Annotated in this window: 53 protein-coding genes, 2 tRNA genes and 1 pseudogene (1 of these 56 only partly in view); 28 read left to right on the top strand and 28 right to left on the bottom strand. The window is 70.7% G+C overall.

From position 1 onward, the window contains the following. Positions 1-726 carry the 3' portion of a hypothetical protein gene (locus M4D54_RS04070; protein ID WP_193865493.1) on the top strand. The gene continues 102 nt to the left of window position 1, outside the view, so 726 of the gene's 828 nt are visible here — the last part of the coding sequence; its start codon lies beyond the left edge, outside the window; the stop codon is at positions 724-726. 9 nt (positions 727-735) lie between these two features. On the opposite strand, the gene hutG is transcribed toward M4D54_RS04070, so the two are convergent. Beyond that, positions 736-1,752, bottom strand: a complete 1,017-nt coding sequence (gene hutG / locus M4D54_RS04065) for a formimidoylglutamase (protein WP_193865492.1) — start codon at positions 1,750-1,752, stop codon at positions 736-738. A gap of 209 nt (positions 1,753-1,961) precedes the next feature. Between hutG and M4D54_RS04060 the strand changes: the two genes are divergently transcribed. Then, positions 1,962-3,644 (top strand): urocanate hydratase, encoded by a 1,683-nt coding sequence (locus M4D54_RS04060; protein WP_193865491.1) that lies wholly within the window; start codon positions 1,962-1,964, stop codon positions 3,642-3,644. A gap of 59 nt (positions 3,645-3,703) precedes the next feature. Here the strand turns inward: M4D54_RS04060 and M4D54_RS04055 are convergent, their stop codons facing one another. Then, complete coding sequence (locus M4D54_RS04055) at positions 3,704-4,204, bottom strand: hypothetical protein (RefSeq protein WP_193865490.1); 501 nt, start codon at positions 4,202-4,204, stop codon at positions 3,704-3,706. 101 nt (positions 4,205-4,305) lie between these two features. Between M4D54_RS04055 and M4D54_RS04050 the strand changes: the two genes are divergently transcribed. The 3 genes from M4D54_RS04050 (at position 4,306) to hutH (ending at position 7,510) form a co-directional block, all read left to right on the top strand. After that, positions 4,306-4,494 carry a hypothetical protein gene (locus M4D54_RS04050; protein WP_193865489.1) on the top strand — a complete coding sequence of 63 codons (189 nt, stop codon included), beginning with the start codon at positions 4,306-4,308 and terminating at the stop codon, positions 4,492-4,494. An 83-nt stretch (positions 4,495-4,577) separates the two neighbouring features. Continuing rightward, entirely contained in the window at positions 4,578-5,855 is a 1,278-nt protein-coding gene (hutI, locus tag M4D54_RS04045; RefSeq protein WP_193865488.1) for an imidazolonepropionase, read from the top strand. Between the two features lie 68 nt (positions 5,856-5,923). After that, a complete protein-coding gene (gene hutH, locus M4D54_RS04040) occupies positions 5,924-7,510 on the top strand; it encodes a histidine ammonia-lyase (RefSeq protein ID WP_259890385.1) in 1,587 nt (528 codons plus the stop codon). A gap of 55 nt (positions 7,511-7,565) precedes the next feature. On the opposite strand, the gene M4D54_RS04035 is transcribed toward hutH, so the two are convergent. Next, entirely contained in the window at positions 7,566-8,624 is a 1,059-nt protein-coding gene (locus M4D54_RS04035) for a 2,3-butanediol dehydrogenase (RefSeq protein ID WP_259890383.1), read from the bottom strand. Positions 8,625-8,819: 195 nt separating this feature from the next. On the opposite strand from M4D54_RS04035, the gene M4D54_RS04030 reads away from it, so the two are divergent. Continuing rightward, positions 8,820-9,128, top strand: coding sequence for a hypothetical protein (locus M4D54_RS04030; RefSeq protein ID WP_259890380.1), 309 nt, complete (start codon positions 8,820-8,822; stop codon positions 9,126-9,128). On the opposite strand, the gene M4D54_RS04025 is transcribed toward M4D54_RS04030, so the two are convergent. Both M4D54_RS04025 and M4D54_RS04020 read right to left on the bottom strand, forming a co-directional pair. Beyond that, on the bottom strand, positions 9,085-9,975 hold the full coding sequence (locus M4D54_RS04025; protein ID WP_259890379.1) for a putative RNA methyltransferase: 891 nt from the start codon (positions 9,973-9,975) through the stop codon (positions 9,085-9,087). The genes M4D54_RS04030 and M4D54_RS04025 overlap by 44 nt on opposite strands. 19 nt (positions 9,976-9,994) lie before the next feature. Further along, complete coding sequence (locus M4D54_RS04020) at positions 9,995-10,759, bottom strand: MBL fold metallo-hydrolase (RefSeq protein ID WP_259890377.1); 765 nt, start codon at positions 10,757-10,759, stop codon at positions 9,995-9,997. Positions 10,760-10,903: 144 nt separating this feature from the next. Here M4D54_RS04020 and M4D54_RS04015 point away from each other — a divergent pair, with 144 nt between their 5' ends. After that, positions 10,904-12,346, top strand: coding sequence for a mycothione reductase (locus tag M4D54_RS04015; RefSeq protein WP_193865483.1), 1,443 nt, complete (start codon positions 10,904-10,906; stop codon positions 12,344-12,346). Between the two features lie 13 nt (positions 12,347-12,359). Here M4D54_RS04015 and M4D54_RS04010 read toward each other — a convergent pair whose 3' ends face one another. Then, positions 12,360-14,489, bottom strand: coding sequence for an LCP family protein (locus M4D54_RS04010; protein ID WP_259890376.1), 2,130 nt, complete (start codon positions 14,487-14,489; stop codon positions 12,360-12,362). 110 nt (positions 14,490-14,599) lie between these two features. On the opposite strand from M4D54_RS04010, the gene M4D54_RS04005 reads away from it, so the two are divergent. Together M4D54_RS04005 and galE are read left to right on the top strand one after the other, a co-directional pair. Continuing rightward, positions 14,600-16,060 carry a GuaB1 family IMP dehydrogenase-related protein gene (locus M4D54_RS04005; RefSeq protein WP_193865481.1) on the top strand — a complete coding sequence of 487 codons (1,461 nt, stop codon included), beginning with the start codon at positions 14,600-14,602 and terminating at the stop codon, positions 16,058-16,060. Positions 16,061-16,078: 18 nt separating this feature from the next. Further along, positions 16,079-17,044 (top strand): UDP-glucose 4-epimerase GalE, encoded by a 966-nt coding sequence (gene galE, locus M4D54_RS04000; protein WP_193865480.1) that lies wholly within the window; start codon positions 16,079-16,081, stop codon positions 17,042-17,044. Between the two features lie 25 nt (positions 17,045-17,069). On the opposite strand, the gene ilvA is transcribed toward galE, so the two are convergent. The 3 genes from ilvA to M4D54_RS03985 are packed head-to-tail and all read right to left on the bottom strand — an operon-like array spanning position 17,070 to position 19,181. After that, positions 17,070-18,344 (bottom strand): threonine ammonia-lyase IlvA, encoded by a 1,275-nt coding sequence (ilvA, locus tag M4D54_RS03995; RefSeq protein ID WP_259890375.1) that lies wholly within the window; start codon positions 18,342-18,344, stop codon positions 17,070-17,072. 16 nt (positions 18,345-18,360) lie between these two features. Next, positions 18,361-18,852, bottom strand: coding sequence for a 2-C-methyl-D-erythritol 2,4-cyclodiphosphate synthase (gene ispF, locus M4D54_RS03990; RefSeq protein WP_193865478.1), 492 nt, complete (start codon positions 18,850-18,852; stop codon positions 18,361-18,363). Continuing rightward, positions 18,849-19,181, bottom strand: coding sequence for a PTS sugar transporter subunit IIB (locus tag M4D54_RS03985; RefSeq protein ID WP_193865477.1), 333 nt, complete (start codon positions 19,179-19,181; stop codon positions 18,849-18,851). Before M4D54_RS03985 ends, ispF begins: the two co-directional genes overlap by 4 nt. A gap of 102 nt (positions 19,182-19,283) precedes the next feature. On the opposite strand from M4D54_RS03985, the gene M4D54_RS03980 reads away from it, so the two are divergent. Beyond that, complete coding sequence (locus M4D54_RS03980) at positions 19,284-20,036, top strand: 2-C-methyl-D-erythritol 4-phosphate cytidylyltransferase (RefSeq protein ID WP_259890373.1); 753 nt, start codon at positions 19,284-19,286, stop codon at positions 20,034-20,036. 10 nt (positions 20,037-20,046) lie between these two features. Further along, entirely contained in the window at positions 20,047-20,352 is a 306-nt protein-coding gene (locus tag M4D54_RS03975; RefSeq protein WP_193865475.1) for a hypothetical protein, read from the top strand. An 80-nt stretch (positions 20,353-20,432) separates the two neighbouring features. On the opposite strand, the gene M4D54_RS03970 is transcribed toward M4D54_RS03975, so the two are convergent. Next, positions 20,433-21,086, bottom strand: a complete 654-nt coding sequence (locus M4D54_RS03970) for a 2-C-methyl-D-erythritol 4-phosphate cytidylyltransferase (RefSeq protein WP_259890371.1) — start codon at positions 21,084-21,086, stop codon at positions 20,433-20,435. Between the two features lie 68 nt (positions 21,087-21,154). Further along, positions 21,155-21,637 (bottom strand): CarD family transcriptional regulator, encoded by a 483-nt coding sequence (locus M4D54_RS03965; RefSeq protein ID WP_193865473.1) that lies wholly within the window; start codon positions 21,635-21,637, stop codon positions 21,155-21,157. Between the two features lie 170 nt (positions 21,638-21,807). Here M4D54_RS03965 and M4D54_RS03960 point away from each other — a divergent pair, with 170 nt between their 5' ends. After that, positions 21,808-22,359 carry a hypothetical protein gene (locus tag M4D54_RS03960; RefSeq protein WP_259890370.1) on the top strand — a complete coding sequence of 184 codons (552 nt, stop codon included), beginning with the start codon at positions 21,808-21,810 and terminating at the stop codon, positions 22,357-22,359. 94 nt (positions 22,360-22,453) lie between these two features. Here M4D54_RS03960 and M4D54_RS03955 read toward each other — a convergent pair whose 3' ends face one another. Continuing rightward, positions 22,454-23,146, bottom strand: coding sequence for a response regulator transcription factor (locus M4D54_RS03955; RefSeq protein WP_193865471.1), 693 nt, complete (start codon positions 23,144-23,146; stop codon positions 22,454-22,456). Between the two features lie 13 nt (positions 23,147-23,159). Further along, the gene (locus M4D54_RS03950) at positions 23,160-24,359 is read right to left on the bottom strand and encodes a cell wall metabolism sensor histidine kinase WalK (protein ID WP_193865470.1); all 1,200 of its coding nucleotides are present in this window, start codon (positions 24,357-24,359) and stop codon (positions 23,160-23,162) included. A gap of 177 nt (positions 24,360-24,536) precedes the next feature. Here M4D54_RS03950 and phoU point away from each other — a divergent pair, with 177 nt between their 5' ends. After that, on the top strand, positions 24,537-25,211 hold the full coding sequence (gene phoU, locus M4D54_RS03945; protein WP_259890368.1) for a phosphate signaling complex protein PhoU: 675 nt from the start codon (positions 24,537-24,539) through the stop codon (positions 25,209-25,211). A 71-nt stretch (positions 25,212-25,282) separates the two neighbouring features. On the opposite strand, the gene M4D54_RS03940 is transcribed toward phoU, so the two are convergent. From M4D54_RS03940 to M4D54_RS03905, 8 genes are all read right to left on the bottom strand, one after another. Beyond that, positions 25,283-25,648, bottom strand: coding sequence for a DUF4235 domain-containing protein (locus tag M4D54_RS03940; RefSeq protein WP_259890367.1), 366 nt, complete (start codon positions 25,646-25,648; stop codon positions 25,283-25,285). 74 nt (positions 25,649-25,722) lie between these two features. Further along, positions 25,723-26,772 carry an LCP family protein gene (locus M4D54_RS03935; RefSeq protein ID WP_259890366.1) on the bottom strand — a complete coding sequence of 350 codons (1,050 nt, stop codon included), beginning with the start codon at positions 26,770-26,772 and terminating at the stop codon, positions 25,723-25,725. After that, complete coding sequence (trmB, locus tag M4D54_RS03930; RefSeq protein WP_259890365.1) at positions 26,769-27,581, bottom strand: tRNA (guanosine(46)-N7)-methyltransferase TrmB; 813 nt, start codon at positions 27,579-27,581, stop codon at positions 26,769-26,771. Before trmB ends, M4D54_RS03935 begins: the two co-directional genes overlap by 4 nt. Positions 27,582-27,608: 27 nt before the next feature. After that, positions 27,609-28,034, bottom strand: a complete 426-nt coding sequence (locus M4D54_RS03925) for a Rieske (2Fe-2S) protein (protein WP_193865465.1) — start codon at positions 28,032-28,034, stop codon at positions 27,609-27,611. A gap of 29 nt (positions 28,035-28,063) precedes the next feature. Further along, positions 28,064-28,630, bottom strand: coding sequence for a peptide deformylase (gene def / locus M4D54_RS03920; protein WP_259890360.1), 567 nt, complete (start codon positions 28,628-28,630; stop codon positions 28,064-28,066). After that, on the bottom strand, positions 28,627-29,760 hold the full coding sequence (locus tag M4D54_RS03915; protein ID WP_259890359.1) for a YihY/virulence factor BrkB family protein: 1,134 nt from the start codon (positions 29,758-29,760) through the stop codon (positions 28,627-28,629). The genes def and M4D54_RS03915 overlap by 4 nt, the downstream gene beginning before the upstream one ends. A 101-nt stretch (positions 29,761-29,861) precedes the next feature. Beyond that, entirely contained in the window at positions 29,862-32,402 is a 2,541-nt protein-coding gene (locus M4D54_RS03910) for a glycoside hydrolase family 65 protein (protein WP_259890358.1), read from the bottom strand. Continuing rightward, the gene (locus M4D54_RS03905) at positions 32,399-33,136 is read right to left on the bottom strand and encodes an HAD family phosphatase (RefSeq protein ID WP_259890357.1); all 738 of its coding nucleotides are present in this window, start codon (positions 33,134-33,136) and stop codon (positions 32,399-32,401) included. Before M4D54_RS03905 ends, M4D54_RS03910 begins: the two co-directional genes overlap by 4 nt. Positions 33,137-33,374: 238 nt before the next feature. On the opposite strand from M4D54_RS03905, the gene M4D54_RS03900 reads away from it, so the two are divergent. Then, positions 33,375-34,052 (top strand): SRPBCC domain-containing protein, encoded by a 678-nt coding sequence (locus M4D54_RS03900; protein WP_259890356.1) that lies wholly within the window; start codon positions 33,375-33,377, stop codon positions 34,050-34,052. A gap of 18 nt (positions 34,053-34,070) precedes the next feature. On the opposite strand, the gene M4D54_RS03895 is transcribed toward M4D54_RS03900, so the two are convergent. Next, on the bottom strand, positions 34,071-34,691 hold the full coding sequence (locus tag M4D54_RS03895) for an NAD(P)-dependent oxidoreductase (RefSeq protein ID WP_259890355.1): 621 nt from the start codon (positions 34,689-34,691) through the stop codon (positions 34,071-34,073). Positions 34,692-34,849: 158 nt separating this feature from the next. Here M4D54_RS03895 and M4D54_RS03890 point away from each other — a divergent pair, with 158 nt between their 5' ends. After that, a complete protein-coding gene (locus M4D54_RS03890) occupies positions 34,850-36,187 on the top strand; it encodes an MFS transporter (protein ID WP_259890354.1) in 1,338 nt (445 codons plus the stop codon). Between the two features lie 73 nt (positions 36,188-36,260). Here the strand turns inward: M4D54_RS03890 and M4D54_RS03885 are convergent, their stop codons facing one another. Next, complete coding sequence (locus M4D54_RS03885) at positions 36,261-36,812, bottom strand: CarD family transcriptional regulator (protein ID WP_259890351.1); 552 nt, start codon at positions 36,810-36,812, stop codon at positions 36,261-36,263. Between the two features lie 313 nt (positions 36,813-37,125). Between M4D54_RS03885 and M4D54_RS03880 the strand changes: the two genes are divergently transcribed. Next, entirely contained in the window at positions 37,126-37,791 is a 666-nt protein-coding gene (locus M4D54_RS03880) for an ABC transporter ATP-binding protein (protein WP_259890350.1), read from the top strand. Next, a complete protein-coding gene (locus M4D54_RS03875) occupies positions 37,788-39,350 on the top strand; it encodes a hypothetical protein (protein ID WP_259890349.1) in 1,563 nt (520 codons plus the stop codon). The genes M4D54_RS03880 and M4D54_RS03875 overlap by 4 nt, the downstream gene beginning before the upstream one ends. Positions 39,351-39,449: 99 nt before the next feature. On the opposite strand, the gene M4D54_RS03870 is transcribed toward M4D54_RS03875, so the two are convergent. The 4 genes from M4D54_RS03870 to M4D54_RS03855 all read right to left on the bottom strand — a co-directional run bounded on the left by M4D54_RS03870 (position 39,450) and on the right by M4D54_RS03855 (position 42,503). Then, positions 39,450-40,082 carry a M15 family metallopeptidase gene (locus M4D54_RS03870; RefSeq protein WP_259789184.1) on the bottom strand — a complete coding sequence of 211 codons (633 nt, stop codon included), beginning with the start codon at positions 40,080-40,082 and terminating at the stop codon, positions 39,450-39,452. A gap of 7 nt (positions 40,083-40,089) precedes the next feature. Next, positions 40,090-41,310, bottom strand: coding sequence for a PLP-dependent aminotransferase family protein (locus M4D54_RS03865; protein WP_259890348.1), 1,221 nt, complete (start codon positions 41,308-41,310; stop codon positions 40,090-40,092). A gap of 89 nt (positions 41,311-41,399) precedes the next feature. Next, positions 41,400-42,152 carry a methylated-DNA--[protein]-cysteine S-methyltransferase gene (locus tag M4D54_RS03860; RefSeq protein WP_259890347.1) on the bottom strand — a complete coding sequence of 251 codons (753 nt, stop codon included), beginning with the start codon at positions 42,150-42,152 and terminating at the stop codon, positions 41,400-41,402. A gap of 280 nt (positions 42,153-42,432) precedes the next feature. Beyond that, positions 42,433-42,503 (bottom strand) — tRNA-Gly (locus M4D54_RS03855). A gap of 240 nt (positions 42,504-42,743) precedes the next feature. On the opposite strand from M4D54_RS03855, the gene M4D54_RS03850 reads away from it, so the two are divergent. After that, positions 42,744-42,817: transfer RNA gene (locus M4D54_RS03850), tRNA-Pro, on the top strand. Between the two features lie 86 nt (positions 42,818-42,903). Continuing rightward, complete coding sequence (gene tig, locus M4D54_RS03845) at positions 42,904-44,427, top strand: trigger factor (protein WP_259890346.1); 1,524 nt, start codon at positions 42,904-42,906, stop codon at positions 44,425-44,427. Positions 44,428-44,794: 367 nt separating this feature from the next. Here the strand turns inward: tig and M4D54_RS03840 are convergent, their stop codons facing one another. Next, entirely contained in the window at positions 44,795-45,631 is an 837-nt protein-coding gene (locus M4D54_RS03840) for an NlpC/P60 family protein (RefSeq protein ID WP_259789188.1), read from the bottom strand. 448 nt (positions 45,632-46,079) lie between these two features. Here M4D54_RS03840 and M4D54_RS03835 point away from each other — a divergent pair, with 448 nt between their 5' ends. From M4D54_RS03835 to nrfD, 9 genes and pseudogenes are all read left to right on the top strand, one after another. Continuing rightward, positions 46,080-46,709, top strand: a complete 630-nt coding sequence (locus tag M4D54_RS03835; RefSeq protein WP_193865452.1) for an ATP-dependent Clp protease proteolytic subunit — start codon at positions 46,080-46,082, stop codon at positions 46,707-46,709. A 92-nt stretch (positions 46,710-46,801) separates the two neighbouring features. Further along, entirely contained in the window at positions 46,802-47,452 is a 651-nt protein-coding gene (locus M4D54_RS03830) for an ATP-dependent Clp protease proteolytic subunit (RefSeq protein WP_193865581.1), read from the top strand. Between the two features lie 62 nt (positions 47,453-47,514). Further along, a pseudogene (locus M4D54_RS03825) lies at positions 47,515-47,685 on the top strand (phosphodiester glycosidase family protein); the annotation flags it as partial. Then, positions 47,682-48,929, top strand: coding sequence for a bifunctional glycosyltransferase family 2/GtrA family protein (locus tag M4D54_RS03820; protein WP_259789189.1), 1,248 nt, complete (start codon positions 47,682-47,684; stop codon positions 48,927-48,929). The pseudogene M4D54_RS03825 and the gene M4D54_RS03820, both read left to right, overlap by 4 nt. A 104-nt stretch (positions 48,930-49,033) precedes the next feature. Next, on the top strand, positions 49,034-50,413 hold the full coding sequence (clpX, locus tag M4D54_RS03815) for an ATP-dependent Clp protease ATP-binding subunit ClpX (protein ID WP_259890345.1): 1,380 nt from the start codon (positions 49,034-49,036) through the stop codon (positions 50,411-50,413). Further along, positions 50,413-50,769, top strand: coding sequence for a chorismate mutase (locus tag M4D54_RS03810; protein WP_259890344.1), 357 nt, complete (start codon positions 50,413-50,415; stop codon positions 50,767-50,769). Before clpX ends, M4D54_RS03810 begins: the two co-directional genes overlap by 1 nt. A gap of 120 nt (positions 50,770-50,889) precedes the next feature. Then, complete coding sequence (fdnG, locus tag M4D54_RS03805; RefSeq protein ID WP_259890343.1) at positions 50,890-54,183, top strand: formate dehydrogenase-N subunit alpha; 3,294 nt, start codon at positions 50,890-50,892, stop codon at positions 54,181-54,183. Continuing rightward, positions 54,180-55,181, top strand: coding sequence for a 4Fe-4S dicluster domain-containing protein (locus M4D54_RS03800; RefSeq protein ID WP_259890342.1), 1,002 nt, complete (start codon positions 54,180-54,182; stop codon positions 55,179-55,181). The genes fdnG and M4D54_RS03800 overlap by 4 nt, the downstream gene beginning before the upstream one ends. Next, complete coding sequence (nrfD, locus tag M4D54_RS03795) at positions 55,178-56,275, top strand: NrfD/PsrC family molybdoenzyme membrane anchor subunit (protein WP_193865445.1); 1,098 nt, start codon at positions 55,178-55,180, stop codon at positions 56,273-56,275. The genes M4D54_RS03800 and nrfD overlap by 4 nt, the downstream gene beginning before the upstream one ends. The last annotated feature ends 2 nt before the right edge of the window (positions 56,276-56,277 follow it).

Raw genomic sequence — 56,277 nt, 5'->3', positions numbered from 1 at the left:
GAGCAGGAGGGCTTCCTCGCGGTCACCGAGCCGCTGGCCGATGACCCTGCGTTCCAGCGCACCCTCACCGACAGCGCCGTCGCGCAGATCCTGGGGGATGAGCGCGTGCCGGACTGGATCACCGAGCGTGTCACGCCCTTGGCCGAGGAGCAGGCCGCGCGGATCACCGGGACCGAGGTGTACGGCAGTGTCTGGGACGTGACCATGCGCGAGCTGCACGGTGCGCTGTTCAGCCCCGGGGCATCGGACCTGGACGTGGACCTGGGGCCCGCCATCGACGCCATTCTCAGCGGCATCGAGGATCACCTCCCCCTGGGCATCACCGTCCCCCGGCCGGAGGACGCCACCGTCACCCTGGCCACCATCCCCGATGTCCCGCTGCTGGCGAAGGCCGCCTCACTCTCCCCGTGGGCGCACCGGCTGGGGCCGGCCGCGCTGCTGCTGCTCCTGGTCGCGCTCACCGTCGCAGCGCACCGACGCACGATGCTCACCCTCGCGGGGGTGGGCGGCATCCTCGCCGGAGGGGCGGTGTGGCTACTGGCCACCCGCATCGAGGACCTGGTCCCCGACAGCATCGATCAAGCCGTGTTCGTCGGCCCTATCGTGCAGGTGTTCCAGGAGAAGTTCACCACCGAGGTGATGCCGCAGGGGGTGATCATGCTCGGGGTGGGCGCACTGGTGATGGCCGTCGGCCTGGTGCTGATCGGCCTGCGCCGCAGCGCGTGAGGGCCGGCCTCAGACGCCGGACGGTGCTGCTGCCAGATGCTGCCGCACTGCCAGGTCGATCAGCCGGGCCGCTGTGCGGGCGGTGCGGGAGTCGACGTCGAGGCCGGGATTCAGCTCCACCACGTCGATCAGGGCGAGCTTCCCGCTCGCCGCGGCAGCACGGACCGCCGTGACGATCAGCGGCAGCGGTACGCCCAGCCCCGCCGGGGCGCTCACACCGGGGGCAGCCGCTGCAGGCAGCACGTCCAGGTCGATGGTGAGGTAGAGGACGTCCAGATCCGCGACGACCTCCTCCACGAAGCTCTGCACGGCGCCTGTCCCGCCGTCCAGGCATTCCAGGTCGGTCAGCCAGCGCACGCCCAGTTCGCGAGCGGTGTCGAACAGTGCGCCGGTGTTGGACGCCTCCGAGATGCCGAGCACCGCGTAGGCGAGGTCCCGCCCGGCGGCCCTCTCGGCCTCGGCCATCTGCAGGAACGGGGTGCCGGAGGTGGCACGGTCCTCCCGTCGCAGGTCGAAGTGCGCATCGAGGTTCAGCACGCCCCAGCGGGGACGCGCTTCGGGGGCGTCGGTGCCGGCGCCGAGGAAGCTGACCAGTCCCAGGTAGCAGGCCCAGGCGGTCTCGTGCCCCCCGCCCAGCACCACCGTGAGCAGGGAGCCCGGAGCGCCGAGCGCGGAGGCGATCATCGCCGCGGCGTCGCGGTGGCCGGTCTCCAGGTCCTCGCCCACGGTGACCGCGTCCCCGTGGTCCACCAGCTGTACGTCGCCGCGGGCGATGCTCGGGTGCGGGACCATCGGAGCCAGGGCGGAGCGCAGGGCCTCGGGTCCGTCGGCAGCGCCCGCTCGGCCGCCGTTGCGGCGCACGCCCTCGTCGGTGCGGAAGCCGACCACCGCGACGTGCGGTGCGGAGCTCCCCCGGGTCCGCTGGGCGGGCCGCACCCGCTGGTGCCACCGGGCGTGATCAGGACCCTCGCCGTCGACGCGGCCGGTCCAGGCGCGGAGCGGAACAGGGGCGCTGTGGTCGTCCATCGGCGGCGGTCCTCCGGGTGCGTGGGGTCGAAGCGACGGGGCGCCGCTGTTCCCATGGTGGCACCTGCGGTCCCTGAGGCCGGGCCGGATCCCCACCCGACTGTCCGAGATCCCGGACGGCTCCGGGCTGGAGCACTCACCCGGTCCCCGGGGACATGCTGTGCTGAAGGGGTCCCACTGCAGCGACCCCCGAGACCCAGGAGCACACCATGAGCCTTCCCGGCGCCCGCCCCGTCCGCGCCCCCCGCGGCACCGATCTGACCGCGAAGAGCTGGCAGACAGAGGCCCCGCTGCGGATGCTGATGAACAACCTCGACCCTGAGGTGGCCGAACGGCCCGATGACCTGGTGGTCTACGGCGGCACCGGCCGCGCCGCCCGCTCCTGGGAGGCGTACGACGCGATCGTTGCGACCCTGGCGGACCTCGAGGACGACGAGACCATGCTGGTGCAGTCCGGCAAGCCCGTCGGAGTGCTGCGCACCAACCCCTGGGCCCCGCGGGTGCTGCTGGCCAACTCCAACCTGGTGGGGGACTGGGCCACCTGGCCGGAGTTCCGCCGGCTCGAGGCCGAGGGCCTGATGATGTACGGCCAGATGACCGCCGGCTCCTGGATCTACATCGCCACCCAGGGCATCCTGCAGGGCACCTACGAGACCTTCGCGGCCGTGGCCCGCAAGCGCTTCGAGGGCACCCTGGCCGGCACCATCACCCTCACCGGGGGCTGCGGAGGCATGGGCGGGGCACAGCCCCTGGCCGTCACCCTGAACGGCGGGGTGTGCCTGATCGCCGACGTGGACCGCTCCCGCCTGGAGCGCCGCCGCTCCAAGCGCTACCTCGATGTGATCGCGGACGACCTTGACGACGCGATCGCCCGCGCCACCAGTGCCCGGGACGAGAAGCGCGCCCTCTCCATCGGCATCGTGGGCAATGCCGCCGAGGCGTTCCCCGCCCTGCTGGAGCGGCAGTGCAAAGGCGAGATCCGCATCGACGTGGTCACCGACCAGACCAGCGCCCACGATCCCCTGTCCTACCTCCCCGTCGAAGTGGACGTGGAGAACTGGCAGGCGGAGGCCGAGGCCGATGCGGAGGGCTTCACCAAGAAGTCCCGCGAGTCGATGGCCCGGCAGGTGCAGGCCATGGTGGAGTTCCAGGACCAGGGTGCCGAGGTGTTCGACTACGGCAACTCGATCCGCGACGAGGCCCGCCACGCCGGATACGACCGCGCCTTCTCCTTCCCCGGCTTCGTGCCCGCCTACATCCGCCCCTTGTTCTGCGAGGGCCTGGGCCCCTTCCGCTGGGTGGCGCTCTCGGGGGATCCGGAGGACATCGCCGTCACCGACGCGGCACTGAAGGAGCTGTTCCCCGAGAACGAGCACCTGCACCGCTGGCTGGACGCCGCCGGGGAGCTGGTGGAGTTCGAGGGACTGCCGGCTCGGATCTGCTGGCTGGGCTACGGCGAGCGGCACCGCGCGGGGCTGCTGTTCAACGACCTGGTGCGGGAGGGGAAGGTGAAGGCCCCGATCGTGATCGGCCGCGACCACCTCGACTCCGGCTCGGTCGCGTCCCCGTACCGCGAGACTGAGGGCATGCTCGACGGCTCCGACGCCATCGCCGACTGGCCCCTGCTGAACGCCCTGACCGCGACGTCCTCCGGTGCCACCTGGGTGTCGATCCACCACGGCGGCGGCGTGGGCATCGGCCGCTCCATCCACGCCGGTCAGGTGGGCGTGGCCGACGGCACCGATCTGGCCGCCCAGAAGCTGGACCGCCTGCTCACCAACGACCCGGCCATGGGCGTGATCCGGCACGTGGATGCCGGCTACTCCCGCGCCGCGGACGTGGCCTGGGAGCGCGGGGTGCGGGTGCCGATGCAGGCCCGGGCGAGGGACTGAGCCCGCGGGCCTGCTGGTCCGACCTCTGACCGGGGCCGGTGGTTGACCGGGGTCGGCGGTCAGCGGACGGTGACGGTGATCTCGACGGGATCGACCGGCGGGTCCAGGGTCCCCTTGGACTGGTCGCAGTCCTCGGCGATCTCGGCGCGAGTGCAGTACAGGACGCGCACCGTCATGGTCCCGGTTTCGATACCGGTGAGCTCGACGGCGTAGGGCATCGAGGCCCCCGGGGCGTCCTGTCCACCCCCTGTCCCGTAGACGTCCTCGCCCAGCACCACGTCCGCGCTCGCCACAGACTCCTCGGTCTGGGAGATGACGCCCCACGCATCACCTACGCCCTGGCTGCCCTCTCCGAGGGAGATCTGGGCGGTCTCGCCCACGGCGATCTCCACCTCGGTGGTGCCCTGCTCATGCAGCGTCCCCCCGGCGGGGCCGGAGGTGGGGTCCTCAGCTGAGCCTCGCAGCATCCCGCACCCGGCGAGCACCACCGTGGCCGCGAGCGCGCCGAGGGCCCCTGAGGGCCGCCGGCGTCGCGGTGTCGTGAGGCGGGGCGCAGTCATGGGTTGCGGGTGGGTCGTCATCGGCTGCTCCTGGTGCGGTGGTCGATGCGCTGCGAGAACGGGATCAGTGTCCCAGAAACCACGCCTACACCGTCACAGCCGTGGACCGGGAGGCCGGCACCGTGACGGTGACCAACCCCTGGGGGCCGGGCGACCCCAACGCTCCCAAGACGGTCACCATGACCTACGACGAGTACCGGGAGACCTTCGGGCGGACCACCGTCGGGCGCACCGAGGACCCGGGATTCCTGCAGCGTCATGGGATCGGGGACGGCGTGGGGGTCCTCTGAGGGCCCCGCCCGCAGTCCGGTACCTCGGACAGTTCTCCGAGGGAGCCGCCATGGCCACAGCGTGCGGTCCGTAGATTCGGTGCATGGCCTCCACCGTCATCACCGGGATCTCCGAGCTCTGGACCTTCGACCCCGCCCTTGAGGACCCGTCCGCGCCTCCGCGAGGCATGTCCGACGGACAGCTGCTCCGCGATGCAGCCGTGGTGATCGACTCCGGCCACATCGCCTGGACCGGACCTGCCACCGAGGCCCCCGCGGCCGACGACCAGGCGGACCTCGGGGGCCGGGCCGTGCTGCCGGGCTGGGTGGACTCTCACACCCACCTGGTGTTCGCCGGGGACCGCTCCGCCGAGTTCGAGGCGCGGATGGCAGGGGAGTCCTACGCCGCCGGCGGCATATCGGTGACCACCGGGGCGACTCGGGCCGCGCGTGACGAGGAGCTGCTGGCCCTGGTGCGCAGCCGGATCACCGAGGCCGTGCGCGGCGGCACCACGTGCTTGGAGACCAAGACCGGGTACGGCCTCACAGTGGACGAGGAGGCCCGGGCAGCCCGCCTGCTGGCCCAGCTCCATGCCGCAGGCGAGATCGACGAGATCACCTACCTCGGTGCCCACCTGGTGCCCGGCGAGTTCGAGGGCCGGGGTGAGGAGTACGTGGACCTGGTGGCCGGCCCCATGCTCGAGGCGGTGCAGGACGCGGCGGGACCCGCCCTGCGCTGGATCGACGTGTTCTGCGAGGACGGCGCCTTCGATTCCGAGCAGTCCACGCGGGTGCTGCGCGCCGGCGCCGACGCGGGCCTGGGCCTGCGGGTGCACGGCAACCAGCTGGGCCGCACCGGCGGTGTGCAGCTGGCCTGCGACCTGGGTGCGGCGAGCGTCGATCACCTCAACCACCTAGATCCCGCCGACGTCGACGCCCTCGCCGCGACCGCGGCTCTCCCCGTCGCGCCGGGTGAGGAACCGGGTGTGCTGGATGCCCGGACCGGGCCCACTGTGGCCACCGTGCTGCCGGCCTGCGACCTCTCCACCCGCGCGCCCCTGGCCCCCGCCCGAGAACTGCTCGAGGCCGGGGCCCAGCTCGCGATCGCCTCGAACTGCAACCCCGGTACCAGCTACACCAGTTCCCTGGCGTTCTGCGTGGCCACCGCGGTGCTGCAGATGCGGCTCACCCTCGCCGAGGCCGTGCGCGCCGCCACCCGCGGCGGCGCCCTCGCCCTGCGCCGCAACGACGTGGGACACCTCGGCGTCGGTGCCCGGGCGGACCTGCACGTGCTCGATGCCCCCGCCGCGATCCACCTCGCCTACCGCCCCGGCATGCCGCTCACCCATGCGGTGTGGCGGCGCGGGACACGCGTCCTCTGATCTCCCTCACTCACCCCGGTACGGCCCTTGGACGGGCCCGTCCATCCCCACCCGCCATAGGAGTTCCCATGACCTCGACGAACGCCTCCCCGAACCCCTCCACCGCCTCCGGGCCCTCCGTCGTCACCCTCGGCACCGCCGGCCTCACGGCAGGTCACGTCCTCGCCGTCGCCCGCCGCGGCGCCCGCGTGGACCTCGACCCCGCGGCCCGGGAGGAAGTGGACCGGGTTCGCGCCCACGTGGATGCCCTGGCGGCTCCCGGCCATGCCCCGGTGTACGGGGTCTCCACGGGCTTCGGGGCGCTGGCCGACACCGCCATCGACCCGGGCATGCGGGGCGCCCTGCAGCGCTCCCTGATCCGCTCCCATGCGGCCGGCGCCGGCCCCGAGGTGGAGACCGAGGTGGTGCGTGCGCTGATGCTGCTGCGTGCCCGCACCCTCGCCTCCGGCCGCACGGGCGTGAGGCCCGTCGTGCTGGAGACCATGCTGGCGCTGCTGAACGCGCACATCACCCCCATCGTCCACGAGTACGGCTCCCTGGGCTGTTCCGGGGACCTGGCCCCGCTTTCCCACTGCGCACTGGTGCTCATGGGGGAGGGCCGCGCCCGGGATCGCGCCGGCGAGGAGCGCCCCGTGCGCGAGCTGCTGGCCGAGGCCGGCATCGAACCGATCGAGCTGGCGGAGAAGGAGGGGCTGGCGCTGGTCAACGGCACCGACGGGATGCTGGGGATGCTCCTGATGGCCATCGCCGACCTCGACGAACTGGTGCGGATCGCCGACGTCACCTGCTCGCTGACGGTGCAGGGCCTGCGGGGCCGCGACAGCGTGTTCCGGCCCGAGCTGCACACGCCGCTGCGCCCCCACCCGGGACAGGCGGCATCGGCCGCCAACATCCTGGACCTCCTGCAGGGGTCACCGATCATCGCCGACGTGACCGCCGAGGGATCACGGGTCCAGGACGCCTACTCCCTGCGCTGTGCCCCGCAGGTGGCCGGCGGGGTGCGGGACACCCTGGACCATGCCCGCACCGTCGCCGAGCGCGAGCTGGCCGCCTCCATCGACAACCCCGTGGTGCTCGAGGACGGCACCATCACCTCCAACGGGAACTTCCACGGCGCTCCGGTGGCCTACGTGCTGGACTTCCTGGCGGTGGTGGCCGCAGACCTCGCCTCCATCGCGGAGCGCCGCACCGACCGCATGCTCGACAAGGCTCGCTCCCACGGCCTGCCGCCGTTCCTGGCCAACGACCCCGGCGTGGACTCCGGCTTCATGATCGCCCAGTACACCCAGGCTGCCCTGGTCTCGGAGATGAAGCGCCTGGCCATGCCGGCCAGCGTGGACTCGATCCCCTCCTCGGCGATGCAGGAGGACCACGTGTCCATGGGCTGGCACGCGGCCCGCAAGCTGCGCACCGCGGTGGAGAATCTGCGCCGGGTGCTCGCCATCGAGCTGCTCACCGCTGCCCGCGCCTGCGACCTGCGCGCACCACTTGCCCCGTCGGCCGCAGGTGCGGCCGCGATCGCGGTGCTGCGCGGCACGGTCGACGGGCCGGGTCCTGACACGTTCCTCGCGCCCGACATCGCGGAGGCAGAGTCGCGCCTGGCCGACGGCTCCGTGCTCGAGGCCGTTCAGAGCGTTACGGGCCAGCTGCGCTGAGCACATCAGGGCCCGGTCCTCTGACCGGGCCCTGATCAGCGGGGATGCACAGAGATCACATGTGCACGAGGATCTTCACCTCGGTCTCGCCGTGGTCGCGAAGGCGCTTGTAGCCGTCCTCGACAATGTCATCGACTGAGATCTTCCGGGTGATGAACTTCGAGAGGTCCACCGCACCGCTGCGGGCCAGCTCGATGGCCTCCACGTGGTCGTTGGCGTAGCCGATGGAGCCGCCGATGACCTTGTCGCCCATGATCAGCTGACCGGTGAGGTCCAGCTCCACCGGGCTGACATGGATCGCGACGACCTCGAGGCGCCCGCCGGGGCGCAGTGAGGCCAGCAGGGCGTCGACCACCGGCTTGATCCCGGCCGCGTCGAAGGCGACGTCTGCGCCGACGCCATCGGTGAACTCGCGTACCACCGCGGGCAGGTCCTGCTCACTCGGATCGACGACCAGGTCAGCGACGCCGGTGGACCGGGCGATATCCTTGCGGGCCGCGGAGACCTCGCTCATGACGACCCGCATCCCTCGGGCCTTGAGGATCGCGGCGGTGAGCAGCCCGATCGGGCCAGCGCCACCGATCACCGCGGTGCCGCCGTCAACCACGCCGGCGTGCTTGACGGCATGCATGCCGACCGCCAGCGGCTCGATGAGAGCACCCTGGTCCAGAGGCAGATCACCGATCGGGTGCACGAAACGCTGCTCGGTGACGACCTGCTCGGCGAGCCCGCCACCGCGACCGGAGATCCCGATGAACCCCATTTTCTCGCACAGGTTGTATCGGTTCGCGTTGCACGGCGGGCACTGGCCGCACACCATCAGCGGCTCCACGACGACGTTGTCACCGACGGCGAGCCCCTCAACGCCCTCACCCACCTCGGTGATCGTGCCGGAAAACTCATGCCCGAAGACCACCGGCAGCTGCTCGCCGGAGATCGGATGCGGAGAATCGGCCGGCGCCGGCGGTATCGGGCCCTCGAAGTACAGGTGAAGATCGGATCCGCAGATCCCGGTGAATGCCGGAGTGATACGCACGGTGCCGGGCAGCAGCTCGGGCGCGGGCACCTCCTCCAAGCGAACGTCTTCCTTGCCGTAATAACGCACTGCACGCATGGGGGCCTCCTCAGGGTCGTAGAGAGACAGGGCAGTTCGTCGTTGTCCTGCAGCGCCAGCCTATGTGGCCTGCATCATCGCGGCGATTGCTTTCGTCCCGCGCCGTCTCACGCAGTGGCGCGCGACCGGGCATGCACATCCCGTGACCACGGCCATGGGACGCGGCCCGACACCGGACCGTACGGTGGAGGGCGGGTGACCTCGAGCGATATCGGTGCCGCAATAGTGTGCAGGGAACGTTCCCTGCCGATCCGTCGGCTGCTGCGTGCTCTGCAGATCATGCCCGTGCTGTGCATGCTGACCTCGGCGGTGCACAACTATGGCCTTGCTCTGCACGGCGGCGGGGACTGGGCTGCGTACCGTTGGGACACCGGCGATCTGCACGCTGTGCAGGCAGTCGTCGTTTCCCTGCTCGAGGCCCGGGACCGCACGGCCCTGGCGCTGATCCTCTACAAGGCGCTCAACCCTCCGGCAGCACCCGATGGGAGCTCGCCACCACGCTGACGGTCACCGTCATTTCCGATGGCACCGAGGCCTCAAGCTGCTCGGCGTCGACGTGGCGGGCACTGGGCGTCATCCGCACCAGATCACGGGCGGAAGCTGTCGAGAGGTCCACGGGGTAGCGCAGCTCCTCGGTGCGCTCCGTGCTGAACAGGGGGTCCAGCACCCGGTGCAGGCGCTCCTCCTTGTGCGGGTCCAGGGAGACCATCCCGGGGACCACCTCACGCAGCTCGGCGAGGTGGTCCGGTGCGGGCCGCACCACCACCAAGACGCCCCCGGGCATCAGCACCCGTGCGAACTCGGTCGGGTTGCGGGGGGCGAACACGTCCAGCAGCACCTCCACGCCGGCGTCCCGCAGCGGGAACGGGGCGAACACGTCCCAGCTGGCCGCGGCGGCACGCTCATGGGCGCGGGCCGCGAACCGCAGGGCTCGGGTGGAGGTGTCCAGCCCCAGCCCTCTGGCCGAGGGCAGGCGCTCCAGCACCCCGGCCAGGTAGTAGCCGGTGCCGCAGCCCACGTCCAGCACCGCGGGAGGAGCACCCTCGGCACTGCGCGCCTCCGCATGGCCAGCCACCAGCTCGGTGATCAGGTCGCGGATCGGCGCGTAGGCACCGCCGTCGAGGAACCTGTCCCGGGCCCGCGCCATCTCGTCGTCGTCCCCGCTGGTCGCTGCGGTGCCGGTGAGCAGGGAGGCATAGCCTGCCCGCGCCACGTCGAAGGTGTGCCGCACCGGGCAGCGCAGGGAGCCGTCGGTCGGGGCCAGCCGCTCCCCGCAGCGGGGGCAGCGCAGCAGGTCCAGCACCGCCGTCAGGGCTGCGGGCAGGGTGCGGGGACCGGGGGGAGCAGGCATCGCTCCAGCGTACGCCCGGCTATGCCTGCTCCCACAGCTTTCGGTCGTGGCTGTTGATGATCCGTACTGCGGGTTCTCTGCGGGCCAGGGCACCCAGCCTGCGCTGGGTGCTGCGCAGGGCGGGCTCGTCGTGCGCCAGCAGCCCCTGCCGCACCCGCACGTCCAGACGACTCGGTCCCTTCCGCAGGGAGAGGGCCGAGTGGAAGGCATCCCCGGCATGCAGCAGCCAGCCGCTGCCGGTGGGGATCGCCACCCCGGCGTGACCGGCGGTGTGCCCGGGCATCGGCACCAGCAGCATCCCGGGGGCCACCGCCTGCAGGTCCACGCATCCCTCGAAGCCCTTCCAGCGCACGGCTCCGGGCCGGTGCGGTGTGATCCGCGGACCGTGCGCCCACTGGGAGGGACGGTACCGCTGGGCCTCCAGCAGCCCGCGCGGATGCCGGATGGCGCGATGCTCGGCCGCGAGCAGATGGACCTGGGCGTGCGGCAGGTCCACCAGGCCACCGGCATGGTCGAGGTCGCCGTGGGTGAGCACCACATCGGAGACCGCAGCGGGGTCCAGTCCCAGGGCGCGGGTCCGCGCAACAGCGGTCTCCTCCGGGCGCAGGGCCGGCCGCAGCAGGTGCCGCACCGGGCCCAAGCGGCCCGGTGCCCGCACGTCCGCGCTGCCGAACCCGGTGTCCACCAGCACCAGGTGCCGCCCCACCTCGAGCAGCAGCACATGGCACACCATCGACTCTCCCGGCGGGGTGAGGGTGCCGCAGTTCAGGTGGTGGATGCGCATGCCCCCACCATGGCACGGGCCGCCTCGGTGCTCACCGTTCGCCGCTGGTTCCGGACGGAGGGGCAGCGCTGCTCTGCGGGGAGGGTCACGCGCTCACTGTACGGCGCGCCCGCGCAGCACGCCCTGCCAGCGTAGCCTGGGAGGGTGAGCACCGACGCGCAGCACTTCGACATCGCCCTGATCGGCTCCGGCTCTGCGAACTCCTTCCCGGGGCCGGAGTTCGCAGGCCGCAGCATCGTCCAGATCGACCGCGGGGTGGGCCCCCAGCACGTGTTCGGCGGTACCTGCCTGAACCTGGGCTGCATCCCCACCAAGATGCTGGTGCACACCGCGGACCTCGCCCATGCCCCCGCGGAATCAGCGCGCTTCGGCGTCACCGCAGCCCTGCGGCACGTGGACTGGCCCGCCGTCCGTGATCGCATCTTCGGCCGCCTGGACGCGATCAGCTCCGGCGGCCAGCAGTACCGCGACTCCCACCAGGACAACGACAACCTCACCCTGCTGCGCGGGACCGCCGCCTTCGCGGGCGCACACTCCCTGACCGTCACCCTCCAGGACGGCACCGAGCAGGAGATCACTGCTGACACCATCGTGATCGGTGCCGGCTCGCGCCCCTCCTTCCCCCCGGTCGACGGGATCCAGGACGCCCGTCCCCACACCTCCGACACCATCATGCGGATCGAGCAGCTGCCGGCCTCCCTGGCGATCCTCGGATCCGGTGTGGTGGCGGTGGAGATGGCGCACATCTTCGCCTCCCTCGGGGTGGAGGTCTCCCTGATCGCGCGCACCGACCGTGTACTGCGGCAGACCGATGCGGAGGTCTCCGAGCGACTCACCCGGGTGCTGGGGGAGCGGCTGCATCTGATCACCGGTATGTCGACCACCTCTGTCGAGCGCGTGGCAGACGGGGTGGTGCTGCGCGGACTGCGCGACGGCGAGGAGCACGAGGTGCGAGCCGAGGAGCTGCTGGTCGCCACCGGTCGCATGCCCAATTCGGATCTGCTGAGGGTGGACCGTGCCGGCATCGACACCCATCCCGACGGCCGCATCGCGGTGGACGCCCACCAGCGGGTGCTCTCCGGCGGCGAGGTGCTCGAGGGGGTGTGGGCGCTCGGCGACGTCTCCAGCGAGCACCAGCTCAAGCACGTGGCCAACTTCGAGCAGAAGATCGTGCGGCACAACGTGCTGCATCCGGAGGACCTGCGCCGCTCGGACACGATGCCCATCCCCAGCGGGGTGTTCACCGATCCGCAGGTGGCCTGGGTGGGGATGGACGAGTCAACGGCCCGGGAGCGGGCCGAGGCGAGCGGGCGCAGCATCCGCGTGGCCCACCAGGGCTACGCCGGCATCGCCTACGGCTGGGCGCTGGAGGACACTGACGGCTTCGCCAAGATCATCGTGGACGAGGCCACCACCGAGATCCTGGGTGCGCACATCATCGGAGCGGAGGCCACCACGCTCATCCAGCTGGTGATCCAGGCGATGAGCACCGGGCAGACGGCCCGGGACATCGCCGCCACGCAGTACTGGATCCATCCAGCCATGCCGGAGCTGATCGAGAACGCCCTGCTGCAGGTCATCGACTGAGAGCCAGCGGCTCTCAGCCCTCCTCGCCGGCGCCCGGCAGGCAGGACTGCAGCGGGTCCTGTTCGATCTCGGGGTTCTCCGTGGTGGGCTCCTCGGTGGGCTCCGCACCGTCGGTGGACTCCTGCGAGGTGGGGTCCTCCGTGGGCTCCTCGGTGGGGCTCTCCTCCGTGGGCTCCTCGCCCGTCCCGTCGGTGCCCTCCTCGGAGGGCGCCTCGCCGGTGGGGGCCGGATCGGTGGAGCCGGCCTCCGTCTCGCCCTTGACCGACTCGGGCTGGGACTGCTTCATCGAGTCCTCGATCGATGCCTGGGCCCAGGCCTTCAGGTAGTCCCAGTCGGGGTCGCCGCTGGGGGTGACGTCCTGGGTGATCAGGTACGAGGTGAAGCCGGCCTCCTTGATCCGCAGGGCGAGCTCCACGAACGCGTCGAGGTCCCGCACCGGGATGTCGGTGGCGATGTTCTTCTCGGTGGCGGTGACCAGGCGCGGCACCGACATGGCGACGGTGGCCGGATCGGCCTCCTCCGCCACCGCGCGAACGATGCGCTGCTGTCGGCACATTCGGTTGAAGTCGTCCGAGCCCTCACGCGACCGGGCGTACCACAGGGCGTGGTAGCCGTCGAGCTTCTGGTCACCGGGCTCGATGTAGCCGTCGATGGGGCCGCTGCCGCCGCCGATGGGGATGCGCCGCTCCACCACGAGGTCCACCCCGCCAATGGCGTCCACCAGGTCCTCGAAACCCTGCAGGTTCACCATCGCGTAGTAGTCCATCTCCAGGCCCAGGGTCTCCTCCACGGCCCAGGTGGTGGCGGTCAGGCCCGGCTCGGGATCCCCGGGGAACAGGTCCGGGCGGTCCTCCGCCCACCTCCACACGGCGTTGATCAGGTCCTGGTTGCGACCGAAGTAGCGGAAGCCGTCGGGGAACACCTCGGCGGCAGGGGTGTCCTCGGGGAAGCGCACGTGCTCGAGGTTGCGGGGGATGGAGAACAGGGCGGTGTGGCCGGACTCGGTGTCCACCGAGGCCACCATGATCGTGTCGGGGCGGGTGCCGGTGCGGTCATCGCCGGCGTCCTGGCCCAGCAGCAGGATGTTGATCCGGCCCACGCCGGCCCACGGGTCCTTGCCCTTCTGGATGCGCCCGGAGTCGTTGCCCTGGCCGAACACTGTGTCCGAGCCCAGCAGACCCTGGGCCGCCCACAGAGACTGCACGCCGCGGCCGAACGGCAGGGCCACGGCCACCACCATGAGGGCGGCGATCGCGAAGGCGAGGTACCGCTTGGCGCCCTGGAGGCGCTGCCGGGAGGTGTGCGCCAGGTTCGCCACCACGATCTGGATCGCCCAGACCAGGCCGACCAGGGCGACGGCGATCATCAGCCCCACCAGGACGGTGCGGTCCGTCAGGAGCATCAGCCCGGAGCGCGTGGGATCGCCCAGCAGCAGCCAGGCGCCGACGGCGAGGGCGCCGACGGCCATGATGCCCAGCAGCACCCATCCGATGCGGCGCAGGCTGGTGGTGAGCAGGCCGCTGCCGGGGGCCACGGAGGTCAGCACCGTCCAGAACGCCACCGTCGGCAGGGATCCCTCGGGACGCTCGGCCGCGCGGGCACCGTGTCGGCCCGACGACGACGGGGACTGCGGGGAGCTCGGTGGGTGCGAGGCGCGGGAGCCGTCGCGGTCCCGGGGCGGCCGTGCCGCTGCCGATGCGTCAGCTGCGGGGGACGCGTCACCAGCAAAGGACGCCTCGGCAGCGGGGGAGGACCAGGCGTCGTGGTCCTCGGTCTCCCGTGCGGCCCGGTCGGATGATGCCGGGCTCTCGGCGAGCGGGCGAGCGGCGCGACGGCCATGGCGCGGCGCCTCCGATCCGGGCACGGGTGTCGGAGCGGGGGTGGGCGTCGTCGGCCCCGGCCGGTTCGCTTCCGCAGCGCTGCCCGACGGGGGAGCGGGATCCGGCGCGGCAGCGGGGTCCGGTGAGGCGTTCGCGGTGCTCGGCGTGCCCACCCAGGCCTTGCGGGTGGAGCCGAATGCTGCCTCGCGATTGGCCCGCGCCGCGTCGGGGGACAGCGGGGAGGGCAAGGAGCGCCGTTCGGGAGCCTGGTACTTTCCGCCCCGACGACGCCTGCGCCACGAGGTCGAGGACGGGTCCGTCATGCGCCCCATCCTAGATTCATGGCCGCGATGCACGCGCCAGCGGCATGTGAGGGCATGGTGGAGGTCCCGCATCCGCGCCGCCCCGGGCCTCGCCGCCTATCCTGAGCCGCATGCGCCTGCTCCATGACCCCTCCACTGACCTCACCTACGACGACTGCTTCTTCCTGCCGTCCCGCTCGGCGGTGACCTCGCGCTTCGACGTCGACCTCTCCAGCGACGACGGCAGCGGCACCACCATCCCGCTGATCGCCGCCAACATGACCGCGGTCTCGGGGCGCCGCATGGCCGAGGTGATGGCGCGGCGCGGCGGACTGGCGGTGCTGCCTCAGGACCTCTCCCCGGATCGCATCGACTCGATCGTCCGCTCGGTGAAGGCCCGGGACCTGCTGGTGGACCATCCGCTGACCCTGGGGCCCGACGGCACCCTCGGGCAGGCCGATGCCCTGCTGCCCAAGAGGCCCCACGGCCTCGTGGTGGTGGTCGACGACGAGCGCAGACCCCTCGGCGTCATCTCCGCCCAGGAGACCCAGGGTCGTGACACCTTCGGCGCCGTCGGTGGGGTGGTCAGCACCGACGTGCTCACCCTGGGCCCCGGGGACCTCGCCATGGAGCCCGCACAGCTGCACTCCCGCATCGCCGCGACGCACCACGACGCCGCGCTGGTGGTCGAGGCCGATGGCACGCTGCGCGGTGTCCTCACCGCCACCGGCGTGCTGCGCTCGACGATCTACACCCCCGCCACCGACGCGCAGGACCGCCTGCGCACCGCGGTCGCCGTCGGGATCAACGCCGACGTCCCCACCCGCGTGCAGGATCTGCTGGACGCCGACGTGGACGTGATCGTCCTGGACACCGCCCACGGTCACCAGGACCGCATGATCGAGGCCCTGCGCGCCGCCCGCTCCGTGCTCGGCGACCGGGCCGACACCCCCGTGAGGCTGGTGGCCGGCAACGTGGTGACCGCGGAGGGCACCCGGGAGCTGATCGAGGCCGGGGCCGACATCGTCAAGGTCGGCGTGGGCCCCGGTGCCATGTGCACCACCCGCATGATGACCGGTGTGGGCCGCCCCCAGTTCTCCGCCGTCCTCGAGTGCGCCGCCCAGGCCCGGGAACTGGGCGCTCGGATCTGGGCCGACGGCGGTGTGCGCCATCCCCGCGACGTCGCGCTCGCGCTCGCCGCCGGTGCCTCCAACGTGATGATCGGCTCCTGGTTCGCCGGCACCTACGAGTCGCCCGGGCAGATGCGTGCCGACGAGCGCGGGCGCCGGTACAAGGAGAACTTCGGGATGGCCTCCAAGCGTGCCGTCTCGAACCGCACCGCGAAGGAGGACGCCTTCGCGCGTGCCCGCAAGTCCCTGTTCGAAGAGGGCATCTCGACCTCCCGCATGTATCTCGAGGACGGCGCTGGCGGGGTCGAGGACCTGTTGGACACCATCACCGCCGGTGTGCGCTCCTCCTGCACCTACGCGGGGGCGCTGAGCCTGGCGGAGTTCCGCGAGCGTGCCGTGATCGGGCTGCAGAGCGCAGCCGGGTACGCGGAGGGCCGTCCGGTGGCCACGTCGTGGAGCTGAGCGACTAGGCTCGTGGCCATGACGACTCTCGTGATCGGTGGTGCCGGGTACATCGGATCGCACGTTGTGCGACTGCTTCTGAAGAGGGGGGAGCACGTGATCGTGGTGGACGACCTGTCCACCGGGTTCCGCGAGCGCACCGAGGGCGCCGAACTGGTGGAGCTGGACGTCACCAGTCCTGACGCGGTGGACAAGCTGGCCTTCCAGCTGCGGGCCTGCGGTGCGGACTCGGTCATCCACTTCGCCGCGCACAAGCAGGTGGGCGAGTCGGTGCAGAAGCCGGAGATGTACTGGCACGACAACATCGGGGGGCTCGCGAACGTGCTGGCCGCCTGCGCCAGCGCTGAGGTGCGCGACGTGGTGTTCTCCTCCTCGGCCGCCGTGTACGGGATGCCGGACGTGGACCTGGTGACCGAGGACCTGCAGCCCCAGCCCATCAATCCGTACGGCGCCACCAAGTACGTGGGGGAATGGATGCTCGCGGACGCCGAGCGGGCCCACGGCATGCGCACCGTGGCGCTGCGCTACTTCAACGTGGCCGGCGCCGGCTGGCCGGACCTGGCCGACACGCTGGTGATGAACCTGGTGCCCATCATCCTGGACGCGGTCGAGGCCGGGCGGGACCCGATCGTGTTCGGCGACGACTACGACACCCCGGACGGCACCTGCATCCGCGACTACGTGCACGTGCTGGATCTGGCTGACGCCCACATCGCCGCCCTGGACTACCTGCGCGGCGAGGATCGCCCGCACCGCGTGTTCAACGTGGGCACCGGGACCGGCTCCAGCGTGCTCGAGGTGATCGAAGCCGTGGGCCGCGCCCTCGGCACCGAGCTCACCCCGACGATGGGTGAGCGCCGCCCGGGCGACCCTGCCCGCCTGATCTGCTCCACCGAGCGGATCGAGCAGACGCTGGGCTGGTCCTCCAGCAAGGACCTCGACGACATCGTGCGCTCCGCCGTGGAGGCCCGTCAGGGGCGCTGACCCCGCAGTCCCCACAGCCCCGCGATCAGGTCAGATAGCGGTAGATCGGATCGGTGGGATCCACCCGCTCGATCTCCATGTTGGAGGCCGCCATCCTGGCCATCAGCGGCTCGAGATCCTCCGCCCGCCCGATCTCCAGGCCCACGAGTGCAGGGCCCTCCTCGCGATTGTTGCGCTTGATGTAGTCGAACAGGACGATGTCGTCGTCCGGGCCGAGCACCTGGTCCAGGAAGCGTCGCAGCGCCCCGGGCTCCTGCCGGAAGGTCACCAGGAAGTAGTGCTTGAGGCCCTCGTGGACCATCGAGCGCTCCAGGATCTCGTTGTAGCGTGACACGTCGTTGTTGCCGCCGGAGACCACCACCAGCACATCGGCGTCGGCACGGACCGCGCCCGTGGCCACGGCGGTGGCCGCCAGCGCCCCCGCGGGCTCGGTGATGATGCCGTCCACCTGGTACAGGGCGAGCATCTCGGTGCACACCGCGCCCTCCTCCACGGCCAGCAGCTCCGGGTCGATCGCCTGCACCATCGCCAGGGGGCCCGCGCCCACGCGGCGCACCGCGGCTCCGTCCACGAAGCGGTCCATCTCGTGCAGCGTCACCGGGCGTCCCGCGCGCACGGCAGCGGCCATCGAGACGGCACCGGCGGGCTCCACGCCCACGATCCGCACCGAGGGGGTGCGCTCGCGCAGCCAGGCCCCGCAGCCGGCCAGCAGCCCGCCGCCGCCCACCGGCAGCACCACGGTGGAGGCCTCCCGGCCGTGCTCGCTGCGGAGCTGCTCGATCGCCTCACGGGCGACCGTCCCCTGCCCGGCCATCACCACCGGATGGTCGAAGGGCGGCACCAGGGTGGCGCCGATGCGCTCGGCGTCATCGGCCGCTGCTTCTGCGGCGTCGTCGAAGGTGTCGCCCACCAGCACGAGCTCCACCCACTCCCCGCCCAGCGCGACGATGCGGTCGCGCTTCTGGCGCGGTGTGGTGCCGGGCACGTAGATGCGCCCGTGGATCTCCTGGACCGCGCAGGCCTGCGCCACGCCCTGGGCGTGATTGCCGGCGCTCGCGGCGACCACACCCGCCTCCCGCTCCTGAGGGGTGAGCGAGTCGAGGAACAGGTGGGCACCGCGCAGCTTGTAGGAGCGCACGGACTGCAGGTCCTCGCGCTTGAGCCATACCGGCACCCCGGCGATGTCGCTGAGGCGCTGGCTCAGGTGCACGGGCGTGCGTCGCAGCACCGACTCCAGCCGCTCAGCTGCCTCCTCCACCTCGCCGGCGCTCAGGGGCAGTACGGGATCGACGGTCGTCATCAGGTCTCCTGCAACGTCAGCTGTCCTGCGGAATCACGAGCGCCGTGGCGATCGCCGCGATGCCCTCGCCCCGACCCGTCAGGCCCAGGCCGTCGGTGGTGGTGCCGGCCACCGAGACGGGCGCACCGGCGGCCTCGCTCATGCGAGCACAGGCCTCCTCGCGGCGGCGTGAGAGCCTTGGCCGGTTGCCCACCACCTGCACCGAGATGTTCCCGATCTCGAACCCTGCCTCGCGCACCAGGCGCGCGGCCTCGGCCAGCAGCGCGGCACCGGAGGCGCCGGCCCACTCGGGACGGCCGGTGCCGAAGTGCGTTCCCAGATCACCGATGCCCGCGGCCGCGAAGAGCGCGTCGCAGGCCGCATGGCAGGCGACGTCGGCATCGGAGTGGCCCTCCAGGCCGCGCTCGCCCTCCCAGCGCAGGCCCGCGATCCACAGCTCACGGTCACTGCCCTCCGGCGCGACGGCATGCACGTCCACCCCGGTGCCGACGCGGGGAAGGGCGGTCATGCCGGATCTCCGGGACGGCCCGGATCGGTCCCGTCCGTCCCTGCGGTATCGATCCGGTCCAGCAGCGTGTCGATGTCCTGGTACGTCTGCTCCGGGCGGGTACCCAGCAGCAGCGGCATCCCGGACACGCGAGGAATGCCGAGCGCGTCGGGCAGGTCCACGGTGGAGACCACCAGATCAGCGGTGAAGTCGGGCGAGAGCAGGTCCATCACGGTTGCCTGGACGACTCGGAGGTGCGCACCGCGCGGGGCCACGTGCTCGCGAACGCGTTTCGCGAGCAGGGCGGAGGTGGCGATCCCCGCGCCGCACACGATGGCGATGGTGAGCATGGCGGACTCCTGAAGGGAAGAGTGGGAAGGGCGGGCATCGGGGACGGGCGAGGCGGAACCACGATTCTGACATGCTTCGGGTGCGGCGACTACGATGCGGGGGTGACCCATCCGCGCCGACTCCGCTCACCGTGCCTGCGCGGGAAGGCCGCCGGCATCGTCCTGGCCGGGGGGTCCGGCACCCGGGTGGGTGCCGGGATCAACAAGGCGTTCCTGCCGCTGTCCGGGCGCAGCATCGCCAGCTGGGGGATCAACACTCTGGCCTCCGTGGAGGGCGTGGGGACGCTGGTGTTCGTGGTGCGACCCGAGGATCGCGAGCACGCCCGCTTCGTCGCCGAGCGCGAGACCGCCCACCACCTCGAGATCATCATCGGCGGTGACACCCGGCAGGAGTCGGAGCTGATGGCGCTGCGGCACCTGGCCGACCGCATCGACTCCGGTGCGGTGGACACGGTGCTGATCCACGACGCCGCCCGCCCCCTGGTCTCGCACGGTCTCGCTGCGGCCGTGCTCCACGCCGCCCGGGAGCACGGGGGAGCGGTGCCCGGCATACCGGCCGCCGATGTCGCCCCCGTGGGCGGCACCGCGCACCTGGCGACGGGGGCCTTCGACCCCTCCCGCCTGGTGCGGGTGCAGACGCCCCAGGGATTCCGGGCCGCCACCATCCTGGACGCCTACGAGGCGGCCGCGCGCGACGGCTTCGTGGGGACCGACACCGCCTCGTGCGCCGAGGAGTACACGGACATCCCCGTGAGCTGGGTGCGCGGCGAGGAGACCAACTTCAAGATCACCTACGCCCAGGACCTGCTCCTGGCCCAGGACGTCGTGGCCGCGCTAGGTTTGAGGACGGGGTGAGGAGGAGAGGATGGCTGTCCAGGAGAGCTACCTGCGCTGCACCGCCTGCGAGCAGGAGTCGGAGCACCAGGTCGTCTACGCCGGTCGTTTCGTCTCCGAGATCCAGTGCGCCGGCTGCGGTGCCGTCACCCGTCTCGACGTCAGCGAGGACTACCTGCCGGATCTGCGCCAGCGGATCTCCAGCAAGCCCGGTCGGCTGGCGCGCCGCCTGCGCAGCGACCCGGGTGAGCTCGCCGCCAGCCTCCCCGTGCGCACCCTGTCCAAGCCCGTGAGGATGCTCCAGGAGTTCCGCGCCGTGTGGCGCAGCCGCAGCTGAGCAGATCCGGCGCGGCTGCGAAGGACAGCTCCTGCCGAGCGACCTGACTGCCGCTGCGCGCGTCAGCCGCGACGGGACAGTCAGTGGCGGTGGGAGGTGTCCCGCGCCAGGCCCAGGGCGATCTGCGCCTGCCACAGCCCCAAGCGGTCCACCACCGCGAAGCCGGCGTGGGAGCCGGGCACGGTGCGTACGCGAGCTCCTCGCGCGAGGACGGCGAGGATCTCGTCCTGGTCATCGTCGACGGCTGATCGCACGGCGTTCTCGAGCACGGTGCGACGCAGCAGCCGTGGACTCTGCAGCCCGGCCAGCGTGGAGCGGTCCACGTTGCGCAGGCCGTCGTGGGTGACGAGCTTGACCGAATCGGTCATGGGGATCACCGGCACCACCGCATCGACGTCGTCGCCGGCAGCCGCGAGCACCTCGGAGATGACCGATGCGGGGGTGAGGGCGCGTTCGGCGTCGAGGATCAGCACGGAGGTGCCGTCGAGCTCCGCCAGGGCCGCGATGATCGCCTGTGCCCGGCCGCCCTGGCTCGCGCGCACCTCCGCCCCGCGGCCAAGCGCGCGGCGCATCCGAGGCACAGCGGCCTCCGTGGTCATCACCAGCGGGGCGGGCAGCCCGACCTCGGAGAGAGTGGCGAGGAGCCGCCCGACCAGGCAGGTCCCCCCGAGCTCGGCCAGCGCCGGCACGTCACCGGGGCGCCCTTCCGAGGCAGCCGGGGCCAGGGCGAGCACGAGCGGGCGCGGGAACGCGCCGGCAGTCCCCGCGAAGGGGATCGGGCTGATGTCCGTCGCAGGCGCGTTCAGGACGCGAGGACCTCGTCCAGGATCGACTCCGCGTTGTCCTCGTCGGTCTTCTCGGCGAGGGCGAGCTCGGAGACCAGGATCTGGCGGGCCTTGGCGAGCATGCGCTTCTCACCGGCGGAGAGCCCGCGGTCCTGATCGCGACGCCACAGGTCGCGGACGACCTCGGCGACCTTCTTCACGTCGCCGGAGGCGAGCTTCTCGACGTTCGCCTTGTAGCGGCGGGACCAGTTGGTGGGCTCCTCCGTGTAGGGCTGGCGGAGCACCTCGAAGACCTCGGCGAGGCCCTCCTTGTCCACCACGTCGCGCACGCCGACCAGGTCGACGTTGTCCGCAGGGACCTCGATGGTCAGATCGCCCTGGGCGACCTTCAGCTTCAGGTAGGTGCGGTCCTCGCCCTTGATGGTGCGGGTCTTCACCTCTTCGATGAGCGCCGCTCCGTGGTGCGGGTAGACGACGGTCTCGCCGACGACAAAGTTCATGTGGCTGGTCCCCTTTCCGCAGTACAGTCTATCAGGGTGGGGTCGTGCTACACTGCGCCGCCCTCCCGTCTGCTGCGGGGTTGCACGATGCCGCCGGACGCGCGTCCTGACGGGTGTCAGGTGCGGTACCCTGGCAGGGCCCTCCCCGAGGAACCGAACAGGAGCTCCACGTGCGTCGTCCCCGTCTCGCACTCACCGCTGCCGCGGTGGGTCTGGCCTTCGCCGCCTCCGGCTGCAGCTACATCAACCCTGTGCAGACCCACAACTTCTACCAGGCGGCGGACGGCACCAACGCGAACCTCGAGGAAGCCGGCCAGCTGATGGTCGGCGTGCGCAACGCCATCGTGGTCGTGCAGGACGACGGCTCCGCGGTGCTGATCGGCGCTGTCGCCAACTACACCACCGAGGAGGTCACGGTCGAGCTCGAAGGGCTCTCCGAGGGCACCGTGGTGTTCGCCGGTCGGGTCGCCGTGCCCGCCGAGTCCACCGTGAACCTCGGTGTCGGTGAGGACGCCCAGCAGATCCAGATCGGTCAGATCGATGTCCCCGCCGGGGCCGCCATGGATCTGTCGATCACCGCCAACGGGCAGTCCACCGAGATCACGCTGCCGGTGACGGACACCACGCTCGAGTACTACGAGGAGGCCGTCCAGGGCGGCTCCGGCGAGGGTGCCAGCGACGGCGGGGGTTCCAGCCAGGACGAGGGCACCACCGGCGCCTGATGCGCGCCCGGTGCGTCGGTCGACGCCCCCTCGCCGTTGCCCGTCGTATGAGCGGCGCGGTGCCGCCCCCGTCCGCTCCCTGAGCCCTGCCCCGTCAGTGGGCGGCGGATTCGAACTTGTAGCCCAGCCCGCGCACCGTCACCAGGTGCACCGGGTTCTTGGGGTCGTCCTCGATCTTGGCGCGCAGGCGCTTGACGTGCACGTCGAGCGTCTTGGTGTCGCCCACGTAGTTGGCGCCCCACACCCGATCGATCAGCTGTCCGCGGGTGAGCACCCGGTCCACGTTGCGCAGCAGCATCTCCAGCAGCTCGAACTCCTTCAGTGGCAGCGCCACCTCCTGGCCGCGCACCTGGACCACGTGGCGCTCGACGTCCATCATGATGTGCCCGGCATGGAGGGTGGTGTCCTCCTGGGCATCGGCCGAGTCCTGGCCCCGACGCAGCACCGCCTTGATCCGGGCCAGCAGCTCGCGTGAGGAGTACGGCTTGGTCACGTAGTCATCGGCACCCAGCTCTAGCCCCAGCACCTTGTCGAACTCGTCGTCCTTGGCGGTCAGCATGATGACCGGGACGCTCGAGGTGCGGCGGATCTCCCGGCACACGTCGGTGCCGCTCATCCCCGGCAGCATCAGGTCAAGCAGCACCAGGTCGGCACCGTGGGCGGAGAAGATGCGCAGCCCGTCCGTGCCGTTGTCGGCCACGGCGACCTCGTAGCCCTCCTTGCGCAGCGAGTACGACAACGGGTCCGAGAAGGACTCCTCGTCCTCGACGATCAGGATTCTGGTCATCTCAACCTCCTACTCACGGACCCTCGTCCACGTCCACGGTACGCGATGCGGCACCGCCGACGGTGACGGCGCCGGTGCTCCCCATCTCGGGGATGCGCAGGGTGAACGTGGACCCCTGGCCCGCCATCGACCAGGCGGTGACCTCACCCCCGTGATCGGTGGCGATGTGCTTGACGATCGCGAGCCCCAGCCCGGACCCCCCGGTGTCCCGTGACCGTGCGCGATCCACCCGGAAGAACCTCTCGAACACCCGCTCCAGGTTCTCCTTGGAGATCCCGATCCCCTGGTCCTTCACCGACAGCTCCACCATCCCGCCGTCCCGACGCACGGACACCCCGATCCGGGTGTCCGCGTCGGAGTAGGTGATCGCGTTGGAGATCAGGTTGGACACGGCGGTGGTGAGCATCGAGGCGGAGCCGAACACCCGCAGCCCGGTGGTGCCGCCGACGGCCACGGTGATCCGGGAGCCCAGCGCGAAGTTGTGGTTCAGCGCCACGGCCTCCTCGATGATCTCGTCGATCTCCACCGGCTCCGCATCGGGGAGGGCGGAGGTGCCCTGCACGCGGGACAGCTCGATGATCTCCTGCACCAGGTGGGAGAGGCGGCGGGACTCGGTCTGCATGCGCTCGGCGAAGCGGCGCACCGCGTCCGGATCCTCGGCGGCGTCCTCCATGGTCTCCGCCAGCAGGGTGATCGCGCCGACCGGGGTCTTCAGCTCATGGGACACGTTGGCCACGAAGTCGCGGCGGGTCTCCTCCACCCGCACCGCTCGGGTGAGATCGTCCGCCAGCAGCAGCACCCCGTTCTCACCCAGCGCCCCGATCCGCACGTCGATCACGGCGTCGGAGTCGCCCTGGCTGGAACGGCGCAGGGTGAGCCGTTCGTCGCGGTAGCCGCCGTTGCGGCCCACATCGGCCGCCAGCTCCATCAGCTCGGAGTTCGCCAGCCGCGGGTAGTCCCCACCCGTGGCGCGCACGATCCCGTACGAGTAGGCCAGGGGGGAGGCACGCAGCACGTCCCCGCTGGAGTCCAGCACCACGTAGGCGGAGGAGAGGATCGCGAGCACCTCCGCGGCCGGCTCGGGCACCACCGGCTCCGGGGCGCCGACCGGGCCGCGACCGCGCCGCTCCGAACGCGCCAGTGCCAGTGCCGCCGCACAGCCGATCACCAGGCCGATGGAACCGGCCAGGAGCAGGATGATCGTCGAGGGCACCAGACAAGACTAGGACGTGCCACGGGTAGGATCGGACACCAGACCGGTGAAGGGCGGCACGGTGCCGAGGAGTTCACCTCGGTTCTTCCCTCCGTTCACCGAGGCGCAACAGCTGTTAACCCGCTGTCGCCACACTCGAGAGCTGACGACCCCTGCGACGAAAGAAGAGTGCGGACCATGCGCGAGGCCTATCAGAGCGACCTTCGGCATCTCGTCGACGACCTGGTCGACATGGCATCGATGGTCGAGAGCGCCCTGTCGGACGCCACCGACGCCCTGCTGGACGGCGACCTCGCCCTGGCTGAGAGGGTGGTGGCCGCGGACCCCCACATCGACGAGCGCCAGCTCGATCTCGATGCGAAGTCCGTCGAGCTGCTGGCGCGGCAGTCCCCGGTGGCCACCGATCTGCGACTGCTGGTGGCATCCCTGCGCATGAGCTCCTCCCTGGAGCGGATGGGCGACCTGTGCGCCCACGTGGCCCTGGTGGCGCGGCGCACCCACCCGGAGCTGGCGGTGCCCGAGCAGCACCGCGAGCAGATCCGCCGCATGTCCGACCTCGCGCTGGCCGCGCTGCGCGACGCGGCCCAGGTGATCTCCGATCGCGACCTGGCGCTGGCCGCGCAGGTGGAGAAGAACGACGACGAACTCGACGAGCTGCAGCAGGAGATCGCACGGGAGATCGGGAAGGGCGAGGGCTACACGAACACCCAGATCGTCGACCTCACCCTGCTGATCCGCTTCTACGAGCGCCTCGGCGACCATGCCGTCTCGCTGGTGCGCCGCGTGGGCTTCCTGGTCACCGGGGATGCCGTGGACACCCTCGGCCAGGCCACGGACGTCACGGAGTTCTGAGCGCGAACGCATGAAGCAGGGCCCCGGTGATCCGGGGCCCTGCTTCATGCATTCGTCGTGGCTCGGCTGCCTCAGCCGCGGTTGGGGCGGGGACGGCGCCGGGTGAGGCGGTCGGCGCCCTTCTTGGTGCCGTTCTGCGCGGCCGCGCGCAGCCCCTGCAGCAGGACGCCGGAGACGATCGTCCACAGGATCGCCTTCCACCACGGGACCTCCTCGGCCGGATCGCGGATCTCTGCGATCTCCGCCTTGGACAGGCCGTCCTTCTTGGCCTGCTTGCGGCGCTTCTTGGTCTCCTTCGCGGAGTCCTTGGTGTACTGCTCGCTGGGCGGATCCTCACCGAAGACCGCACCCCAGCCTGCTGAGGCCAAGCGGCGGCCGATCATGGCGGCGGCGATTCCGGAGCCGGTCACGGCGAGCTTCACGAGCGGGTTGGCCACGGTGTCCTCCAGTGGGTGAGGCGGGTGCGGACGGGGGATCGGCGGGGCGGGGGTGCCGCCGGCGGCGGGGCCGGTCAGTACTTCCCAGCGTTCTCAGCGTAGTAGGTGCCCATGTCGTCCTCGCGCAGGGCCTCTCGGAGCTTGTCCATCTCCCCCTCCTCGGTGGCCACCACGCTGGCGCCGCCGCTGGTGGTGTAGGGGCCGCCGTGGGGGACGGACAGGAAGTACAGGTCATCGCTGCGGATCGAGCGCATCGACAGCCCCAGCTCGACCATCGCCGAGGCGGTCAGCCCCTCGTCGGTGGTGAGATACGGGGAGAGGGTGCCCACGGTGTCCTTCAGCTTCAGCGGATCGCTCAGGGTGTCCGCGCTGATCAGCTTGTCGGCGATCCCCATCAGCACCGCCTGCTGGTTGCGGTTGCGCTGGAAGTCGCCGTCGGCGAACTGCTTGCGCTGGCGCACGAAGGTGAGGGCCTGCTCGCCGTTCATGTGCTGAGTGCCCTCGGTGAACTGGTGGCCGTCAGCCTCGAAGCTCTGCGGGACCTGCACCTCGATCCCACCCAGGGAGTCCACCAGACCCTCGATGCCGTCGAAGTCGATCAGGGCGACGTGCTCGATCGGCACGCCTGTGTAGTTCTCCACCGTGGAGACCGCCAGCGGCACCCCTCCGAAGGCGAGCGCCGCGTTGATGCGGTCCTTGCCGTGACCGGGGATGTCCACGTAGAGATCGCGGGGGAAGGAGGTCACGTAGACCTCCTGGTTGTCATCGCTGATGTGCACCAGCATCATCACGTCGGAGCGCTGGCCGGTCACGCCGGAGGCAGCGGCCTCCTCCTCGGACCTCTTGTCGGAGCCCAGCAGCAGGAAGTTGCGGCCCGTGCCCTCGGCCTGCTCGGGGCGCTCGCCGTCGGAGGCGCCGCGGGTGATGGACACGGTGCTGCGCTTCTCGTACTGGTTGCGGACGGAGAGCAGGTAGCCGCCCACCACCACGCCGGCAGCCAGTACCAGGGCGGTGATCACTCCCAGTCCGATCAGCGCCATGCGTCGCGAGGAGCGCCTGCCGGGCTCGGGCTGGTCCCCGTCCTCCCAGTCGGAGGGGAGGCGGACCTCGTCGGAGGGGTTCATCCGTGCTCGTCCTCCTGATGACGGGGAAGCCGGGTGTACGCGAGATCCCATACTAGACGCCCCGCCGCCTGTGCCTTGGACTCGAAGCTGGTGAGCACCCTGCCCTCGAAGCGGGGAGCCCAGCCGGTCTCGGGCAGGTCCCCGGGCACCTCATCACTGGTGGTGCCCTCCGGGCGGGGGCCATCGGGGTGCAGGGAGGCGAAGCGGGGATCCGCTCCCATCACGTGGTGCATATGGGCGGCGTAGTGCGCCCAGTCCGTGGCCAGGCGCACCGTGGCGCCTTCCTTCAGCAGCGGAGCCATGGCGTCGAGGAACGGAGGGTTGATCAGGCGTCGCTTGTGGTGCTTGGACTTGTGCCAGGGATCGGGGAAGAACACCCACAGCTCGGAGACGGAGTGCTCGGGAAGCAGCTGGGGGAGGCTGCGCTGGGCGTCCAGCGGCAGCAGGCGCACATTGCGCGGTGCCCCCGCCCGCTCGATCCGATCCAGGGTCTGGGCCAGGCCCGGTACGTAGACCTCCACCGCCAGGTGGTCGCGCTGCGGAGCGGCGGCGGCTGCCGCTGCGATGTTCTCGCCCTGGCCGCTGCCCACCTCGACCACCAGCTCGGCACTGCGCCCGAACACCTCAGCGAGGTCCAGTCGTGCGCCCTCGGCCGGGACCGTGTCGCGATCGCCGCGGGGGAGGTCCAGGACGTAGGCGTCGGACAGGCGGTCCCAGGCGTCCTGGCGGCTGCGCGTGAGGCGGGCGCCGCGGCGCACGAAGGAGACCACTTCGCGCTGTCGGCGGTGCGGGCCGGAACGAGGGCTCATGGGATCGGTGTCCGTGGGGCGCGCTGTTCAGGCGGTGCGCCGCACGTGGCCGTCCTCGACCACGACCGGGACCTCGGGCAGATGGATCGTGGCCGGGCCCACCAGCACCTCACCGGTGGTGGCATCGAAGCGGGAGCCGTGGCAGGGGCAGTCCAGCTCCTCGCCCATCTCCCGCAGGGCGCAGCCGTTGTGGGTGCAGTACCCCGAGTAGCCGGTGACCTCGTCCCCGGAGCCCCGGACGAGCAGCACGAAGGGGTGATCGCCGCCGAAGTTCACCAGGGTGCCGGTGTTCTCGGGCAGGTCCTCCAGAGGTATCGAGCCGCCCTCCGCGCGCACCGGCGCGCCGTTGCCGAAACCCTCGTCCTCCGGGGCGCAGCCGGCGACTGCGCTCACCCCCGCAGCGGAGACGGGCAGCATCAGGGCACGACGACGGGAGAGGCAGGGACGATCCATCCATCCAGGATAGACACTCCGGCGGGAGCTCAGACGTCCTCGGCACTCGTGAGTCGGGGATCCCACGTCAGCAGCCCCCGGGAGCGCCACCCGCGGGCGGAGACCGCATCGAGGGCCTCGCGACGGCGGGCGGGGGAGAGCCGATCGATGTACAGCGAGCCCTCCAGGTGGTCCACCTCGTGCTGCAGTGCCCGGGCCAGCACCCCGCCCTCGTCCTCGACCACGACCGGCGCGCCCTCCAGGCCGATGCCGTGCACCCGCGCGCCACGGTGGCGTGCGGTGGGGTAGCCCTCGCCGGGCACAGAGAGGCAGCCCTCGATAGTCTCCTCGTCGAGTTCGAGCCCGCCGAAGCGCTCCAGGCGAGGGTTGATCACGACGCCGCGGCGCAGGGTGTCGGAGGCATCCGGACACGAGTACACGAACAGCCGCCAGCGCGATCCCACCTGGGGCGCGGCCAGGCCGGCGCCGTCGGCCGCGTCATTGGTCTCGAACATGTCGGCCACCAGCTCGCGGATGTCCTCGGTGATCTCGCGCACCTTGCGGGTGCGCTGCTCGAGGGCGCGATGGCCGATGATCGTGATGGGGCGCACGGTCATGCGTCGTTCTCTCCTTCGGGTCGGGGGGAGGCGGGGGAGCGGCCCGGGGGGCGCACCGCGAGCGGGCTCCCGGACTCGACGATCCAGGCGCTGCGTCGACGGCGCAGCGGCTGTCCGGTGCGCGCCGAGTCGGCCACCGCCCGCCCGATCTCCTCGGCGGCGACGGCATCGGCAGCGAGGTAGTCGAGGCTGTGGGTGGCATGGGGGTCGAGCTCGATGGCGTGCCAGGCCTCGAGCCCGGCCGCGATCTGCCGGGCGCGCAGGAACTCCGCGTCCAGGGAGGCGCCGGCCACGATCACGATGTTCCCCACCCACAGCATCAGCAGGATCGCGATCAGGCCGTTCAGGGCGGTCAGCACCTCGGTGAAGCGCGTGGCGTACACCATCAGCTGCCCCACGGTCAGCGCCGACCCGAACAGCACCAGGACCGTCAGCGTCGAGCCCAGGGTGATGAGCCGGTACCGCGGCAGGCGCACGTTGGGGAACACGTAGTAGGCCATCGACACCCCGATGATCAGGATGAACAGCAGGATCGGCCACTTCACCAGGTTCCAGCTGTCGAAGGCGATCTGGGGGATGCCGATCAGTTCCCCCAGTCTCTGGGAGGCCTCACCGCCGACCACCACCATCCCGATCGACAGCAGCACCACCGCGATCAGCAGCACGGTCTCGCCGAGGACGATGGTGCGGAACCACAGGAACGGCCGCCCCTCGCGGGTGTCGTAGACGCGGTGCATCGCACGGTGGAAGGCCGCCACCCCGTTGGAGGCGGAGATCAGTGCCCCCAGGGTGCCCAGGGCAAGGCCCCAGGCTCCGCCGTCGGTGTCGGCGACCGCCAGGATCGCCCCCGTGAACGGGCGGGGGTCCAGGGTCGGGAAGATCTCGTTGAGCAGTGTGGAGACGGTGCGGATGGTCTGGGCCTCCACCCCGATCATCGAGACCAGGGACACCATCGCCACCGCGCCCGGGAACACCGACAGCACGGTGTAGAAGGTCATGGTGCCGGCCACGTCCCACACCTGGATGTCCAGCAGGCGCATCCGCACCCGGTGCAGCACGTACAGCACACTCAGGCGGGGCCGCTCGTACTCGACGACAGGTCTGCGCTGCTGCCGACGTGACTCGCTCACCGCCGTTCTCCTTCACTGCGCCCCCGGGGCCTTCCGCCGTGACGGCTGGGCGTCATCGGCGTCCTCCTCGGGGTGGGTGCCCTTGCGTGCCCGTTCCTGGGTCAGACGGACTCGATGATGTCGTCCGGATCCGTGTAGACGGGATACTCCCACGGGTCATCGGGATCCTTCGGCACGAACGAGGTCACGATGGAGCCGTCGGCGCGCTCGTCACCCAGCCCCACCGGGGAGGACAGCACTGAATCGTCCAGGATCGGCCCCTGGTCCGCCAGCTCCACGGCTGCCCCGCCCTCGGTGATCCTCACCGTCTCGCCGCGCACCGTCACCTCGAGCTCCTCCCCCTCCTCCAGCGTGAAGGCGATCTGCTTGCGGGTGATGCGGACCCGGAACAGCGAGCCGCGCACCGTCAGCGGGAACGACAGCTCGGGCCAGGCCTCCGGCAGCCGCGGGTCGAAGGACAGTCGGCCGTTCTCCTGCCGCATGCCGCCGAAGCCGTGCACCAGGGCGTTCCACACCCCGCCCGCGGAGGCGATGTGCACGCCGTCGGAGGTGTTGCCGTGCAGGTCGCCCAGGTCCACGAAGAGGCCGGCGCGGAAGTAGTCCAGGGCGGCCTTCTGGTGCCCCACCTCGGCGGCCATGATCGACTGCACCACGGCCGAGAGCGAGGAGTCGCCGGTGGTGATCGGGTCGTAGTACTCGAAGTCCGCGCGCTTCTCCTCTGCGGTGAACTCCGCCCCGCGCAGGAACAGGGCCAGCACCACATCGGCCTGCTTGAGCACCTGGAAGCGGTAGATCACCAGCGGGTGGTAGTGCAGCAGCAGCGGGAAGAACTCCTGTGGGGTGCTGGAGAGGTCCCACACCTCTCGCTCCAGGAAGCGGTCCTCCTGCAGGTGGATGCCGAGCGCCTCGTCCTTGGCGATGTGCATGCCGTCGGCGCACGCCTCCCACTGCTCCAGCTCCAGCATGTCCAGCTCGAGCTCGGAGACCAGTGCCTCCAGGCCGCCCGGGTCCGCATCGCGCAGCTCACGCACCGCCCGGGCTGCGCGGCGCAGGTTGTACCGGGCCATCACGTTGGTGAACATGTTGTTGTTCACCACGGTGGTGTACTCGTCCGGCCCGGTCACCCCATGGATGTGGAAGCTGGAGTCGCCCTCCGCCGTGACGCGCCAGAAGCCGAGATCGGACCACATGCGGGCGGTCTCCACCAGCACCCGCACCCCGTCGCGATGCTGGAAGTCCATGTCGCCGGTGATGTCGGTGTACAGGGAGAACGCATAGGCGACGTCGGCGTTGATGTGGTACTGGGCGGTGCCGGCCGCGTAGTACGCGGAGGCCTCGTCGCCGTTGATGGTGCGCCAGGGGAACATCGCACCGCGCTGGTTCAGCTCGCGTGCCCGCTCCCGGGCCTTGGGCAGCAGGTTCGATCGGAACCGCAGCGCGTTGCGGGCCCAGGAGGGGGAGGTGAAGATCAGGAACGGGACCACGTAGATCTCGGTGTCCCAGAAGTAGTGGCCCTCGTACCCGGAGCCGGTCACTCCCTTGGCGGGGATCCCCCACTGGTCCGAGCGGGCCGAGGCCTGTGCCAGCTGGAACAGGCACCAGCGGGTGGCCTGCTGCTCCACCGGCTGGCCCGGCAGCTGCACGTCCGATCTGCGCCAGAAGTCCTCCAGGTAGGCGCGCTGGTCCGCGTACTGCGGGGCGAAGCCCTCGGAGCGGATGCGGTCCAGGGTCCGACGGCAGCGGTCGAACAGCTCGCGGTGGGGGACCGAGCGGGAGGAGTGGTAGGTGACGGCCTTGCGCACCGTGATCGACTGGCCCTCCTCCAGGTTCGCCCGGAACACGGCTCGGCCCAGATCGGGCATGGTGTCGATCAGCCGCTCCACCTCGGCCTCGGACTCCACCTCGTGGTCCGCGCCGACGGCCAGGGTCATCCCGGAGGCCGCGACCCGGTAGCCCAGCAGCATCCGGCGCTCGCTGTGCCAGTCCTGCTGCGGCTCGAGCACCCGATGGGTGAACGCCGTGGTCTGCCGCGGGTCGTGCTTGTCGGTGACCGGGCCGGTGCCGTGGCCGAACTCGTCGGTGGCGTCCTGCCGGTTGACGATCTGGGAGGAGATCGCCACCGGCGCGGAGCCGTCCAGCATCGTCACCTCCATCGTCATCAGCGCGAGATGGCGCTGCTCGAAGGAGACCATGCGGCTGGAGCGCACCCGCACGTGCTTGCCGGCGGGAGTGCGCCACACCAGGTCGCGCCACAGCACGCCCTCGCGGAAGTCGATCCACCTCTCGTACTCCACCAGGTCCGCGATCGACAGCAGCAGCGGCTCGTCGTCCACGTACAGCTTGATGGGCGAGGAGTCGGGCACCGAGATCATGGTCTGGCCCACCTTGGCGAAGCCGTAGGCGGATTCGGCGTGGTTGATGCGCCACGTCTCGTGGAAGCCGTTGAGGAAGGTGCCGTGGGAGCCCACGTCACGACCCTCCTCCGGAGTGCCGCGCATGCCCATGAAGCCGTTCGCGGTGGCGAAGAGGGTCTCCAGCAGCCCGAGATCCGCACCCGGCCGGCTCTCGACCAGCCGCCATTCGTCCAGCGGCAGGTGGGCACGATCGACGGGATCGTGGGGGACCGAGCGCAGGCGGGTCATGCCAGCTCCTCCAGGTCCTGCACCACGACGGTGGCACCGGCACCGGCGAGGGTGTCCACGCCCACGCCGCGGTCCACTCCGATCACGGCACCGAAGTCACCGGCTGCCCCGGCCCGCACGCCGGAGACGGCATCCTCGTAGACCACCGACGCGGTGGTGGGCACCCCGAGCAGCGCAGCGGCATGCTGGAACGTGTCCGGGGACGGCTTGCCGGGCAGGCCCTTAGCGGCAGCCACGTTCCCGTCGACCACGAACTCGAAGCGGTCCCGCAGGCCGGCACCGCGCAGCACCTCCTCCGCGTTGCGGGAGGAGGAGACGATCGCCAGGCGGGAGCCGGCAGGTAGTGCGTCGAGGTAGCGGACGGTGCCCGGGTAGGGGGTCACGCCCTCCGTGCGGATCAGGGTGAGGACCAGGTCGTTCTTGCGGTTCCCCAGGCCCCGTACGGTCTCGGAGCCGGCGGTCTGGTCGCCGGGATCGGAGTCCTGCCCCTCGGGCAGCTCGATGCCGCGGGAGGTCAGGAAGGTGCGCACGCCGTCGTACCGGGGGCGGCCGTCCACGTGCGCGAAGTAGTCGGCATCGGTGTAGGGCTCGCTGATCCCGCGCGCGGCGAGGAAATCGCCGAACATCTGCGCCCAGGCGCGCATGTGCACCTCGGCGGTGGGGGTGATCACACCGTCCAGGTCGAAGAGGTGGGCGGTGAAGTCGGCAGGCCGGAATGTCTTGTCGTCGCTCACGGCCGCCACTCTACGGGGCTCGGGTCCTTCATCCCGGATGCACGCTCCGAACCCGGCTGTGTGCTCCGAACGCGGCTGTACGCTCCGAACGCAGGTGCACTCTCGGACCCCCGCCCCTGCACCTATGTCGGAGCGGCTCTCCGAGCGTGGCGTCGAAGGGCCGGGTCGGTTACCCTCAAGGCGTCCGCTCCCGCGCGCGTGCGCCGGTGCGGAGCAGTACGGCCCTTCCGAGGAGAAGATGACTGACACGGAGCCGCTGCCGTTCGTGGAGGCGGTGCGCCGCCGCCTCGAGATCGAGGAGCGGGGTGCGCACGTTCGCACTGCACTGACCCTCACCTGCAACCTTGCGCTCGCCCCTGCCCAGCTGTGGCCGCTGCTGGTGGACCGCTCCGAGCTGGCCCACTGGTACGGGCAGCTCAACGGGTCGCTGTCCGAGGGCGGTCGCTACCGCCTGGCCGATGGCACCCAGGGGCAGGTGCTCGAGCTCGTCGAGCCCCACAAGCTCTCCCTGACCTGGGAGAAGGATGGCGTGGCCGATCCGCTGCAGATCCGCCTGGACCCGGAGGACGACGGCACCACCAGCCTTCGCCTGACCCACACCACCCTGATCGACCGCGAGGACTTCGATCGCTACGGGCCCGGTGCGGCCGCCATCCACTGGGAGATCGCCCTGATGTCCCTGGCTTCTCGCACCGGCGGCTGGAGCACCTGCGGTGACTGCGTGCCGATGCCCACCCCGCAGTGGCTGGAGGGTCCTGACGGTGCCGCGCTCCTGCAGGCGTGGTCGGTGCGGTGGGCCGCGGAAGCGCTCGCAGCCGGGGTCGACGAGGCATCGGCGCGCCGCGGCGAGCTGGCGACCTCCCGCGCCTGCCAGGAGGATCCGCCGGCCATGGCAGGCATGACGCCGGAGGGCTGAGCGCCCCCGGGTCGCAGTTCAGGCGGTGACGGTGAGAATGCGCGGCTCCCTGCCCTCCGCGAGGGCCTGATCCACCAGCGCCCTCGCCAGATCCTCCCGGGGCAGCGTCCGATCGCCGTGCTCCAGGGAGGATCCCACCACCTGCTCCCGGGTGCCCAGCAGGTCCGTGGTGCGGCCTGCGCGCAGCACGGTCCAGTCCAGTCCGCTGCCCGCCAGCAGTCGTTCCAGGCGACGCAGATCCTGCAGCCCGCCGTGGTGCAGGCGCCGTCGCAGTGGGCCCCACAGGCGTGACGAGTCGGACAGCTGCGTGCTGGAGACCCCGACCAGGCGCTGGGCACCGACGGCCCGCATGGCCCGCACGGCAGCGATCGCTGCATCGGTGGCCAGCATCGTCGCATCGTGCACCAGCTGTGGGGTGAGTGCCAGGACCACGCCGTCGGCGCCGCGCACGGCGGGTTCCAGATCCTCCTGGCTGCCGCTCTCGGCGCGCAGCACCTCCAGTTCGGGCGAGAGGCGGGGCACCCGACGCGGCAGCGGTGCGGTGGCAAGCACGCGCAGGCCCCGCACCAGGGCCTCGCGCACCACGGCCTCGCCCAGGGGGTCGTCGGCTCCGATCACGGCGAGGGTCTGCTGTGCCATCGGGCCAATGTATCCGTCTGCTCGGCGGTGTGCGCTGCCCGCCCGCAGGCCACCACGTGGCGGCCCCGGGGAGACCACGGGGAGATCTGCCGGTGCTGCCGTCCAGCAGAGGTGCCGACCTTTTTGGTGGGCCGGGCGACCGGTGGGAGACTCGATCGGTGACCGAGCCGCCCGCCACTGCCCAGGAGCAGCCCGGACGCAGCGCCTCCCGGGTGATCCGGGCACTGGCACCCTCGATCTACGTCCCCACCCTGCTGCAGTTCATCGGGCAGGCGGCCCTGATGCCGGTGGTCACCCTGCTGGCCCTGCGCCTGGGCTTCAGCGAGGCGCAGGCCGCCTCCCTCACGGTGGTGTTCGGCCTGGCGGCGTTCCTGGGGCCCATCCCCTCCGGCAGGCTGATCGGGAGGGTCGGGGCCAGGACCGCGCTGGTGGCCTCCGGCGGGCTCCTGGTGCTGGCGAGCCTGGCGGCGTATCTCGTGCTCACCCCGGCGCTGGAGGGCGCCGGCGGAATCGCGCACAGGGCCACCCTGATCGTGATGCTGGTGGTGATGGCCGGCTGTTCCCAGGTGTGGATGCTCGGCAGGCAGTCGTACCTGGGCACCGCGCTGCCCGCCTCGATGCGGGCCCGCGGGATGACGATGTTCGGCGGGATGATCCGGGTGGGCCAGGTGATCGGCCCCCTCGGCGGCGCGGCGGTGCTCGCCGCAGGATCCATGACCGGGGTGTTCCTGCTGTACGCAGTGATGACCCTGGCCGCGACCGTGATGGTGGCCGTGTTCCTGCCCGCCGGTGAGAGGCGCAGCGCACCCGTGCGCCGTCATCGCGAGCACGTCCCGCGCAGCCCCACCCGGATCCGCCTCACCCGCGCCGTGCTGGCGCGGATGCTGCTGGTGTGCGTGGGGATCGCGCCGGTGATGATGGCACGGGTGAACAATCCCGTGATCCTCCCGCTGCTGGGGGAGCGTCTGGGACTGGACGCCATGTGGATCTCGATCGTGTTCGGGGTCTCGGCCGTGGTGGAGATCCTGCTGGTGATCCCCGCTGGGGTGCTGATGGACCGCTTCGGCCGGGCGGCCGTGGCCGTGCCGTGCGCCGGGCTCATGGGCATCGGCTACCTCGCCCTGGCCGTCGCCGGTGGCGCTGCGGTGGACGGCGGGCGCACCACGGCACTGCTGGCACTGCTGCTGCCCAGCATGCTGATCGCCCTGGGCAACGGGCTGGGATCGGGCATCGTGATGACCCTGGGCATCGACGTGTCCCCGGTGCACGGCCGCACCCGCTACCTGTCCTGGTGGAACACCATGATGGGTGCCGGCGGACTGGTGGCACCGCTGCTGGCGGCGGGGATCGTGCTGGTGGCACCAATGACCGCGGCGGCCGCTGTCACCGGTGTGCTGTGCCTGGGCGGAGCGGCTCAGCTGGCCCGGGTGCTGCCGCGGGCCACTCCGCCGGGGCGGGGGCGGGCTCCGGGGAAGGGCGATGGCCCCGCTCCCTGAGGAACGAGGCCACCGGGCGGCTGCGTGACGTGGCGGGGCTGGGAAGCCCGGGTGCAGGTCTCCGGCGGTGCGCTCAGGCGGCCTGGGTGTGCTGCGGAAGAGCGGCGTCGATCATGAGCTCGCGGGCTGATTCGATGTCGATGCCGCGGGCGATCGCGATCTCGGCTGCCAGAGGGGTGAGCGCGGAGCGCAGCAGGCGTCGCTCGGACAGGCTCGAGGGCGTCTCGCCCGATTCGCGCAGGATCTGGCGCACCACGCCCACGCGCTCCGTGAGCGAGCGCGACTGTGCCCGCATCTCGAGCTGCTTCATGCGACGGGCCCAGGTCTCCTTGCGTGCCGGCGGGGGCGGGGACGGCTGGGCGAGCTGATCGAGCACCTCCAGGATCTGGTCCTCCGCCAGCAGGCTGCGCAGCCCCACGTCCACGGAGCGTCCCAGCGGGACCGAGATCCGCATGGCCTCGCCCACCACCTCCAGCTCGACGTAAGTCGTGGGTGTCCCGCGCACACGGCGCTTGCGCACGGAGAGCACGCGCACGGGTCCGTGCACGGGATGAGCGAGGACCGACCCCACCTCCGGGGAGGGGGTGTCGGTGGACGGACGGGCGGCGGTGGTTGCTGCGGGCACGAGAGAACCTCCTCGAAGGGACGAACGCTCCGTCGGCACTCCGGCTGCTGGGTCCGGGGCGGCCGATCGGGCTCCTGCGGGCGGCCCATGGGGCGGGGAGGCAGGGCGAGATGGCGCGAATGTCTGTCGACCTGCGTTTTCAGGCCGACGACACTTGTGACGGAGCGTCATCATCATCCCATGTTTCTGACGTGAAATCTAGGGGGTGACGTTTCCTAGTGTGCATGCACCCCCTGGGGGCTGTCGACCTCGGTCGGGAACGTGTCGACCGAGGTCGGATCGCCCCGTGGACCGAATGGGATGGAATGGGACCATGACCCCACCCAACCCCGACGCCGCCCACCCTGACGGACCTGCCGTGCTGATCGACCAGGTCGGTGTGGTGCTCGACGGCGCGGTGCTGCTGGTGGAGGCCACCGGATCGGTCGATCCCGGCGGGATCCTCACCGTGACCGGGCCGAACGGCGCCGGGAAGACGACGCTGCTGCGCACCATCGCCGGGATCCTCGAGCCCACCTCCGGGCAGGTGCTGGTCCGGGGCCGGGTGCCGGATGACCGGGACCGCTCTTTCCGCCGCAGCCTCGCCGCTCTGATCGGCCCCCCGCAGACAGCCCGAGACCTCACCATCGCCGAGCACCTGCAGTTCATCGCCGCGACCTGGGGTGTGCGGGCGAAGAACGCGCGCACCCGGTCCGAGGAGCAGCTGGCCGAGCTGGGCATCGCGCAGCTCGGCGCCCGGTACCCCCATGAGCTCTCCAGCGGGCAGAGCCAGCTGGTCGCCATCGCCCTCACGCTGGCGCGCCCCTTCGACGTGCTGGTGCTGGACGAACCCGAGCAGAGGTTGGATCCTGATCGCCTGGGACTGGTGATGGGTGCTCTGCGGCGGCGTGCGCAGGACGGCGCTGCGCTGGTGATCGCCAGTCACAGCCCGCGCCTGGTGCAGGAGCTGGCCACCGAGGTGTTGGAGATCCAGGAGTGAACTACGCCGTCGACAAGCGCGAGCAGCGGGCCTCGCTGGAGGCGATCCGCAGCATCTGGGCCTCCCGCCGAGGGGCCCGTAGCCGCACCGACATCGCCTACCTGGTCTACCTGGTGGTGCTGAGCATCGCGGTGCTGGTCATCCCCGTGCTGAGGGCGATCGGCATGGGACTGGCCCGGCCGGACGTGGTCCCCGTGCTGCTTGCCGATGCCGCCCCGAGGACGGCCACTGCGGTGGCGCTGATGGCAGCGGCTGCGCTCCTGCTGGTCGGGGCCGTGCGCGGCCCGGCGCTGCTGGCGCCGTTCTTCACCACCACCCTTGCGGCAGGACCGATTCGTCGCCGTGCCGTGCTGTGGCGGCCGTTCGTGCGCTCTGTGCTGGTGCCGGTGACGGGGTGCGCCACCGTGGCTGCGCTCATCGGCATCACCCTGCTCACGGTGGGGCGCACTGACCTGCAGGCAGCAGCCTGGTTCCTGCTCGCATCCGTGGGGACCGGTCTGCTGCTGGGCGCCTGCTGGTTCCTGGGGGAGCTGCTGAGGGGCACCCCGCGGCGGATCCTGGCGGTCGTGCTCGCCATGCTGGGTGTGCTGTGCGCGGCGGTGCCCGTCCCCATCGGCCCCGGCGCCGCCTACCCGCTGGCGGGCGGTGACTCCGCAGCCTGGGCGATCGGGCTGATCGCCATCGGAACCCTCGCGGTCGCGGCCTGCGTGCCGGGCCTGGACCGGCTGCGCGGCGCGGTGCTGCTGGAGCAGGCGATGCGCTGGGAGACGGCCTCCACCTCCGCCACCACCGGGGACCTCACCGCGGCCGCCGGCGCCTTCCGGGCGCGGGCCAGCACCGGTCGTCGCCTGCCCGCGATAGGAGGGGGACCCATGGTCCTGCTCTACGCCCGACGCGACGCCGTCGCCTGGCTGCGCACCCCGGAGCGCTCGGTGATCGGCGTGCTCGGTGCGGGTCTGTCGGCCTGCGCACTCGGCTGGGGTCTGCTGGGGACCGGGCCGCTGGCCTGGACCGCGATCGCCGTCGGCACGCTCGGCGCCTGGGCCGCCAGCAGCTCCTTCGTCGACGGCATCCGGCATGCCGTCCACACGCTCGGCGCGCCGGCGCTGCTGGGGCAGAGCGCGGCGGTGCAGGCCGTGCTGCACTTCCTCGCGCCGACGCTGCTGCTCGGGGCGATGGGCGCCCTGGGAGGAGTGGTGTCCCTGTGGGGGACCGGCGCTGCTGTCGGCAGTGATGGGGGCGGAGGCGCTGCGGTGCCGGCGGCTGTGCTGGTGCCGGTGGCGCTGGCACCCGTGCTGGTGGCGCTGCGGGTGCATGCCGCCGCCAAGGGGCCGATGCCGCTGCAGCTGGCCACCCCGATGCCCACTGCGCAGGGCGACCTCTCGGTGTTCCCGATGCTGGTGTGGCAGTCCGACGCGATCCTGCTGGCCCTGATGGCAGGCGGGCTGCTGGCGGTGGGAGGGACGATGGGCGCGCTGTGGCTGCTGCTCGGTGCCGTGCTGCTGGTGCTGGGGATCGTGCTGATGACCCGCTCCCGCTTCCGCGAGCTGCGCAGCTGAGGGTGGGCGGCATCGACCCCGACCCGAGGATGACCGAGGTCGCGGACGCCCGATTCCGGGACGACCACGCGTGCGCTCGGGAGGTGGGGGACCTCGTTCTCAGAGGGGTGCGTAGAGCGCGGACGGAGCATCCGTGCGTGCGGCCCAGATCCGATCGCCGTAGGACCAGTGCCACCATTCAGGCTCGTAGTTCACGAAGCCGGCTGCGTCCATGGCCTCGGTCAGGATCTGCCGTGCCCGTCGGGTGCCCGGAGAGATGTTCTCGGCACTCATGACGCATGCGCCCGCGCTGTCCTCCGGCGTCTGGTTCACAGGGGTGCCCATGTCCACCTCGATGCCGTTCTCGGTCAGTGTCAGATCGACGGCGGCTCCGCACGGGTGCGGGGCGACCTCGACTGGCGAGATGTACTTGCTGGCCTCGATGCGGGCCGCGTGCTCGCTCAGGCCGGGATCCTGCGCCATGAGGTGGGACAGATACTCGCTGAAGTACTGGCTCTGGAGCCCGGCAGGGCGGTAGCCCTCGATGAACAGCAGGTCGAACCGATCGGGAAGCGCCCTGCGCGCGATCAGCAGTCGCTCGGCCACTTTCCGGCGGAGCCTGCGCCACGCGCCCTCCGGGTCGGCCTTGCGGTCATCGATCCTCAGGTCGGAGACATCCGTGAGATCGATGAGCGGCTCACCGGTGTCCTCCACCGGTATCTCCAGCAGTCGAGGGTCTGAGAGGAGCAGCACGAGCCCACTATAGGTTTCGGTGCCCCTGGAGTGACTCCGTCCGCCGCGCGATGACCTCACCCAGGTGGGAGATCGCATCCCCGATCACCTCGGGGGAGTGCGTGACGAAGCTGAGGCGCATCGTGGAGCGGTCCGGATCGCTCGCGAAGAAGGACCAGCCCGGCAGGTACGCGACGCCGGCGTCGACCGCCTCGGTCAGCATGTCCTGGGCGTCGTAGCCCTTCCCGAGGGCCGCCCACAGGAACATCCCGCCGTCGGGGTGGGTGATGTGTGCCCCGGCCGGGAGCAGTGGCGCGAGGGCCTGCGCCATCGCATCGCGCCGCTCCCGGTACACGGCGCTGACCTGCGCCACGTGCGCGTCGAGATCCGCGGTGGCCAGGTAGCGGGCCACGGTCAGCTGGTCGACCACGGAGGACTGCATGGAGATCGCCGCCTTCGCCACGGCCAGGGTGTCCAGGATGGGCCCCTCGGCGCGCATCCAGCCGATGCGCACCCCCGGGCTCATCAGCTTGCTCATCGAGTTCAGCAGCAGGGTGCGCTCGCTCATCCCCGGCAGGGCGGCGATGGGCGCCCAGGTGCTCCCGGTGAAGCTCAGCTCACCGTAGGGGTCGTCCTCCACCAGGGGGGTGCCGGTGCGCAGCAGCACCTCGGCCACTGCCTGACGCCGCTCCACCGGCATGGTGCGTCCGGTGGGGTTCTGGAAAGTGGGGATCAGGTACACGAACCGGGGATGGTGGGTGCGGATCGCCTCCTCGAGCGCATCGGGCACCACGCCGTGCTCATCGGTGTCCACCCCGATCATGTGGGCGCCGTGCACGGCGAAGGCCTGCACCGCGGCGAGATAGGTGGGGGACTCCACCAGCACCACGTCCCCCGGCTCCAGCATCGCCTGGGCGATCACGAACAGACCCTCCTGGGAGCCGGAGGTGACGCGGATCTGCGAGGCATCGGTGGGCATCGTGCGCGAGAGCCGCCGTGCCGCTTGCTCGCGCAGTTCCCTCTCGCCCTCGCTGACCCCGTACTGCAGGGCCCGGGTGCCCTGATGGGTGAGGACCCAGTCGTAGGCCTCCGCGATCGGCGACAGGTCGAACAGCTGCGGATCCGGGATGCCGCCCGCGAAGGAGACCACGTTCTCCCGAGCTGCGAGGGAGAAGATGTCCTTCAGCGGGGAGGACTCCATGCCCGCATAGCGGGCGGCGACGGGGAATCGGAACGGCGCATCGGTCATCTGGCCATCGTGCCACTGCGATCATGTGGAGCGGGTGAGCCCCACGCCCGCACACCCTGCCGGGGCGGTCGCCGGCGAGGCGCGGCCGTTCAATCCGCCAGCACGCCCTCCAGCCGCAGCAGCGCCAGCTTCGTCTCCACGCCACCCGCATACCCGGTCAGGGCCCCGTTCGAGGCCAGCACCCGGTGGCAGGGGACCACGATCGACAGCGGATTGGAACCGACGGCGGCGCCCACCGCCTGGGCCGCCCGCGGACTCCCCACCGAACGGGCGATCTGGCCGTAGGTGGTGGTGCCTCCGAACGGGATCCGCTGCAGCTGTTCCCAGACGCGGTGCTGGAACGGGGTGCCCACCGCGGCCAGCGGCAGTTCGAAGTCGGTGCGCTCACCGGCCAGGTACTGGCCCAGCTGGGTCGCGGCGGCATCGAGAACGGGGTGGGTGTGGCCGGCGGGATCGCCCAGCTGGGAAACCACCGGGAAGTGCTTCTGCTGCTGGCGCCAGACCCCGATCAGGGCATCGTCGCCCGCGGCGAGCACGTAGGTGCCCAGGGGCGTGTCGATCCTGCGGTGGCGGATGCCGGCCATCAGCGGTGCGGGCATGGTCGTGATGGATCCTTCGGCAGGACGGATGCGGGCGCGGTACCGGCCGGCCGGCCGGCCGCGCGCCACGGCGGCAGCAGCACTGGGCACGAACTCGACGCGGTCGCGGCCCGGGGTGCGCGAGGGGCAGGAGGGGCGGCAGGAGATGCCGGTGGAGCGCACGCACGTGAAGGACACGCCGTCGGAACGGGCGTCCCTCGCCGTGATGGCGGCGTAGCGCTGGTCATCGGTGAGCTCCTGCATGCCCCCAGTGAACTCCTCGACGGCTCGCGGTGCCACCGGAATCCGGACAACGTGGTCGGGGCGGTTCCGGATCAGGGCGCGGCCAGGCCGCTCCGTGCGAGATCGTCAAGGCCCCGCCGATCCGCACCGGGGCGCACGGCGCTGACCCTGTACTCGCCTGCGCCGCGAATCCGCAGATCACCCACCGGCGCATCGGTCCCCGCCCCGGCGGTGACCCCCGGCAGCAGAAAAAACTGAGTCGCGACAGGTCTGTCAACCATGTCGCGACTCAGGACACGAGAGCGGATGACGGGAATCGAACCCGCGTAATCAGTTTGGAAGACTGAGGCTCTACCATTGAGCTACATCCGCATGACCTGCAGCGATGCCGGATTCTGGCCTGAATGCGGAACGCTGCGGCCCGCCTGGACCGGTGGCGATCCCCGGATGCTCGCATGGTCGCTGCAGGCGGGGATCGCAGACCATTGAACCAGATCCCGGCCTCAGGATCACGCCGCAGGACCCGGTTGGAAGCATGCATCTGCTCACAGCGCCATCGGGTGGGCACAGCGCACGGTGCCGCGAACGGGTAATATCCGGTGGGTTGCCCTCCGGGGTGTAGCTCAGCTTGGTAGAGCACCCGCTTTGGGAGCGGGAAGCCGCAGGTTCAAATCCTGTCACCCCGACTCCGCCTCCGGGTCGCTGCACCACCTGCGCCCCGCGGCGAACACGTAGACCACCTGAACGACTCATCCACAGGGAGACCTGACCAGTGAAGACCGCGTCCGAGAAGCTCAGCCCCACCCGGGTCAAGCTCACCGTCGAGGTGCCCTTCGACGAGCTCAAGCCCGCCGTCGAGGCCGCCACCAAGAAGATCGCCGACCAGGTTCAGATCCCGGGCTTCCGCAAGGGCAAGGTCCCCACTCGCCTCGTGGAGCAGCGCTTCGGCCGGCCCGCGATCATGCAGGAGGCCGTCAACGACGCCCTGCCGGACTTCTACCAGAAGGCCGCTTCCGAGGTCGAGCTCAAGCCGGTGGGCCGCCCCGAGGTGGAGGTCAGCGAGATCCCCGGCCTGGACGGCTCCGAGGACGGCAACCTCGTGTTCGTCGTCGAGCAGGACGTGCGCCCCGAGATCGAGCTGCCGGACTTCTCCTCCGTCGAGATCGAGATCGAGGAGCCCGCGGTCGACGACGATGCCGTCGAGGTGCGCCTGACCGAGCTGCGCGAGCGCTTCGGCACCCTGGTGGGCGTGGACCGCCCCGCCGAGGACGGCGACTTCGTGTCCCTGGACATGCTGGCCACCATCGAGGACGAGGAGATCGAGTCCGTCGAGGGTGTCTCCTACCAGATCGGCCAGGGCAACATGCTCGAGGGGCTGGACGAGGCTCTGGAGGGCCTGTCCGCAGGGGAGACCACCACCTTCACCAGCAAGCTCGCCGGTGGTGAGCACGCCGGTCAGGATGCGCTGATCAAGGTCACTCCGCAGTCCGTCAAGGTGCGCGAGCTGCCCGAGGCCGACGACGAGTTCGCCGAGATGGCCTCCGAGTTCGACACCATCGACGAGCTCAAGGACGACCTGCGCACCCAGGCCGCGAAGGACGCCGAGGGCAACCGCGTGGCCCTCGCCCGCAACGCCCTGCTGGAGAAGCTCCTGGAGGACATCGAGATCCCCGTGCCCGATCAGCTGGTGGAGGACGAGATCCTCGGCCACCTGCAGAACGAGGGCAAGGAGGCCGGCGATCCGCACGGCGAGGAGATCCGCGAGGACACCGTCAAGGCGATCCGCGCCCAGTTCCTGCTGGACGAGATCAATGCGACCCGCGAGGTCCAGGTCGGCCAGGACGACCTGATGACCTACATGACCCAGCTGTCGGCGCAGTACGGCATCGAGCCCAACCAGCTGCTGCAGATGCTGGCGCAGTCAGGACAGCTCGAGCAGATCTTCGCCGAGGTGCAGCGCTCCAAGGCGCTCGACGTGGCCCTCGCCGATGTGACGGTCAAGAACGAGAAGGGCGAGGCGCTGGACCTCGGCCTGAAGGCTGATCAGTCCGAGGAGGGCTCGGAGGACGAGGACCCCGACGAGGGTTCTGAGAAGACCCCGGCGAAGAAGGCACCCGCGAAGAAGGCTCCGGCCAAGACCGCCGCTGCGAAGAAGGTGGAGGCTGCTGAGGAGTCCGAGGACGCCGAGGAGAAGCCTGTCAAGAAGGCTCCCGCCAAGAAGGCCCCTGCCAAGAAGGCACCGGTGAAGAAGGCTCCGGCCAAGAAGGCCGACGAGGACGCCCCTGCCGAGAAGTGAGCTCGTGGCCTGGCCACGTGCTGGGTCTGAGCGATGAACGGGCTGTCATCCCCAACGGGGGTGGCGGCCCGTTCGCGTCGACCCATCCGTTCACCCCGCGGGCGCGTCCTCTCCAGTGGGCGTCCAAGCCGAATGGGCGTTCCGTTCCACGTTCGCGCTCGGGTGGAACAGAAAGGTCCATTCCGGGTTATCGGGGGCCTGTTCAGGAGGTGAGCATCCGGCCGCCGAACAGGGCGGGGCCGGTTGTGGACCGGCCTTTGCACCAGGACGACTGTCGGGCCTGACTGGCCCGCCGCGCCGGAACAGCGGCAGGCCCGGCTCCCGGGGGGGGCGCGGGGCCTGCCGGCGTGTGATCAGTGGCTGAGGATCAGCGGTAGGTCACGAAGGTGGGGTTGCCCCAGATCCCGCGCTCGGTGACGCGGTACTTGGAGCCGGAGGCGTCGATGACCTGGCCGTTGCCGGCGTAGATACCGATGTGGCCGGGCCAGGACACGATGTCACCGGGCTGGGCCTGGGACTGGGAGATGGTGCGGCCACCGTTGGTGATCTGGCTGCTGGTGCGGCCGTTGAGGTTCAGGCCGGAGCCCTGGTAGGCGTAGGTGACCAGGCCCGAGCAGTCGAAGCCGCTGCTGGGCGAGGAGCCGCCCCAGGTGTAGCCGGTGCCCACCACGGAGCGGGCGCGCTCGACGATCGAGCTGCTGGAGACGGAGCCGGAGGTCGGTGCGGACGTGCCGCCGGAGGGCACGGACGAGCCGCCGTTGAGGGCTCCACGGGTCTGGGGACCGACCACGCCGTCGACCTGCAGGCCGTTGGCGCGCTGGAAGTCCTTGACGGCCGCGTGGGTGCGGGGGCCGAAGATGCCGTCGACGGCCAGGCGTGCGCCGTTCTGGTTCAGGCCGCTCTGCAGGTCGGAGACGTTACCGCCGCGGGATCCCCAGCGCAGCTTCTCGGTGCTGTTGAGCACCAGGCTCGGGGCGGCGGCCTCGGGGGCGGCCGGGGCGGTGGCGGGTGCGGCGGGAGCCGTCACGGGCGCCGCAGGAGCGGGAGCGCTGGGGGCGGCCTGCGCGGCGCCACCGACGAAGGCGGAGCCGACGAGGACGGTGCCCAGGACGGCCGCACCACCCATGCCACGGGCGGCCACGTGGGCGTTGCTGATCGGGGTGGTGGCGCGGCCTGCGGCGCGGTGGGTGTTGTGCTGTGCCATGGTGTGCTCTTCGTTCCTTCCAGCCTCGGTCGGGGGCTGCCGAGGGTGTCTGTTCTGTTCTGCGTCCCGTTCGCCGGGTGGCGACGGTCGGGCTCTGCGGTCCGGTGGGACCGGGCCCGAAATCCTCACGGGCTCCAGGCGGTGAAACCACCGTAGGAGCCGGTGGTGCCTGCGGTCAGCCTGCTTGGAAGGGCCGGGGAACGAACTTGACGATGCTTTTGCCGGGGAGCCATCGGACGTTACTCGAAGCGGGGACGACTTGACGTTCCCGGGGGTGAGGGCCGCGGGGGAGTGCGGTCCGTGTCACCCCCGGAGGTGCTCGCTGAGCTTCCGCGCCTTCGGGTGCTCTCGGCGCCTCGCAGTGCGCCCGCGGCGAACAGGGGACCGCTTCGTCGCACCCAGCGCCTAGAGTCATCTCATCGCCGATCCCACCACGAAGGAGACACCCGTGACCTCCACGCCCCATGACAACTCGCCCCGCAGCGCAACCGGGGAGTACCCGCTCGGGCTCGACGACAACGTCTACCAGCGGCTGCTTCGCGAGCGCATCGTGTGGCTCGGCTCCGAGGTGCGGGACGACAACGCCAATGCCATCTGCGCCAAGATGCTGCTGCTGGCCGCCGAGGACCCCACCAAGGACATCTACCTCTACATCAACAGCCCCGGTGGCTCCATCACCGCCGGCATGGCCATCTACGACACCATGCAGTACATCCAGCCCGACGTGGTCACGGTGGGCATGGGCATGGCGGCCTCGATGGGGCAGTTCCTGCTCTCCTCGGGCGCCAAGGGCAAGCGCTTCGCCACCCCGCACACCCGCGTGCTCATGCACCAGCCGCTCGGCGGGCTGGGCGGCACCGCCAGCGAGATCAAGATCCAGGCGGATCTGATCCTGTCCATGAAGCGTCAGCTGGCCGAGCTGATCGCCGAGCAGACCGGCAAGAGCGTCGAGCAGATCACTGCCGACTCCGATCGCGACAGGTGGTTCACCGCTGCGGAGGCCCTGGAGTACGGCTTCATCGACAAGATCGTCAACCGCGCCGGTGACGTCACGGGCGGTGGCGGCACGGAGGACTGACCTTCCGCCCCTCACCCCCTGCCACCGCACCTCTCACGCAAGGAGAACCCGTGACCTTCGATCCCCGCCCGTCCGCTTCCACGACCCCGGCGATGCCCTTCGCGCAGGCCGGCCCGATGCCCACGTCGCGCTACGTGCTGCCCCAGTACGAGGAGCGCACTGCCTATGGCTTCAAGCGGCAGGACCCGTACACCAAGCTGTTCGAGGACCGCATCATCTTCCTGGGCGTCCAGGTGGACGACGCCTCCGCCGATGACGTCATGGCCCAGCTGCTGGTCCTCGAGTCCCAGGATCCGGACCGCGACATCACCCTGTACATCAACAGCCCCGGCGGCTCGTTCACCGCGCTGACGGCCATCTACGACACGATGCAGTACATCAAGCCCGAGGTCACCACGGTGTGCCTGGGGCAGGCGGCCTCCGCCGCCGCCGTGCTGCTGGCTGCAGGAGCCCCGGGCAAGCGGCTCGCCCTGCCCAACGCCCGCATCCTGATCCACCAGCCCGCCATGGGTGGTCAGGGCGGAGGCCAGGCCTCGGACATCGAGATCCAGGCCAACGAGATCCTCCGCATGCGCGAGTGGCTCGAGGACACCCTCGCGCACCACTCGGGCCGCTCCAAGGAGCAGATCAGCCGGGACATCGAGCGTGACAAGATCCTCACCGCCCAGGGCGCGCTCGACTACGGTCTGGTGGACCAGGTGCTCGCCTCTCGGAAGGACGCCTCGCCGCAGATCTCACGGTGAGACGATGACGGCCGGTCGCATCGTGGATGACCCGCCCGATGCCAGATGCGACCGCTGGACGGATGACGAGGCCCGCCCTGGGGCAGATGCTGCTCGACGAGGACTGCGTCGTCGGCTACAACCTGGACGGCGGCGGCTCCAGCACCATGGTCTTCCAGGGGGAGCTGGTCAACAGGCCGCGTGGCAAGAATGAGGAACGCGGCACCTCCGACATCCTGTACGTGGCGGGGTGAGCGCCGTGCATGACTCCACCAGCCCCACCACGGCGCCCCCGAGCGCCCCGGTGCAACCGAACGCCCCGGTGCACCCTCTCTCGCCCGTGCCCGCCGTGGTGCTGCTGATACCGGTGCTGAACCCCTCCGTGGCCATGCCCGCTCTCCTCGCCCCCCTCCGCCAGGCGGTACGGCCGCTCGGCATCATCGTGGTCGACGACGGCACCGGTCCCGGCCCCGACGGCAGTGCGGACGTGCTCTTCGCGCTCCTGGAACGGCAGGGAGCCCATGTTCTGCGCAGTCCCCTCAACCGGGGCAAGGGCGCCGCGCTGAAGACTGGGATCGAGGCGGCTCGCACCCTGTTCCCGGGGTGCGGGGTGGTCACGGTCGATGCCGATGGCCAGCACCGACCCCGGGATGTTGCCGCCGTCGCCGCCGCGCTCACCCAGGCCCAACGCGATGACCCCGCCGCGCCCGCCCTGGTGATGGGGGTGCGGCGCTTCGGACCCGGCACCCCGCTGCGCAGTCGGGTGGGCAATCACGCCAGTTCCGTACTGCTGGCGACGGTGACCGGTCACTGGCTGCACGACACCCAGACCGGCCTGCGCGGAATCGACCCCCACCTGCTGGCGACGGCCGCCGCCACCCCCGGTTCCCGCTACGAGTACGAGATGAGGCACCTCATGACCCATCTGAAGCGCCGCCACCAGCTGATCCAGGTGCTGATCCGCGCCGTGTACACCGACGACAACGCCTCCAGTCACTTCCGCCCCGTGCGGGACTCCCTACGGGTGCTGGCACCGCTGTTCGCCTTCGCCCTGTCTTCACTCGGCGCGGCTGTCGTGGACACCGGACTGTTCCTGCTGCTGGCCGCTTCGGGCAATCCCCTGGTGGTGTCCCTGGCCGTGGCGCGGGCGGTCTCCGGCGCGCTGAACTGGTCGATCAACCGGTATCTGGTGCTGGGCACCGGTGGTGTGGGCTGGGCTCGCAGTCTGCTGCACTATGTGATGCTGGCCGGTGGCCTCGTGGTGGGCGCGGCCGTCGTCCTTCCGGTGCTGAGCGGCATCGGGATGCCGCTGCTGGCGGCGAAGGTCCTCACCGACCTGTTGCTGTTCGCGGTGTCCTTCGTCATCCAGCGCGCCCTGGCCCGGCCCAGTGCGCAGCCCGGCACCCCCTCGGCAGCCGAACCCGCCACCCCCTCGGACACAGCGCCCGTGGCCCCATCGGACGCTGTGCTCGCCCACCGACGGGCACCGGTCCCGTGAGCGGCCGGGCAGACCGGTGACACCCCGGCCGGGTCAATGATCGGGGCCCACGCCAAGACGCGGGTAGCCTGGGTGCGTTGTCCGTACCGACCGGGAGGGAGCACATGGCGCGCACGAGCGAGAGTGCTGAGGTGTTCAAGTGCTCGTTCTGCGGGAAGTCGCAGAAGCAGGTGGAACGGCTGATCTCGGGGCCGGGCGTGTACATCTGCGAAGAGTGCATCGAACTGTGCAACGAGATCATCGCCGAGGAGATCCAGGCCGCCCAGCCTGCCCCCGAGAAGCCCGCCGCCCTCCCCACCCCCCGGGAGATCTTCGACTTTCTGGAGGAGTACGTCGTCGGCCAGGAGCCTGCCAAGCGGGGCCTGGCAGTGGCGGTGTACAACCACTACAAGCGGATCAGGGCGCAGCAGGCCACGACCGCCGGGGCCGGTGCGGGACCGTCCGGGCCCACGGGCCCGACCCGGCCCGCCCCGAAGGGCGCGGATGCGGATCAGCCCGCCGAGCACGACGAGGTCGAGGTCGCCAAGTCCAACGTGCTGATCGTGGGACCCACCGGGTGCGGGAAGACCTACCTGGCCCAGACCCTCGCCAAGATGCTCGACGTGCCCTTCGCCATGGCCGATGCGACAGCCCTCACCGAAGCCGGATACGTGGGCGAGGACGTGGAGAACATCCTGCTGAAACTGCTGCAGGCCGCCGATTACGACGTGGAGCGGGCCCAGCGGGGCATCATCTACATCGACGAGGTCGACAAGATCGGGCGCAAAGCCGAGAACCCCTCGATCACCCGCGACGTCTCCGGCGAGGGCGTCCAGCAGGCACTGCTGAAGATCCTTGAGGGCACGGTCGCGGCGGTGCCGCCCCAGGGCGGGCGCAAGCACCCGCACCAGGAGTTCATCCAGATCGACACCACCGACGTGCTGTTCATCGTGGCGGGGGCGTTCACCGGGATCGAGGACATCATCGGTTCCCGCATCGGCAAGCGCGGCATCGGGTTCGGGGCGGAACTGCACACGCCGATGGAGCAGGAGCAGATCTATGCCGAACTGCTGCCGGAGGACCTGCTGAAGTTCGGGCTGATCCCCGAGTTCATCGGCCGCCTGCCCGTCATCACCTCCGTGGCCAACCTCGACCGGGAGGCGCTGATCCGCATCCTGACCGAGCCCCGCAACGCACTGGTCAAGCAGTTCCAGAGGATGTTCGCACTGGACGGGGTGGAACTGGACTTCGAGCGAAGTGCCCTGGAGGCCATCGCGGATCGGGCTATCGAGCGCGGCACCGGCGCACGCGGACTGCGGGCCATCATGGAAGATGCCCTGCAACCGGTGATGTTCGACGTCCCCTCCCGCGACGACGTGACCCGTGTAGTGATCACCGAGGGCGTGATCACCGAAGGGAGGGCCCCGATGATGCTCACCGGGAAGGACGCCGAGAAGGACAGTGAGCGCGGTTCACGGCGCGCGCGCGGCGAGAAGAGCGCCTGATGCCCGCAGACGACGCCGAGGCGCAGGCGGTCCCGACGGGCGCAGACGACGCGACCGAGGCGCAGGCGGTCCTGCTGGACGAGCGGCGCAGCATCGACAACATCGACGCGGCGCTGGTGCACCTGCTCGCCGAGCGCTTCCGGCACACCCAGCGCGTGGGCGTGCTGAAGGCGGAGCACGGGCTCCCGCCGGCCGATCCGGCCCGGGAGGAGCGCCAGGTGGACCGGCTGCGGGCCCTGGCCCGTGAGGCGGGCCTGGATCCCACCTTCGCCGAGGCGTTCCTGCGCTTCATCGTCACCGAGGTGATCCGGCACCACGAGCGCATCCGCGAGGACGGCTCACCCGAGGCATCTTGACCGGCGCCACCTGCCCCGCGCCGATATCCGCACCGTCGGCGTTGCGGAATTGAGGGGTTGTGCCGAGCCTTTGCGCAGGACAGAGGCCACTTTCGATCTGCCCGGTGCTATGGTGGATCCATGTCTACCCAGTTCCTTGACTGGCCGGTGATCCGGCAGCTGCGGGGTGCGGACAAGACCGGACGCGGCACCGCGGTCATGTCCCAGAAGACTCGCAGCACCACCTCGCGCACCGCCACCGCCGACGGTGTCGCCCAGAGCGTCTGCCCCTACTGCGCCGTGGGTTGCGGCCAGCGCGTCTACCACAAGGACGGTCGGGTCATCCAGATCGAAGGCGATCCGGACTCGCCCGTCTCGCGCGGCCGCCTGTGCCCCAAGGGCGCGGCCAGTGAGCAGCTCGCCAACTCCACCCTGCGCCAGACCAAGGTCAAGTACCGCGCCCCCTACGCCACCGAGTGGCAGGACCTCGACGCCGAGGAAGCGATGGACATGATCGCGGACCGCTTCATCGAGGCGCGCCGCAACCACTGGGAGGACGTCGACCCGGAGGGTCGGCCCGTCCGTCGCACGATGGGCATCGCCAGCCTGGGCGGTGCCACGATCGACAACGAGGAGAACTACCTCCTCAAGAAGTTCTTCACCGCCGCCGGGGCGATCCAGATGGAGAACCAGGCCCGCATATGACACTCGTCCACGGTTCCCAGTCTGGGAGCCTCGTTCGGACGTGGCGGCGCCACGCAGTACCTGCAGGACATGGCCAACGCTGACTGCATCGTCATCGAGGGCTCGAACATGGCCGAGGCCCACCCGGTGGGATTCCAGTGGGTGATGGAGGCCAAGAAGCGCGGTGCGAAGGTGATCCACGTGGATCCCCGCTTCACCCGCACCTCCGCCAATGCGGACAAGCACATCCCGATCCGCTCCGGCACGGACATCGTGCTGCTGGGCGGCGTGATCCGCTACGTGCTGGAGAACGACCTCTGGTTCGAGGAGTACGTCAAGACCTTCACCAACGCGTCCACGATCATCCGCGAGGACTTCGAGGACACCGAGGATCTCGATGGCCTGTTCTCCGGGTACGACCCGGAGACCGGCACCTATGACAACCAGTCGTGGGCCTACCAGGGCGAGAAGGACATGCTCCAGCGGGGCCTGCCGGATCGTGATGAGACCCTCCAGCACCCGCGCACGGTCTTCCAGATCCTCAAGCGCCACTACGCCCGGTACACGCCGGAGATGGTCCAGGCCGCCTGCGGCATCTCGCAGGAGGACTTCGAGTACCTGGCCAAGGCGGTCACCGAGAACTCCGGCCGGGAGCGGACCACCTGCTTCGCCTATGCACTGGGCTGGACCCAGCACCAGGGCGGCCCGCAGATGATCCGCACCTCCGCGGTGCTCCAGCTGCTGCTGGGCAACATGGGCCGCCCGGGCGGCGGCATCATGGCCCTGCGCGGCCACGCCACCATCCAGGGATCCACGGACATCCCCACCCTGTACCACATCCTTCCCGGTTACCTGCCGATGCCGAAGGTCGGCCAGGACTCCTTCGCGGAGTACGCGCGGGCCATCGGCAAGAAGGAGCAGAAGGGCTTCTGGGCCAACGCCGACATCTACGCCATCAACCTGCTGAAGGCATGGTGGGGCGACAATGCGACGGCCGAGAACGAGTGGGCCTACCACTACCTGCCCAAGCTCACCGGCGCCCATGGCACCTACCAGACCCTCATGCGCATGCTCGAGGACGGTGTGGACGGCTACTTCCTGTTCGGCCAGAACCCTGCTGTGGGCTCGGCCAACGGGCGGATGCAGCGACAGGGCCTGGCGCACCTGAAGTGGATGGTCGTCCGTGACTTCTACATGATCGAGACGGCCACCTTCTGGAAGGACTCCGCCGAGATCGAGTCGGGGGAGACCCGACCCGAGGACATCGGCACCGAGGTGTTCTTCATGCCGGCCGCCAACCACACCGAGAAGTCGGGCTCCTTCACCCAGACCCAGCGCATGGTCCAGTGGCGCGACAAGGCCGTGGACGCGCCGGGTGATGCGATCAGCGAGCTGGAGTTCGCCTACGAGCTGGGCAAGCGCGTGCGCGAGAAGCTCAAGGACTCCACCGATGAGCGCGACCGGCCGATCCTCGAACTCACCTGGGACTACCCGGTGGACGAGAACGGCGAGCCGGATGCCGAGGCGGTGCTGGCCGAGATCAACGGTCGGCACATCGCCGGTGAGAAGGCCGGTGAGCCCCTGAAGTCCTTCGGTGAGATGAAGGACGATGGCACCACCATCGGCGGCTGCTGGATCTACACCGGCGTGTACGCCGACGGCATCAACCAGGCCCGCCGCCGCAAGCCCGGCAAGGAGCAGCCGCAGGCAGCCCTGGAGTGGGGCTGGGCGTGGCCTGCCAACCGTCGCATCCTCTACAACCGCGCCTCTGCGGACGCCCAGGGCAAGCCCTGGAGCGAGCGCAAGAAGCACGTGTGGTGGGACGAGGAGCAGGGCAAGTGGACCGGGCTGGACGTCCCCGACTTCCCGCCCACCAAACGACCGGACGATCCGGGCGATCCATCCAAGGGCGGCGCCGCGGCTCTGGCGGGCACCGACGCGTTCATCATGCAGTCCGACGGCCGTGCCTGGCTCTTCGCCGGCACCGGCATGGTGGACGGGCCCCTGCCCACCCACTACGAGGGACCGGAGTCGAACGTCGAGAACCCGCTGTACTCGCAGCAGTCCAACCCCACCCGGGTGACGTTCACCAGCAAGGACAACCTGTCCTCGCCCGGTGCGTCCTCCGAGGGCGGCGACGTGTACCCGTACGTGTTCACCACGTACCGGATCACCGAGCACCACACGGCCGGAGGCATGAGCCGCTTCCTGCCGTACCTGGCGGAGCTGCAGCCGGAGCTGTACTGCGAGGTCTCGCCGGAGCTGGCCGACGAGCTGGGGCTGGAGCCGTACGGCTGGGCCACCATCATCTCGGCGCGCTCCGCGATCGAGGCGAAGGTGCTGGTGACCGAGCGGATGACGCCGCTGCAGATCGGTGATCGCACGGTCCACCAGATCGGCCTGCCCTACCACTGGGCGCGGGGCAAGGAGGCCGTGGTCTCCGGCGACGGGGTCAACGACCTCATCGCCATGAACCTCGACGCCAACGTGCAGATCCAGAACAGCAAGAACAGCGCCTGCGCGATCCGCCCGGGCCGCCGTCCCCATGGGGCCGAGCTCCGCGCGCTGGTGGACGAGTACCGCGACCGCGCCGGGCTGGTGCCCGCCGAGGAAGCCGAGGTCGACGGTGCCATGGGCGCCCCCGGTGAAGGCCCCGTGGACGGCTTCTCGCCGCACGAGGTCCGCGGCCCGGAGGAGGCCACCGCTGTTCCCGATGGCACCCCGTCGATGAAGGAGATGAACAACCGATGAGCCTGCTCGCCGGGTCCGCCGGCCCCGCCGCCTCCTCCGGATGGGGTCATGACCATGCCCGCAAGGGATTCTTCACGGACACCTCGATCTGCATCGGCTGCAAGGCCTGCGAGGTGGCGTGCAAGGAGTGGAACCGCAACCCCGTGGACGGGGACCTGGAGATCCTGGGCTCCAGCTACGACAACACCGGGGCGCTCGGTGCCAACACCTGGCGCCACGTCGCCTTCGTCGAGCAGGGCCAGGACCGCATCGAGGAAGCGCGCGAGTCGGGTCGGAAGCTGGTCGGTCTGGGGATGCCCACGATCGGCCCGAAGCCGGGCCGCCGCCGCGGTGATCTGCCCGAGGGCGATCTGGGTGGGGTGGACACCACCCCGCCGGACACTCCCGAGTTCCGCTGGCTGATGTCCTCGGACGTCTGCAAGCACTGCACCAACGCGGGCTGCCTGGACGTGTGCCCCACCGGTGCGATCTTCCGCTCGGAGTTCGGCTCCGTGGTGGTCCAGGAGGACGTCTGCAACGGCTGCGGCACCTGCGTGGGTGCCTGTCCCTTCGGCGTGATCGAGCGTCGTGACGACGGCACCGTGTCCCCGCGGGTGGAGCACGACGGCGGGGTGCCCGGCATGGGCACCGCGAAGAAGTGCACCCTGTGCTACGACCGTCTGGTGGACGGCGAGCAGCCGGCCTGTTCGGCCACCTGCCCCACCACCTCCATCAAGTTCGGCGATCACGACGATCTGGTGGGAGATGCCCAGGAGCGCGTCCGTGAGCTGCACGAGCGCGGCATGACCGAGGCCCGCCTGTACGGCGCCAATCCGAAGGACGGCGTGGGCGGCATCGGTTCGGTGTTCCTGCTGCTGGATGAGCCGGAGGTGTACGGCCTGCCGCCGGACCCGCAGGTCTCCACCAAGTACCTTCCGCAGATGTACCTGCGGGCCGGTGTGGCCGCCGCCGGCATGATCGCGGCCACGGCTCTGGCGTTCATGGGAGGCAAGCGGTGAGCATCTCCGATCTCGATTCCGATCGACCGCCCCAGGAGCCCCGCAAGGGACGCTCCGGGACGGGCCGCCGTCGACGGCGGCGCGCGGGCCAGGTGGGAGCGGACGGCTCACGCGAGATGGCGCTGGTGGACGACGTCCAGTTCGACTCCTACTACGGGCGTCAGGTGGTCAAGGCCCCGCCGTGGCGAGGCCCCATCGCCGTGTACCTGTTCCTGGGAGGCCTGGCCGGTGGCTCCTCGCTGCTGTCCTATGGCGCCCAGCTGACGGATCGCCCGGCGCTGCGCCGCAACGGTCGTCTGCTGGCGCTGGGTGCGGTCGGCGTGGGCACGCTGGCCCTGATCGAGGACCTGGGCCGCCCGGAGCGCTTCCTGAACATGATGCGCACCGTCAAGATCAGCTCACCGATGAGCCTGGGCACCTGGATCCTGGCCAGCTTCGGCACCATCTCCGGAGTGCTGGGCGCGGTCGAGGTGGATCGGATGCTGGGCGAGAAGGTCCCGCTGGGTGCGCTGCGTCCGCTGCTGAAGGCAGCGGAAGGGCCTGCTGCCCTGGGCCAGGCCGCCCTTGGCCCGGGACTCGCGTCCTACACGGGTGCACTGCTGGGCGACACCGCAGTCCCCACCTGGTCCGCCGGTCGCAATCACATGTCCTACCTGTTCACCTCCTCCGCCTCGCTGGCCTCGGGGGGTGCCGCCATGATCACCACCCCGGTGGATCAGGCGCGTCCCGCGCGCGTGCTTGCCGCGGCCGGGGTGGTGGGAGATGTGCTCGCCTCCCGCGCCATGAAGGAGTCGATGCACCCCCTGGAGGCGGAGCCGCTGGAGACCGGCAGGCCGGGCCAGATGCTCGAGTGGGCGGAGCGCCTGGCGATCGGCGGCGGTGTGCTGGCCGTCCTCGGTGGCCGCAGCCGCGCCCTGTCGATGGCCGGCGGTGCTGCCCTGGTGGCTGCCTCGGTGCTCACCCGCTTCGGTGTGCTCGAGGCCGGGCTGGAGTCCACCAAGGATCCGCGCCGCGTGATCGAACCGCAGAAGGCGCGCCTGGCCGCGCGGCGGGCCGCCGGCATCACCGACGACTCCATCACCACCTCAGGCTGAGC

The organism is Brachybacterium sp. p3-SID1565, from assembly GCF_025143785.1.
Classification (GTDB): domain Bacteria; phylum Actinomycetota; class Actinomycetes; order Actinomycetales; family Dermabacteraceae; genus Brachybacterium; species Brachybacterium epidermidis.
Note: the sequence above shows the minus strand (reverse complement) of the source record. Positions and strands in the feature narration are given on the sequence as shown.

Bases quoted from the DNA above. Each gene is read 5' to 3' on its own strand.
- M4D54_RS04020 (WP_259890377.1), bottom strand. From the start codon at position 10,759: ATGCGCATCCACCACCTGAACTGCGGCACCCTCACCCCGCCGGGAGAG.
- M4D54_RS03865 (WP_259890348.1), bottom strand. From the start codon at position 41,310: ATGACCGATGCGCCGTTCCGATTCCCCGTCGCCGCCCGCTATGCGGGC.
- hutH (WP_259890385.1), top strand. From the start codon at position 5,924: ATGACCTCGACGAACGCCTCCCCGAACCCCTCCACCGCCTCCGGGCCC.
- M4D54_RS03985 (WP_193865477.1), bottom strand. From the start codon at position 19,181: ATGCTCACCATCGCCATCGTGTGCGGCGCGGGGATCGCCACCTCCGCC.
- M4D54_RS03860 (WP_259890347.1), bottom strand. From the start codon at position 42,152: ATGCAGGAGCTCACCGATGACCAGCGCTACGCCGCCATCACGGCGAGG.
- ispF (WP_193865478.1), bottom strand. From the start codon at position 18,852: ATGACCGCCCTTCCCCGCGTCGGCACCGGGGTGGACGTGCATGCCGTC.
- M4D54_RS03910 (WP_259890358.1), bottom strand. From the start codon at position 32,402: ATGACCCGCCTGCGCTCGGTCCCCCACGATCCCGTCGATCGTGCCCAC.
- ilvA (WP_259890375.1), bottom strand. From the start codon at position 18,344: ATGACGACCGTCGATCCCGTACTGCCCCTGAGCGCCGGCGAGGTGGAG.
- M4D54_RS03880 (WP_259890350.1), top strand. From the start codon at position 37,126: ATGACCCCACCCAACCCCGACGCCGCCCACCCTGACGGACCTGCCGTG.
- phoU (WP_259890368.1), top strand. From the start codon at position 24,537: ATGCGCGAGGCCTATCAGAGCGACCTTCGGCATCTCGTCGACGACCTG.
- galE (WP_193865480.1), top strand. From the start codon at position 16,079: ATGACGACTCTCGTGATCGGTGGTGCCGGGTACATCGGATCGCACGTT.
- M4D54_RS03955 (WP_193865471.1), bottom strand. From the start codon at position 23,146: ATGACCAGAATCCTGATCGTCGAGGACGAGGAGTCCTTCTCGGACCCG.
- M4D54_RS03965 (WP_193865473.1), bottom strand. From the start codon at position 21,637: ATGAACTTTGTCGTCGGCGAGACCGTCGTCTACCCGCACCACGGAGCG.
- M4D54_RS03810 (WP_259890344.1), top strand. From the start codon at position 50,413: ATGCCCGCAGACGACGCCGAGGCGCAGGCGGTCCCGACGGGCGCAGAC.
- M4D54_RS04005 (WP_193865481.1), top strand. From the start codon at position 14,600: ATGCGCCTGCTCCATGACCCCTCCACTGACCTCACCTACGACGACTGC.
- M4D54_RS03840 (WP_259789188.1), bottom strand. From the start codon at position 45,631: ATGGCACAGCACAACACCCACCGCGCCGCAGGCCGCGCCACCACCCCG.
- M4D54_RS03830 (WP_193865581.1), top strand. From the start codon at position 46,802: ATGCCCTTCGCGCAGGCCGGCCCGATGCCCACGTCGCGCTACGTGCTG.
- M4D54_RS03935 (WP_259890366.1), bottom strand. From the start codon at position 26,772: ATGAACCCCTCCGACGAGGTCCGCCTCCCCTCCGACTGGGAGGACGGG.
- M4D54_RS03895 (WP_259890355.1), bottom strand. From the start codon at position 34,691: ATGGCACAGCAGACCCTCGCCGTGATCGGAGCCGACGACCCCCTGGGC.
- hutI (WP_193865488.1), top strand. From the start codon at position 4,578: ATGGCCTCCACCGTCATCACCGGGATCTCCGAGCTCTGGACCTTCGAC.
- M4D54_RS03925 (WP_193865465.1), bottom strand. From the start codon at position 28,034: ATGGATCGTCCCTGCCTCTCCCGTCGTCGTGCCCTGATGCTGCCCGTC.
- M4D54_RS04060 (WP_193865491.1), top strand. From the start codon at position 1,962: ATGAGCCTTCCCGGCGCCCGCCCCGTCCGCGCCCCCCGCGGCACCGAT.
- hutG (WP_193865492.1), bottom strand. From the start codon at position 1,752: ATGGACGACCACAGCGCCCCTGTTCCGCTCCGCGCCTGGACCGGCCGC.
- def (WP_259890360.1), bottom strand. From the start codon at position 28,630: ATGACCGTGCGCCCCATCACGATCATCGGCCATCGCGCCCTCGAGCAG.
- M4D54_RS03900 (WP_259890356.1), top strand. From the start codon at position 33,375: ATGACTGACACGGAGCCGCTGCCGTTCGTGGAGGCGGTGCGCCGCCGC.
- M4D54_RS04035 (WP_259890383.1), bottom strand. From the start codon at position 8,624: ATGCGTGCAGTGCGTTATTACGGCAAGGAAGACGTTCGCTTGGAGGAG.
- M4D54_RS04025 (WP_259890379.1), bottom strand. From the start codon at position 9,975: ATGCCTGCTCCCCCCGGTCCCCGCACCCTGCCCGCAGCCCTGACGGCG.
- trmB (WP_259890365.1), bottom strand. From the start codon at position 27,581: ATGAGCCCTCGTTCCGGCCCGCACCGCCGACAGCGCGAAGTGGTCTCC.
- M4D54_RS04055 (WP_193865490.1), bottom strand. From the start codon at position 4,204: ATGACTGCGCCCCGCCTCACGACACCGCGACGCCGGCGGCCCTCAGGG.
- M4D54_RS03975 (WP_193865475.1), top strand. From the start codon at position 20,047: ATGGCTGTCCAGGAGAGCTACCTGCGCTGCACCGCCTGCGAGCAGGAG.
- M4D54_RS03800 (WP_259890342.1), top strand. From the start codon at position 54,180: ATGAGCCTGCTCGCCGGGTCCGCCGGCCCCGCCGCCTCCTCCGGATGG.
- M4D54_RS04010 (WP_259890376.1), bottom strand. From the start codon at position 14,489: ATGACGGACCCGTCCTCGACCTCGTGGCGCAGGCGTCGTCGGGGCGGA.
- clpX (WP_259890345.1), top strand. From the start codon at position 49,034: ATGGCGCGCACGAGCGAGAGTGCTGAGGTGTTCAAGTGCTCGTTCTGC.